Origin of the sequence: Halomonas sp. KX33721 (genome assembly GCF_001596805.1) — a bacterium.
GTDB classification, from domain to species: Bacteria; Pseudomonadota; Gammaproteobacteria; order Pseudomonadales; family Halomonadaceae; genus Vreelandella; species Vreelandella aquamarina.
Genome location: NZ_LVIA01000017.1, coordinates 1 through 42,155, shown reverse-complemented (window position 1 = coordinate 42,155; position 42,155 = coordinate 1). Strand labels below are relative to the sequence as shown.

Genomic DNA, 42,155 nt, shown 5'->3' with positions numbered 1-42,155 from the left:
AGATCATCCTCGACTTCGGGCAGGATATCGGGCGCATGACGGTGCTCAAGACGCTGCGGAGCCGACTGCGTTATCCACGAGGAACGCCATGCTGACCGTCAATCGGCGACACTCTATCCACAAGCAGTTCCAAGCGACACGCGATCGCCAGATATGTCGTGCCTGGCGGGTGGAAAGGCATGACAAAACGGGCCGTCAGCACCGATCAGCACGGTGGGTTTTGGCAATAACGGGCTTGCGAAAGCCAACTTGCACGGGGCGAATGATCAAAAAGTGCTCGCTGGCGGTGATAGGGAAAGTGTCGGCGCCGGCTTCACGGATTCAGGTAATATTAAAACAGGTGAAGATTTAAATAAAAGGTTTGTGTTGAATAATATTTTTTAAACAGTTTGACTATACCAACTGCTTTTTCGCTGCCTTTTGGCGGTTAATTACAAACATCTCGGCTTGCCACAAACGTTGCTTAACGCTCATTTCTGCGCGTAGTTTGTCGGTCAGCATCGCTAGGAATTTATCAGGTACTTTGGGTATCACGACATACATCACAATAGACATCGTAGGCCATGGCAGCGTTTGAAAGGAGGCAGGGAGTGTGCTTGTAGTGTGTTGAGGACGATCATGCGCGGCTAACGTTATCATCTGAAACGCATTGTCGAATTTTTCGTTGATGTCACGCCAGAACGCTGCATAGGCATCTGGGTCGTTGGTGGCGTCTGGCACTGAGCTTTTGGCTTCAACCGCCACCAGTTGCTGTTTGGCGGTATTCCACCAAACAAACTCGCAGAGTTTTACCTGCTGCTTTAAGCGCTGTGGCGGGTGCTTTTCTATATAAAGCAGATCATCATCTATAAAGGGGCCAAAGGTTAGGCCTGATTCTTGAATCTTTATCATGCCAGTCGCTCGCGATTAAATGCCGTCAAACTCTTCTTCGAAGAGACGAATCGAGGCGTTGATAATGTCGTTGTCGGGCAGGCCATCACGTAATAGGCAACTTTCTGACCATACCCCGTCGTCATTGGGCATAAAGCATGGAATGCGCTTTTGTGTTTGCTTGGCCATTAACACCATTTTTTTCACCACGTAATACGAGTGAGTGGCCATAAACACCTGGATACCTTGCTTGGCTAATAGGCCCAGAATATCCAGTAGCTTGATAATCGCGGTCGGGTGTAACGCGGATTCCGGCTCATCAATGAAGATCACTGAGTGAGGGCTTAAAAAGCGGTTACCCAGCAACGTGTCCAGTATGGCGATTTTTTTGATACCTTCGGCAGTGCCATGGATGGAGTATTTGGCGTGGCCTTGTTTGTAAATCCACTGATTGTCTTCAAAGACCACCCGCCCTTGAAACATGGCCTCTAGCATGGAGCGTGACTGGGAAAAACTATCGTAATTACGACCTTTTTGCGGTTGGTTTTGTAATGCGAGAACAAGGTCTGAATAGGTGGCATCGTAGCCGAAGGTGCGGTCTTGTAGCGCGCTTTTAAGGATAATGTTCCACAGCGATAGCACCTCCTTGGGGGGCAAAAAGATCGTATTATCGGTGCGTGGCAACAGCGTGTTGTGGCTGGGCTTCACCTGCTTGCTGGTGGTGGCGCTGAACTCCACTGTCAGTTGGCCGCCATCTTGCATCGTGGTGGCGAGTTTAAGACGGTTCTGTTTGCCTTTCTTAACTAAATCACCCAGGTGGTCTGTTTGGAAAGTCCAGTAAAGCTTATCGCTGAGCACCTCGTAAAATTCGCGATTATCATCTCCTCGGCCATGCTCTTCTTGTGAGCGGATAACGGCATAAAGCAGTTTCAGTAGCCATGTTTTACCGCTGCTATTTTTTCCGATGATAAGGTTGAGGTTGTCAAAGCCCTCGGTATTGAACGAGGTAATGGGGCCAAAATCGCTCAATTCGCAGGTTGCGATCATGTGAGGTGCCTCTTTTAGCGGGGTAGCCATCTTCTAATTAAGAATTTACGTCGTTATGAGGGTAATCACAAGATAACGGCAAGGAACTGTTCGCGGTGTAGGCGCCTCGTAAGTGGCGTTTTTTTTATGTTTTAAACGCTAAGCTGTGACCTGTTTTGGTGGTTACTGCGCTGTTGGTCAACGTGTACCCCAGGTAAACTGGCAAAAAAGCAAAGCGTAAGATAATAAGGAGATTGGCGTGGCAATACGACCCCAGCATAAGCGCCCGTAAATCGGCACCTACAGCCACGCCCTGAAATTGCCCACACTGATTTCCTCATAAACACCAGGAGGAATCAGCATGACACACATCGAACGCAGACGGCTCTGGCAGCAACGTATCGAAGACTGGCAGGCGTCCGGTTTGTCCGGCATGGCCTACTGCCAGCAGCAATCACTGACTTATTGCCGCTTTGTTTATTGGCGTAAAAAGCTGACCGAACCGGAGGCGTCGTTTCCGGAGCAACCCGTGTCGTCGCCTGGGTTTGCCAAGGTATCGGCAGTGCCTGGTCCGGAGTCGTCAGAAGGATTAACGGTGTCATTGCCCGGCGGCGTCTCGATCACCGGCCTGCACGCCGGCAATGTGGAGTTGCTCGGTGCCGTGCTGAGGCAACTGTAATGCGCCACCGCTATCTGCGCCCCTCCTGGGACCTGCCGGAGATATACCTGTATCGACAGCCCATCGATTTCCGCAAGCAGGCCAACGGCCTGGCGTTGATTGTCGAGCAGGAGCTGGGGCACAGTCCGTTCTCCGGCGCGCTTTATGCGTTCACCAACCGGCAGCGCAACAAGATTAAGTGTCTGATGTGGGAAGACAACGGCTTTGTGATGCAGTTACCCTCGAACAGCTGGAAGCTCTCTTGCCCTGGAATGCAGAGCTGCCTGCTTCAAAAAAAGCGGCTCAATACGGTTAGGGCAAGTGGGGCGGTTTAATGGCGCTTACGACGATTTTGGACGACGCGATAAAACAGCAGCGGGTGCATACGAAAGGGTTGTTGTACGAGTAAGTAGGTAAGACATTTATCGCGTAAATCGAGTTTATGTTAAAATATACTTAGGGGTGTTTGGTGTATGCTATGGGGTTGATAGACCCAAATTGGCTGCACGGCCCAGTTGTACACCTAGGCCGTGCTTATCACACCCATGAGAAGAGAGTCGGCGGTGGATTCCACACAATTAGTCCTCACACTCGCCATTTTGTCGATCTGGCTCTGCCTTACCTGCGGCATAGTGGTGTTATATTTGCTGTTAAGCGGGCATACACTAGGCGTCACGTTTCGTACTGCCAAGGGTTCTAAATCGCTGCCGAAGACTCCATCCAGCCCCTACACGCCTGCTGATACCCCTGTGTTAGTAGATGAAAATGCCGGTGCCTGGGGGCTGTTTGTGATGTTTGATGACCCTTCTATGGCCAGCAATGAGCGCCTAAGTATTGTGCTGGCTTCCTCCGGTGCAGTGTATGAGAGCAGCAGTAGAACGTTTACGCTAGCGGGTGATTCTCCGCGTAACCCGCTGCTTATTGCTAATGCTTATCCGCCGGGCACGTTGCCCTCTTTCAACCAGGGTAATGGTGATTTTCCGATAAAAGGCGTAACGGTGAAAATGATCAAAACGTCACCGAATGCTACGCCGAACAAGCTGCAGCTAGTGCGTTTGGTAAAGCTAGCGAAAGAGCTGGCGCGTATCGGTGGTAAGGTGGTGGATGCCGAAAAACAGCCCATCACGGAAGCTGGGTTTCAGTCGGTAATTGCTGGTAAAGCGAAGGTGTAGCTAACACTGTTGCGCTGTGGGCGTGGTGCTTGGTTTCTGGAGTGTAGCGAAAGCCCACCGCGTTGGTGGGCTTTAAGGTAGATGAATCTACGTGTAGACGAACATACCGCTAGGCGGTTTGCTTAATGCCTAGGTTAGCGGCTATGAACATTCCCGTACTCCTCCGCCTACTGCATAAGCTGATCCGCCTTGGCATCATCGCCAAGGTGAACTTCCTTGCCTTACGCGTTTAACCGCGCTTAGACGCCGCCAGCACATACAAAAACTCCAGCCCCAGCGTCGCGGCGGCCAGTGAGGTAATGTCGCCGTGGTCGTAGGCGGGGTTCACTTCCACTAGGTCCATACCCACCAGCTCCATCCCCACCATGCCGCGCATTACTTTCAGCATCAGATCGGTGGACATACCGCCGCATACCGGCGTGCCGGTGCCCGGCGCAAAGGCGGGGTCCAGGCCGTCGATGTCCAGCGTCACGTAGGCTGGGTGATGGCCAACCCGCGCGCGAATGCGCTCCAGCACTGCCGCCGGGCCGTGGTCGTTCACCCAGTCGGCGTCCAGCACTTCGTAAGGGTGGTTGTTGCGGTCATAGCTGGTACGAATACCGATTTGCAGCGAGTGCTCCGGCACGACCAAGCCTTCCTGCAAGGCGTGGTGGAAAATCGTGCCGTGGTCAAAGCGTGTGCCTTGCTCATAGGTATCGGTATGGGCATCAAAGTGAATCAGTGCCAGCGGGCCATGTTCACGGGCATGGGCGCGTAGCAGCGGTAGGCTGATGTAGTGGTCACCGCCCAGCGTCAGCATCTTTTTGCCTGCATTCAACCAGCGCATAGCGTGGGTTTCCAGGTTGTCTACCAGGCTTTCCGGCTCGCCGTAGGCGTAATCCAGGTTGCCGGCATCGCACACCCGAAGGCGATCTTCCAGAGCAAAATCCCACGGCCAGCGCTTGCCTTCCCAAATCAGGTTAGCGGTGCTTTGGCGAATCGCGTTCGGCCCCATACGCGTGCCTGAACGGCCAGAGCAGGCTAGGTCAAACGGTACACCACTGACCACTACCTCGGCATCGGTGGCGTTGGGGTCGGTAGCTTTGGGCACGCCCATAAACGTGGAGATAACGTCACCAAACAGGCTGGGCATGATCTGAGATGGGGTCACCTAACGTGTACTCCTATGGTGTGCAACAGTAAGAAAAGGGTGGCAAGCGCGGGCGGGGATGCTCAAGGAAGCGCGACGATAAGGAATTTTTCGAGATGAATGAAATGAATGTTTAGAATGAAATCATTCACACTATGAATAGTGAGGTGCTATGCGTTCGCTTCGCCACTTTGATCTAAATCTTCTGCTGGTGTTTGAGACGCTGATGCGCGAGCGCCATGTCACCCGCGCTGCCGAAAAACTGCATTTAAGCCAGCCAGCGCTAAGCCATGCCCTCAAGCGCCTGCGAGAAGCGCTCGACGATCCGTTGCTGGTGCGCACCGATCAGGGCCTGCAGCCCACGCCCCGCGCCATGGCGCTGTTGCCAGTGGTGCAGCAGGCGTTGGCGGCGCTGCAAGCGGGCTTGGCTCCACCCGCCACGTTCGCGCCCGCCACCAGCACTCGGCGCTTTACGCTGGCGACCACCGACTACTTCGAAGAGGTCATGTATCCGGCGTTTCTTAGCCAGCTGTTGGGCTATGCGCCGGGCATTAGTTTCTCCATTGAGTTGATTACCCCAGAAGTGCTAAGCGAAGCCCTAGAGCAGCGCCAAGTAGACATGGTGGTAGGGCTGGATCGCCAGTCATCGCTCCCTAGCGGCGTGGTGCAAACGCCCTGGATGCATGAAGAGCTGGTGTGCCTAGCCGCCCAGCAGAACCCTCATGTAGGCGACGCTTTGGTGCTAGAGGAGTTTGCCCGCCAGCCCCATGTGGAGCTTGCCGATATCAGCGGCCTGCTGCCCAGCCGCATTGAGAGCTGCCTAGCCCAGCATGGGCTGAGCCGCCGGGTGATCTCGAAAAACCTCAACTACATCGCCGCCGCGCGGGTGGTGGCGCTCACCGACGCCATTATTACCTTACCCCGGCAAATGGCCGAGCGCTTTGTCGCGATGCTGCCTGTTCGCATGGTTGCCCCACCTGAAGAACTACCCGCCTTAACCATGACACTGATCCAGCATAGTCTCTACGCCAATGCCCCTGAAAACGTGTGGCTCTATGACGAGCTGACCGCGTTTGCACAGAGTGCTAGCCGGTAGAAAAATGACGTGTATGTCGTTGTGTTGTAGATAAACAACACAGTTGAATCAAAGGTTGAATGGTCACTGGCGGGCTCGGCATTAGATCCTAAACTGCTATCTGGCGCATTTTTTCGCGCAATAGTGAATAGGCAATAGTGAGTAGATAATAGTGAGTAGACAGCGCCCAAAGACGTTGGGGCAACCACCCGGCTGCAAGGGATTGGGCGCTGAACGCGGACAAACCAAGGGAGAAAGCGTGTGAAAATAGGCGCACCGAAAGAGATTGCTCGGGGAGAAGCGCGAGTCGCGTTGACCCCCGAGAGCGCAAAGCACCTGCAGAAGCTGGGCCATGAATGCCTCATCGAAACAGGTGCCGGCTTGGCAGCGGGTTTTAATGACGACACTTATCGTGATGCTGGCGTGACCGTGGCGGAGAGTGCCGACGCGCTTTGGCGCGACGCTGAGGTGGTCATTAAAGTCCGCGAGCCTTCTGATGAAGAGGCCGAGCGGCTGCGTGAAGGTCAAACGCTGATTGCCTTCTTCTGGCCCGCGCAAAACGAAGCGTTACTGGAGAAGTGCAAAGCCCAAGGCGCTACCGTGATCGCGATGGACATGGTGCCGCGTATTTCTCGGGCGCAGAAGATGGATGCGCTGTCGTCCATGGCCAACATTGCGGGCTACCGCGCAGTGATCGAGGCGGGCAATAACTTTGGCCGCTTCTTCACCGGTCAGGTGACGGCGGCGGGCAAGGTGCCGCCTGCGAAAGTACTGGTGATCGGTGCTGGGGTGGCGGGCTTGGCGGCGATTGGCACGGCGACCAGCCTAGGCGCCGTAGTGCGCGCCTTTGACGTGCGCCCTGAGGTTTCTGAGCAGATCGAATCCATGGGCGCTGAGTTCCTGTTCCTTGATTTCGACGAGAGCCAGGACGGCTCCGAGAGCGGTGGCTACGCGGCCCCCTCAAGCCCTGAGTTCCGCGAAAAGCAGCTGGCGTGCTTCCGCGAACAGGCTCCGGACGTGGATATCGTGATTACCACGGCACTGATTCCCGGCAAGCCCGCGCCCAAGCTCTGGCTGGAAGACATGGTCGCCGCCATGAAACCCGGTTCGGTGATCGTGGATTTGGCCGCCGAGAAGGGCGGTAACTGCGACCTGACCAAGCCCGATGAGCGGGTGGTAAGCGATAACGGCGTGATAGTGGTCGGCTATACCGATTTCCCCTCGCGCATGGCGACACAGGCCTCACTGCTCTACGCCACCAATATTCGCCACATGCTCACCGACCTTACCCCTGAGAAAGACGGCGTTATCCATCACAATATGGAAGACGACGTGATTCGTGGGGCCACGGTGACTCACCAAGGGGAGATCACCTTCCCACCGCCGCCGCCGAAGGTCAAAGCCATTGGCGCGGCCAAGCCGAAGAAAAAAGAGAAAGCGCCGACTCCAGAAGAGAAGAAAGCCGCTGAGCTTGCCACCTTCAAAGCGCAAACGAAGAGCCAAGTGACCATGTTGGCAGTGGGCGGCGCGCTGATGCTGCTACTGGGGTTAGTCGCTCCTGCCTCGTTTATGCAGCACTTTATTGTGTTTGTGCTGGCCTGCTTTATCGGCTTCCAGGTGATTTGGAAAGTGAGCCACTCGCTGCATACACCGCTGATGGCGGTCACTAACGCCATTTCCGGTATCATTATTTTGGGAGCGATCCTGCAGATTGGCTCGGGCAGCGCGGTGGTTAGCGTGCTGGCGGCTATTTCGGTGTTAATCGCATCAATCAATATCGTGGGTGGCTTCCTGGTAACACGCCGGATGCTGGCCATGTTCCAAAAATCCTAAGCGGCGGAGAGACGATATGTTAGAGCAAGGATTCGTATCTGCCGCAGCGATTGCGGCAAGCGTGCTGTTTATTCTGTCGCTGGGCGGCTTGAGTAACCAGGAAAAAGCCAAGCGCGCCGTGTGGTACGGCATTGTCGGTATGGCGCTGGCGGTGTTTTTCACCTCGTTCGGCCCCGGTATCGGCGGCTACTGGTGGCTTATCCCGATGATGCTGATTGGCGCAGCCATTGGTGCTTACGTAGCGGGCAAGGTTGAGATGACCGAAATGCCCCAGCTCGTGGCCGCGCTGCACAGCTTTGTGGGCTTGGCAGCGGTTTTCGTGGCCTGGAGCGCAGACCTAGAACGCCGCCGTGTGATGGCTGCCCGCGCCGCTGAAGCATCGCTGGACCAGTTCTCCGCCTTTGCGGCACTGGTGGCAACCAAAGCCCCCGATGAGCTGATGTTTCTGCAAATCGAGGTGGTGCTGGGTATCTTCATTGGCGCGGTGACGTTCACCGGTTCGGTGATTGCCTTCGGTAAGCTGGCGGGCAAGGTGGACGGTAAGCCCAAGCAGCTGCCCGGCGGCCATATGCTGAATGCGGGTGCGGCGGCGCTCTCGCTGCTGTTGGCGATTATGTACCTCAACGGCGCAGGCTTCTGGACGCTGCTGGTGATTGCGGCGTTGGCGTTCTTTATCGGCTACCACCTGATCATGGGCATCGGCGGAGCGGACATGCCGGTAGTGGTCTCGATGCTGAACAGCTACTCCGGCTGGGCGGCGGCGGCGATTGGTTTCACGCTCTCCAACGACCTGCTGATCGTGACCGGTGCGCTGGTGGGTTCCTCTGGTGCAATTCTCTCTTACATTATGTGTAAGGCGATGAACCGCAACTTTGTCAGCGTGATTCTAGGCGGCTTTGGTGGCACTACTGGCCCCGCTGCCGAAATCGAAGGCGAGCAGGTCTCCATCGACGCCAATGGCGTCGCTACCGCACTGAACGACGCCGACAGCATCATCATCGTGCCGGGTTACGGCATGGCGGTGGCCCAAGCGCAAACGGCGGTGAGTGATTTAGTCCGCAAGCTGCGCGCCGCTGGCAAAACCGTCCGCTTCGGGATTCACCCCGTGGCTGGGCGCTTGCCAGGCCATATGAACGTCCTGCTGGCGGAAGCTAAGGTGCCTTACGATATCGTGCTGGAAATGGACGAGATCAACGACGACTTTGCCAGTACCGACGTGGTCATCGTCATCGGCTCCAACGACATCGTCAATCCTGCCGCCGAAGAGGACCCCAACAGCCCCATCGCGGGGATGCCGGTGCTCAAAGTATGGGAAGCGAAGCAGGTGTTCGTCAGCAAGCGTGGCCAGGGCACTGGCTACTCGGGCATTGAGAACCCGCTATTCTTCAAGGAGAACACGCGAATGTTCTACGGCGATGCCCGCGATAGCTTAAATGCGCTGTTACCACTGGTGGAGTAATTCAGTGAAGCGGTAGACTGGCATGGAGCGGAGCGCTTAGCGCTCCGCTTCACGTTTGATTACTAATAGCTATCAGCTTGGTGATTAAATGCAAATTGTGACTATCGGGAAGGTGCTTTAAAACTGTAAGACATGAATACCGCATCCGCTGGCGTCGACACAGTTGCGTACAGCCATGATGCAGAGCATTTGTTCCCTTGGTATCGCCAAGGCATAGAGCAATAAGGGAGAGAGCTATGAGCGGTAAATGTCCTGTCATGCACGGTGGTAACACCTCGACCGGTACTTCCAACAAAGATTGGTGGCCGGAAGGGTTGAACCTGGATATTTTGCATCAGCAAGATCGCAAATCAGACCCGATGGATCCGGATTTCAACTACCGTGAAGAAGTACGCAAGCTCGATTTCGACGCGCTGAAGAAAGATGTCCACGCGTTGATGACCGATAGCCAAGAGTGGTGGCCCGCTGACTGGGGGCACTACGGCGGTTTGATGATCCGTATGGCTTGGCACTCCGCAGGCACCTACCGTATTGCTGATGGCCGTGGGGGCGGCGGTACCGGCAGCCAGCGTTTTGCACCGCTCAACTCCTGGCCGGACAACGTCAGCCTGGATAAAGCGCGCCGTCTGCTGTGGCCGATCAAGAAGAAGTACGGCAACAAAATCAGCTGGGCAGACTTGATGATTCTGGCTGGCACCGTGGCTTATGAGTCCATGGGCTTACCTGCTTACGGCTTCTCTTTCGGCCGCGTCGATATTTGGGAACCCGAAAAAGATATCTACTGGGGTGACGAAAAAGAGTGGCTGGCACCTTCTGACGAACGCTACGGCGACGTGAACAAGCCAGAGACTATGGAAAACCCGCTGGCGGCTGTCCAGATGGGTCTGATCTATGTGAACCCGGAAGGTGTTAACGGCCAGCCTGATCCGCTGAGAACTGCACAGCAGGTGCGCGAAACCTTCGCCCGTATGGCGATGAACGACGAAGAGACCGCAGCCCTCACAGCTGGCGGCCACACCGTCGGTAAATGCCATGGTAATGGCGATGCCTCTGCGTTAGCCCCTGAGCCAGAAGCCTCTGACGTTGAAAACCAGGGCTTAGGTTGGGGCAACCCCAACATGCAGGGCAAGGCGAGCAACGCCGTGACCTCGGGCATTGAAGGTGCGTGGACCACCAACCCCACGAAATTCGATATGGGCTATTTTGACCTGCTGTTCGGCTACGAGTGGGAACTGAGAAAGAGTCCTGCCGGTGCCCACCAGTGGGAACCGATTGACATCAAAGAGGAAGACAAGCCGGTTGACGCCAGCGACCCCTCTATTCGCCACAACCCGATCATGACCGATGCGGATATGGCGATGAAGGTAGATCCGACCTATCGCGCTATCTGCGAAAAATTCATGGCCGATCCGGAGTACTTCAAGAAGACTTTCGCGAAAGCTTGGTTCAAGCTGACGCACCGTGACCTGGGCCCGAAATCACGTTACATCGGCCCGGAAGTGCCGGCAGAAGACCTGATTTGGCAAGACCCGATTCCGGCAGGTAACACCGACTACTGTGAAGAAGTGGTCAAACAGAAAATTGCACAAAGTGGCCTGAGCATTAGTGAGATGGTCTCCACCGCTTGGGACAGTGCCCGTACTTATCGCGGTTCCGACATGCGCGGCGGTGCTAACGGTGCCCGCATTCGCTTGGCCCCACAGAACGAGTGGCAGGGCAACGAGCCGGAGCGCCTGGCGAAAGTGCTCAGCGTCTACGAGCAGATCTCCGCCGACACCGGCGCTAGCATCGCGGACGTGATCGTTCTGGCTGGTAGCGTAGGCATCGAGAAAGCCGCGAAAGCAGCAGGTTACGATGTACGCGTTCCCTTCCTGAAAGGCCGTGGCGATGCGGCCGCTGAGATGACCGACGCAGACTCCTTCGCACCGCTGGAGCCGCTGGCCGATGGCTTCCGCAACTGGCAGAAGAAAGAGTATGTGGTGAAGCCGGAAGAGATGCTGCTGGATCGTGCGCAGCTGATGGGCTTAACCGGCCCGGAAATGACCGTGCTGCTGGGCGGTATGCGCGTACTGGGCACCAACTATGGTGGCACCAAACACGGCGTATTCACCGATCGTGAAGGCCAGTTGACCAACGACTTCTTTGTGAACCTGACCGATATGGGGAACAGCTGGAAGCCGGTAGGTAACAACGCCTACGAAATCCGCGACCGCAAGACCGGTGCCGTGAAGTGGACCGCCACGCGGGTGGATCTGGTATTTGGTTCCAACTCGCTGCTGCGCTCTTACGCAGAAGTGTACGCCCAGGACGATAACGGCGAGAAGTTCGTCAGAGACTTCGTCGCCGCCTGGACCAAAGTGATGAACGCCGACCGTTTCGACGTCGCGTCGTAAGTCAGCAACCGCAAGTCGCACTATCTAAGGCACCCTATTTTGGGTGCCTTTTTTGTATTTCTGCATCGGCAAGCAGCATAGTTAAGCCGTATGCTGGCGAAAGCGTGCCTAGGCACTGCTGGTCCGTCAGCTTTGCTACAGTAGCGCGTGCTTTTCCACCGACGTAACAATACGAGATCGACGATGAAACGCAGTAAATGGATATGGCTAGTATGGGCCGTTGTCTTGTTAAGTTATTTAGTGCCTTACACGCTGTTAAGCGACGTGTCGCGATGGTACGGCAGCTTTTTGTTTTGGGCCGTGGCCGGGGTGGCCATCATTGCTCTGAACGTGTTTATTACGACAGACTTTAAGGAACATAGCGATGACTGAGTCGCTCATTTGGTGGTCCATTGCTATCTACTTATTAGTGGCCATAGGCATTGCTATTCTGTCGCGCCAACGCCCGGCGAAAGGCGGTTCAGAAAGCATGTCCGGCTACTTTTTGGGTAACCGCCAAATGAACGGGTTTGTCTCGGCGCTGAGCTACAGTGCCACGACGTATAGCGCCTTTATGATGGTGGGCCTGGCTGGCCTGACCTATGCGGGCGGCGTGGGCGCCTTCGGTTTTGAAATCATCTATTTTGCCGGTGTCTCGCTGGTGGCGGTGTTCGGCCCTAAATTCTGGGCAGTTGGCAAAAAGTTTGGCTACGTGACGCCCAGCGAGATGCTGAGCCACCGCTACCATAGCAAGCAGGTGGCCATGGCCGTGTCGATTGCCAGCTGTATCTTCCTGATCCCTTATTCCGCCGTTCAGCTCGCTGGTGTCGGCTACCTGTTGCAGGGTATTACTGATGGCGCCATTACCTTTACCACCGGGGTCGTGCTAGCCACGGTGATCGCCATTTTCTTCTCCTATATCGCGGGGATTCGTTCGGTCATGTGGACCGACTCGCTCCAGGCCATCATGATGATTGTGGCCTCTACCCTGGTAGCCTTTCTGGTGATTCAAAATCTGGGCGGTTTTGGTGCGCTCTTCGATACGCTGGCAACGGAGCACCCGCAGTCCCTGACGGTACCTGGCCCAGGACTATTCAGCTTTGTCACCTTCTTGGGGCTCACCATTCCCTGGTTCTTCTTTAGCCTTTCAAATCCGCAGGTCAGCCAGCGTCTTTTCATGCCCTCGTCGCTGCGCTCGATGCGCCACATGCTGATTGGCTTTTTGGTGTTCGGTTTTATTTACACCCTCGTTTCGGTGCTTTGGGGGTTCTCGGCTTTGGCTGCTTTCCCTAGCCTAGAGCGCGCCGATTTAGCCACGCCCACGCTACTGGCCTCAGAGTTTGTGCCGCCCGTATTAGGCGTGATAGTGATGATCGGCATTATGGCCGCCGCCGTTTCCACGATCGATTCAATCATGCTGACGCTGGCGTCCATGGTCTCCCGCGACGTCTATGCCAACCTCAAACCCAGCGTTAGTGAAAAGCGACAACTGCTGGTGGGTAAGTGTGTAGTGCCGGTGATTGCACTGATGGCGCTGGCCTTCGCAGAGCTGCAGCTTGACCTGATTGCGGTGCTGTCGGTGGCCGCCTCATCGGGCTTGGTGGCTATGGTGCCTGCGCTGATCGGTGCTTTCTATTGGAAGCGCGGCACGGCTGCCGGTGCACTGACCAGCGTGGTGGGTACCAGCGCCTTTGTGCTGCTGATGTATGCCACCGGCAATTCACTGTTGGGCCTGCCTGCCGGTGTATGGGGCATTGTGGTCGCGAGTGTGCTGTTTGTTGGCGTTAGTCTTGTGACCAAGCCTCATCAAGACTCTACCGATGCTTTCTTTGCCGCCATCGCGGAAGAGTTGGGTACACAGCAGCGTCGCACTGCCAATGACCCGGCGACCAAGCAAGCGGCTCATTAGGCACCCTAGCGATAAAAGCCCCTGATGAGGGGCTTTTTAGCCTTACTGCCACTTCAATAACTGCGCTCTGTAGGCCGCCTGCGCCTGCGTCGCACTGATGGGCTGCAAGCGCACCTTGGTGCCCGGCAGGCACTGGGCGAGGCGGGCGCAGGCCATGGGGGTTAAAGCACCCAAACGCGGGTAGCCACCGATGGTTTGGCGGTCGTTCATCAGGATGATCGGTTGGCCATCGGGAGGAATCTGCACGGCCCCTAACGGAATGCCCTCGGAGACGATACCGCCCAGGCGGCTGTTCAGCGCTTTGCCGGTCAGTCGAATGCCCATGCGGTCGGCGCGTTGGTCCACGGTCCAGGGCTGGTTGAAGGCATCGAACAGGCTGCGCCCGGCAAAGTGCGCGGCCTGGGAGCCCAGCACCATGTCCAGCACGGTGTCTACTGCATCAGGCAGAGGAAGCTGAGTGCCTTGGGGCAACTGACGCGGCGTGGCGCTGCTGCCTTTCCAGGTGAGCTGGTCGCCGGTTTTAAGCGGTTTGCCATCTTCGTGCAGGCCGCCGATGTGCTCTCTTGCCGAGCAGGCTTGGCTGCCTAGCACGATTGGCGCATCAAGCCCGCCAGGAAAGGCGAGGTACGCGCGCAGGCCCTTTTTCGGCTGGCGAAAGACCAGCGTTTGGCCCGCTTGCATTACAAAGCTGTCGTTGGGCGCCAGCGGTTGGCCCTCCAGCGTAGCGGCAAGGTCGGCTCCTGTGAGGGCAAGGCGCACGTCGCTATTGGCCACCAGGGTGAGGTTGCCGCCCATGACGATTTCCAGCGCGGCGCTCTCCAGCGGGTTGCCCAGTAGCCAGTTGGCCCAGCGGAAGGCGATCCAGTCGGCGGCACCGCCCTGAGTCACGCCTAAGTGGCCGACGCCGAAGCGGCCCGCATCTTGAATCAGCGCCAGCGGTCCGGCTTGCTTTACGGTCAACATGGGGTGGCTCATGACCGCTCCTCCAGCGGGGTGGTATCGCCCCCAGCCGCTTCAAATTCTGATTGGGATATCGCCTTAAAGCGCACTTTATCGCCCGGTCGCAGCAGCGGCTCGCCACGTTTGGCGTGCTCGAAAAGCGGCACGGCCGTTCTGCCAAGAATGTTCCAGCCGCCCGGCGAAAGCAGGGGGTAAATGGCGGTTTGCCGGTCGGCAATGCCCACGCTTCCGGCCGCCACGCGGCGGCGGGGCGTTTTTAAACGCGGCGTGGCAATGGCCTCATCTACCAGGCCCATAAAGCCGTAGCCAGGGGCAAAGCCCAGTGCAAACACGCAATAGTCGTGGCTGCAGTGGCGCTCAATCAGCGCCTCGACGCTGAGCCCAGCGCGCTTGGCAACGGTGGGCAGCTCCGGTCCAACGCTCTCGTCGTACCATACGGGGATTTCGTGGAGCTGGCCCTTTTGGGCATCGGCGGGCGTGAGATTGCGCAGTGCGCTACGCACCAGCGTCGTGGCCTGGGCAAAAGTGAGCTTCTGGCAGTCGTAATGCACCAGCAGGGTGGTGTATGACGGGATGAGATCAATCAGCGCGTGATCAAAGGCGCGCCGCAGCGCCTCGTCAGCGGCCATGATCCACGCCATATTGCTTTCATCAATGGCATCGAACAGGCGCACCGTCAGGGCGTCCATCGCCGCCGTTTCTAAGCGCAGTTTCACGCGGACTCCAGCGCCGTAAAGGCCTCACGAATGGCGCGCACGGCGGCCACGGATTCGGGGTTATCGCCATGCACGCAGAGCGTGTCGCAGGGCAACTGCAAGGCGCTGCCATCCCGGGCGGTCAGCGCTTCGCCTTTGGCCAGGGCAACGGCTTGGGCGACGATAGTGGCTTGGTCGTGATGCACAGCCCCCGGCAGGCGGCGAGACGCGAGATGCCCAGTGGCCTCATAAGCGCGGTCAGCGAAGGTTTCAAACCACAGCGTCACGCCCATTTTTTCCGCTAATTGACGATGCGGCTCTGGGTTGGCGGTGGCCATCACCATGAGCGGCAGGCGGGCATCGAATGCCTTCACGGCGCGCATGGCGCCTTCCAGCAATTCCAGATTGGCAGCCATGTCGTTGTACATCGCCCCGTGGGGTTTGACATAGCTAAGTGCGGTGCCTTCCGCTTGGCAAATGCCTGCCAGCGCGCCGATCTGGTAGAGCATCATGTCTTCCACTTCGGCCGGCGAGCAGGCCATGGAACGGCGGCCAAAGCCCATCAAGTCGGGATAGCCGGGGTGCGCGCCGATCTTGACGCCATGCTGGACGGCAAGCGCCACCGTCTTGCGCATCACATGGGGGTCGGATGCGTGGTAGCCGCAGGCAATGTTGGCACAGTCAACGTGGGGCATGACCTCAGCGTCCAAGCCAATCGACCAGTTGCCGAAACTTTCGCCCATATCGCAGTTAAGCAGCGGAATCGCCATAACGTCTCCTGCCGGGTTGTGTGTTGTTAGTAATTGATATCGCTATTCATTAGCCAAATGAGTCAGTCTATTTGCTCATAGTGATGACGTATTAATGAGCCTATTTATGGTGTTGTTAGCGCAAAAATAATATATGGAGCCTGCGTCACAAGTGCCAATCGTTTTTAGCGATATTAAGTATCGGTGCTTCCTATCATGCTGTTATTTAGTGGAAAAATAGTTGACGCTAGGGCGCTATACGATTATCAACTAAATAAAGCGACTCAAAAAAGATTACAAAAGAGATGCCCTTATCCGCCTGATGTAGCGCCGTTGCGCCACCAATAAAAATGGCAATGAAAGGGTGATTTCGAGGAGTACCACATGCGGTTGCCAGCCCCGCGACAGCATGTCCGTGCCCAACACGACATGTTTCACTTACATTTGCATATCAATGCCTCACGATGGGAGACCATGGTGTGTGGCGTGGTGGAGGCGCTTGACGCTGTGCTTCCCGTGAATGCTTCATTACAGGCTGGTTAAGCACGATGCTGGATTTTAAGGAACTCGACGCCTTTGTTTGGGCGGTGAAACTTGGCTCTTTTCGTAAAGCGGCGGTGCGTTTACACATTACGCAACCGTCGATATCTGAGCGTATCTCGCGTTTAGAGAGCACGGTGGGCGAGCTACTGCTTGAGCGCTCGGCGCGGCCTATTCAGCCTACTATGCGTGGTAGGGAGTTCTTCCTGCATGCCGAACGTATGCTGGCCCAGCGCGATGAAGCCCTTAAACTTTTCGATAGTGAAGAAGACTTTTCCGCCCCGCTGCGCCTGGGCACGATTGAAACCATTGCTCACAGTTGGTTCCCCACGTTTATGCAGCGGCTCACCGAGCGCTACCCGCGGTTGATTATTGAGCTCACCGTGGATTACTCCCCGGCGCTGAACGAGCGGCTGAACAGCAATGAGCTGGATATTCTGCTAGCCATGAACGGCTACCTGCCTTCAGAGCAAATTGACCATGAGACGCTCAGCCCCTATGAAATGGGGATGTTTGTTTCACCTCGACACGCCCAGATGTTAAGCAAACGCCCCGATGCTTGGCATTCAACGCTGCCGTTTATCTCCTTTGGCAAGCTAGCGCGTCCGTATGAAGAGTTAGTGCGTTATTTAGCCGACCAAGGTGTTCAACAGCCGCGTATTCATAGTGTGAGCACGCTGATGACGATTGTGCGTTTAACCACGGAAGGGCTGGGTATCGGCGCGCTACCAGTAGCCACCGTGCTGGATGAGTGGCGGCGTGGGGAGTTGTATCGTTTAGCGCTCCCCACGCCGTTACCGGCCATGCACTATGATGTTATTTGGCGCAGTGCAAATCATCCACGCTTCTGCCGTGGCGTTGGCCGCCTGGCGCAGGAGTGCGCGCTAGAGTATGCCGCTGAAAAGCATACCGAGATTACTAACACGTGTTTTACCGGGCGTTGGGTGACCCCTAGCGCCGCCTCCTCCACCCCTGTGCAGCACCTCCATCCCTATGAATAAGAGGACTTTACCTATGCGTACTCGCATTGCGACCCCCCTGCTTCTTGCCACGGCGTGCAGCCTTGCCGCCGCCACGGCTCAGGCCGCCGAGTGGACCATGGCCACGCCCTACGGGGATGCCAGCTTCCACACCCAAAACACCAAGCAGTTCGCGGAAGATGTGGCAGAAGCCACTGACGGCGAACTCACCATTACTGTCCATAGCGGTGGTTCGCTGGTGTCTCACGGCGAAATCAAACCGTCTGTGCGTCGTGGCACGATTGATGCCGGTGAAGTGTTCCTCTCGATTCTCTCTAACGACGACCCGATTTTTGAAGTCGATACGCTGCCCGGTGTCGCCGGTAGCTACGATGATGCCTATGCGCTGTGGGAAGCCACTAAGCCGATGATTACTGAGCTATTCGCCTATGAGGGGCTGATTCCGCTCTACGCCGTCGCATGGCCTGCTCAGGGCATTTATACTGCCGAGCCGCTGACTGACCCAGCCCAGTTTGATGGGCTGCGCGTACGCGCACCAAACATCAACACCCAGCGCTTCGTTGATAACCTAGGCGGCAGCCCGACCGAAACCGAAGAGTCGGATATCCCCACTGCCTTCAGCACTGGCCGCGTCGACGCGATGATTACTTCAAGCTCCACCGGTAACTCCATGGCCGCGTGGGACTACGTCACCGACTACACCGACGCCAACCTGTGGCTGCCGAAGAATATCGTGTTTATCAGCCAGCGCAGCTTTGACCGCTTAGATGAAGCCACTCAAGAAGCGCTGATGGAAGCAGCGGCGCGTGCCGAAGAGCGTGGCTGGCAGATGAGCCGTGACAACAACGATGAAAGCCTGGCAGCTCTGAAAGAGAACGGCATCAGCGTGTCCGAGCCTAATGCTGACGTTGCCGCCGCGCTGCAAGCCGCAGGTGATGAGCTATTTGCCGATTGGCAGTCCCGTGCGGATGACGAAGCCAAGCAAGCGCTGGAAACGTATCGTGCCCAGCGTAGCAACTAACCTTCCGGTGCTGTGTTAATCCTCGGGGGCAGCCTGTGTGCTGCCCCTTTCTCCACGCGCTCTGTGAGACTGCGAACATGACGTTTAAATTCGACAAACTCTACCGCCTCGGTGCCTGGGGCGCAGCAGCGTGCATGGTGGCGATTTGTGCGCTGATCGCGCTTCAGGTCACTTTCCGTTTAGTGGATGCGCTATTGGTATTGGTCGGCCAGGAGCGGCTCGGTGTCAGCATTACCGGCGTCTCGGAAATGGCCTCCTATTTATTGGTAGGCGCCACCTTTCTTGGGTTGGCCTACACCTTTGTTCATCATGCCCATATCCGCGTGACCTTACTGATTTCACGCCTGCCTTCTGCGGTGCGCGTGTGGTTTGAGGTGTTTGGGCTGATTATTGCGCTGGTTATCAGCGTACTACTGACCTACGGCCTGATTGGTTTGGCGAGGGAAAGCCTAGAGTACAACGATGTTTCGTCGGGCTTTTTGTCGATTCCCCTGTGGATCCCCCAGGTGGTGCTGGCCGTTGGGGTAGGGCTGCTGGCCCTGGCGCTGTTAGAAGCGCTGTGGATGGCCGGGCGCATTGCCATACGCGACCCGTCAAGCTTCCGCGAAGCCACTTCCATCGACGATAACGAAGCGCATTAAGCGGCTACTCGGGAGATACCCTCGTGCTACTACTAAGTTTAGCGACTATTTTTACCCTGGTGCTGCTGCTGGGCAGCGGGGTGTGGATTGCCTTTGCCTTGATAGGCACAGCGTGGATAGCGCTGCAATTTTTCAGCCCTTTTGACCCTGGCCCGATTCTGGCCTCCGATTTTTGGGGCGCAAGCTACGGCTGGGATTTAACCGCGCTGCCGATGTTTATCTGGATGGGCGAGATTCTGTTTCGCTCGGGGCTGGCGGACAATATGTTCCGTGGACTTTCACCCTGGTTGAACCGTCTGCCGGGCCGCTTGCTGCATACCAATATCATTGGCAGTGGCATGTTTGCGGCGGTGTGCGGTTCGTCGGCGGCTACCTGTGCCACGGTGGGCAAAATGACCCTGCCGGAACTGGAGCGCCGGGGCTACGACAGCAATATGGCTATCGGGACGCTGGCCAGTGCCTCTACCCTGGGCCTGCTGATTCCACCCTCGATCGTGCTGATCGTCTACGGGGTGGTTACTGAGCAATCCATCTCGCGGCTGTTTATGGCGGGCATTGGCCCAGGCTTGATGATCTTGGCGCTGTTCATGGCCTATTTGGTGCTCTGGGCGCTACTGAAAGGCAACCGTGACGGCCTGACCGGCGCTGATGAATCCGATATGAGCTTTGCTGAAAAGCTGCGCAATACCTGGGCGTTAGTGCCTATTTTGCTGCTGATCGGTGGGATTATCGTGTCGATTTACGGCGGGCTGGCATCGCCGACGGAAGCGGCAGCGGTTGGCGTGGTGCTGTCGATGATCATTGCTCGGTTCAACGGCCACTTTAATCGGGCGATTTTTACCGATTCGCTGTTTGCTGCGGTACGCACGGCCTGCATGATCGCCTTTATTATTGCCGGGGCGTCGTTTTTAACCTCAGCCATGGGCTTTACCCAGGTACCCATGAAGCTCGCTCAGGCGATTGGTGAAATGGGGCTGTCGCCCACCATGCTGCTGATTGCGCTCACGTTGCTGCTACTCATCATGGGCTGCTTTCTGGATGGTATTTCGCTCATCCTACTGGTGACGGCGATTATCATGCCGGTGGTCAGCGCGGCAGGCTTTGACCTGATTTGGTTCGGTATCTACTTGGTGATTGTGGTGGAGATGTCGCAAATCACACCGCCGGTTGGATTTAACCTGTTTGTGATTCAGGGGTTAACCGGCAAAGATATTCTGACCATTACCAAGGCCACGCTGCCCTTCTTCCTGCTGATGATGCTGGCCATTGCGCTTATGCATATCTTCCCCAGCATTGCGCTCTATCTTCCCTACGCAATGACGAGCTAAACCTTTACTCCACCGCCCCGCCGACAAGCGGCGGGGTTAGTGGCCATAAACCGATACACCGCCCCGGCCAGAGCGCTTGGTGAAGTACATGCTTTGATCGGCGGCGTCGATAAGCTCCCGTTCATCTCCAAACCCGCCGTCGGTGAGGCAGGCCACGCCAATCGATACGGACACGTAAAGCGGCTCTTGGTCTACTCGGGCCATGGGCCGCTCCTGCAGCCGCCGGGTAATACGCTCAGCAAAGCGCCGAGCACCCTCGGCATCTTCATCGGGAAGAATCACCAGAAACTCTTCACCACCATAGCGGCCTGCAAGATCGCCCACGCGAATTAACGAGGCGAGCATCCTGCCGAAGTGAGCCAGCACCTGATCACCCGCCTGATGACCATATCGGTCATTCAGCACCTTAAAATGATCCAGGTCGATAAACACCACCGACATGGTTCGTTCGGTTGTGAGGCAAAGGCGGAAGCGTTCCCGTAACTGCTCCTCTAGCCAAGCGCGATTCGCTAATTGGGTTAGCGGGTCGAGCCGGCTGCGCTGTTGCAGCTCGGCATAATCGTTGAGCAGCGTTTCCCGCGCTTTTTGCTGAGCATCTAAGCGTGCGCTCAGTGATAAGGTGTGTTCAAAAAGCCGCTGCTGGGCCTCTTTTAGCAGGGCGACGCTATCAACGGTGACCGGCATGCCCAGCCCGAGTGTCTCCATCAGCGGTGGAAGGGTTTGCTGTAAATGGGCCAACAGCCCCGACATGGCCCACTCGCTTGATGGGGTTAACGCGTTGAGCTGGCGCATCACGCCGGCTAAAGCATCGGCAGGGTTCGCCGATAACCAAGCATCCGCGATGGCGCCGGAGATGCGTAGGCAAAGTGCCGCGTTATCTTCCGTATCCAGGCCATCGTGACTGTGTTGAATGGCGTGAATCAAGCTGTCATGGGCACCCCATTTCGCCAGCAACCAAGCGCCCACAAGGGCGTGGTGGCAGCCAAAATAGCGCTTTTCCACCTGCATAATGTGTTGATGAGAGGTATTCTCGATGCCGTAGAGTCGCTCTGCGTCGCCGGGGTAAGCGGTTTGTAACGCTAAAATACCAATATCTTGCAGCAGCGCCGTGGTGAATACGCTGCCTGATTGGTGAGGACAAAGCTGCTGTGCGAGATAGCTGGCGGCGACGGCCGCCGTGATAGATCGCTGCCAAAACGGTAAGCGACCGCGTGCGCCATGATCGTTTTCAAACAGGCAAAAGTTCAATACGGTAGCCAGGGTGACATCTAGCCCTATGCGCTGTGTGGCATCAAAACACGTGTGTGGGGGCTGAGCCGAGCGCAGGTAGTGGACGCTATTGGCTACGCTCATGATCCGTGCTGTTAACGCGGGGTCATGTTCGATGGCACTGGCATAGTCGCTCAAGGTAGCCTCAGCGCCCCGAGAGATATCCAAGATGTTCAGGGCGACCGCCGGTAGAGTAGGCAGCTGGTTACACTGAAGCAGCGCGCTGCTAAGAAAGCTGGGCAGCTGGTCAGTCAGCGAGGTGTAGAGTGTTTCGCTGACGGCATTAGGCCCCGTCATAGTGTCTCCTCAAATGCCATGCAGCGAAGCGGGCAGTCAACATAATATCGATAGATGTTTCTAACATAATGTTAGGGGTGGCCGATATCGTTTATGGCCCCAGTGTTCTTCCATAAGATAGCTGTTTATGGTGCAAACGTCGCTGTGCTTTGTTAAAACAGTGGCAAAGCTTAGCCTGCTCTACAACGACATAAGCGAGTGCGACGATGCACACAAGCAAAGAAGAAGCAGAGATTTTTCGTCAGCTAGCGGAAGGTTTTGGGCGCAGTGGCCATCCCAACTTCTTTGCTACGCTGGTGGAACAGCTGGCTCGTCTACTCAATGTCGACCACGCACTGGTCGCCGTGGTCACTGAAGCTAATATAGCCGAAACCTTGGCCGTTTGGTCAAGCGGTGCCCTGCAGGCCAATATTACCTACCCTCTTGCGGGCACGCCCTGCGAAACCGTGGTGGGCCATGAGCCCTGTCTGTACGCCTGCGATGTGCAATCCCGCTTTCCAGAAGACGATCTCCTAAGCCAGCTCGGTGCCGATAGCTATATGGGGTTGCCGCTATTCGCCCCAGATGGCACCGCCATTGGTCTGCTGGCAGTGCTCCACAATCAGCCAATACAGTTTGATGGATTGGAAAATGAAATTCTGCGTATTGCGGCCGCCCAAGCTGGCGCTGAATTAGGGCGTCGCCAAGCGGAAAATGCGCTACGCAAAAGCGAGGCCGCTGCCAAAGAGAGCGAGCGCCGGCTGAACACCTTGCTCAATCACCTGCCGGGTATGGCTTACCGCTGCCTGAATGATAACGACTGGACCATGCAGCTAGTGAGCAAGGGCGCTGAAGCGCTGACTGGCTATCGGCCTGATGAGCTTGAGAATAGTCGCATCACCAGTTTTGCGAATTTAATCCACAAAGAAGACCACGACCGGCTGGTTAAAGCCGTGCAGTCCGCCATTCATCAGCGACGCCCTTATTGCGTGACGTTCCGCATTCGCCATCGCGACGGCAGCGAACGCTGGCTGTGGGGGCAAGGGCAGGCCATTTTTTCCGATGAGGGCGACGTGCTCTGCCTGGAAGGTTTTATTACCGACGTGACCGACCAGCAAGAGGCACAACGGGTGCAGCAGGCGGTGGTGCAAGTTGCCTCAACCGTCACCTCGCGGGTAGGGGATGGCTACTTTCAGCAGCTTATTTCTACACTCACCACGCTGTTAGAAGCCGATGCGGGCTTTATTGCCCTCTTAGACCAAGCTGTGCCGTCTCAACAGAGCGAGCACACTCACCCCAATAGCCTATTACCTGCGACCACAGGCCATACCGTAAGCTTAGTGGTCGACGGCCAAATCCGTAAAAATCACACCTTTCTTTTGCGTGACACCCCCGTCGAACGGGTGGTGTTAGAGCAAGAGAGCGTCGTGCATCACGGCCAGCGGTTTACGCTGCCGGGAGCGACGCTGAGTGCGCAGGCATGGATTGGTCGACGCTTAGATAACGCAAAAGGCGAAGCCATCGGAGTGATGATGGTGTTTTATCAAGCGCCGCTGACCACCAATGCCTTCGCCACATCGGTGCTGCAAATTCTCTCTAACGGAGCCGCAGCTGAGCTAGAGCGACGGCGTGACCATCGCCATATGCACCAGCTTGCCTATACGGACAGCATCACGGGGCTGCCGAACCGTGTACAGTTTATGGAACACCTGCGTGAGATGGGCCAGCAGGCCCAAAAGCAGCAGTCGCCACTGGCATTACTGCTGCTCGATTTGCGTCGTTTTAAAGAAATTAATGACCTGTACGGCCATCAAATTGGCGATCAGCTGCTGGCCACTGTGGCAGGAAGACTACGCCATTTAGAGTTGCCGGGCGTCCACTGTGCGCGGCTTTCTGGCGATGAGTTCGCGCTCCTTTTCCCCCATACTGAACGTGCCAGCCTTGATGAGGTGGTGAAGCAGCTATGTGCGTTGGTGAATCGGCCTATTCGTCTGGATCGCCACGTGTTTAACCTGGATGTCAGCATTGGCTTCGCGCGTTATCCGAGCGATGTAGCTAAAGTCAGCGAACTGTTCAACGCGGCTAGCATCGCACTGCATCACGCCAAAAAGCGTGATACGAATATCTCCCCCTACACCCAGGCCATGCGCCATACGCTGGAGCGCCGCCAATGGATGACCGAGCGGCTGCATCGGGCAATTTTAGAAGGGCGGCTTGAGCTCTATTTTCAGCCTCAGGTAGATCTACATACCCAAACGCTGACCGGGGCAGAAGCGCTATGCCGTTGGCACGACCCCGAATGGGGCTGGGTTAGCCCCGGTGAGTTTATTCCCCTAGCGGAGGAGCGCGGGCTGATTCGTTTACTCGGCGACTGGGTGCTGAAGGAGGCTGCTCGCCAGCTTAGCGCTTGGCAGTCGGCGGGCACGCCGCTGCCGGGACGGCTTTCGATTAATATCTCCGCGCAGCAGTTTGCCGACCCCCGGCTGACGGCGCATATTGCGACGCTTACCTCCAGCGTTTCACCCAGTACGATTGGCTTGGAACTGACGGAAAGCGATTTTATGCGCGACCCGGATCAAGCCATCATCATTACTCATGCCATGCGCAAAGCTGGGTACGCACTGTTTATCGATGATTTTGGCACCGGCTACTCATCGCTCTCGTATCTGCGCCGCTTTGCCGCCGATGCGCTGAAAATCGATATCTCCTTCGTGCGCGATATGCTCGATAACCATCACGACCGGGCGATTGTGCAAACGATTATTGCCATGGCGAACACATTAGAAATGAAAACCCTCGCCGAAGGGGTTGAAAGTGCCGAGCAAGCGGCGCTGCTGGCTGAGATGGGCTGCAATCAGGCCCAGGGCTACTGGTTTGGAAGACCGCTGCCCGCCGATGAGTTTGCCCGCACTTGGCTAAACGGCTAGCGCGGCGTTTAGATTGGCGGGCAGCCGCAACTACCTCTGTTGCTAAGGTGATTTAACTGCATGGTCAGGTTTGCCAGTCGGGCCATAGCGTCTCCTTGAAGGGCTCTGCTGGCAGAGCCCGCTATATGACTAAGTTATGAGGCTGGGCAAGGAGCACCGACGTGCAGGGCTGCCGCAGACATGGCGGGGATATTCAGCGTGAGCTGACCATTCTCCACCGTGATACATTGCTCTTCAGCCGTCACGTTTTGATAGCGGCCATCTGCCATATCGGTTTGAAAAGTGTGGGTGAGCGCTTGCTGCTCCCGGTTAATCGCAATAAAGCCCTGGGCTTCGCGGCTGAAGGCGATTTGATGATGGCCATTATCCCACCAGTGGGTGACCTCTGCTCCGTCGGCTTGTTGGCGAAACGCGACCATATTGGCAATCTCGGGCCAGCGGTGTTCGCATACCCAGGCTTCCCCACATTGGGCCTCGCCCTGCTGATAGACGGGGGCTTGCGGTGGGCCTTGGTCGCTATTAGAAAAGGCGTAGCTTGACATGACTTTCGGGTAACCATAAGGCCATGCCAGCATAAACATGTTGGCTAATCGATAGAGCTGGTCATCCCGATGCGTCAAAATATTGCTGCCGCCCGCACCGTGACCACGCTGGTTATCGTGGTTGTCGGTAAATACGATGGCTTGTTCGCTCGGCAGCAGGGCAGGCGATTCGCCAAACTGCTGAAGGTTGGCAAGGGCTTGATTGTTGAAAATATCACCAAGAGACGCGCCGTAGCGAAACTCGGTGATATCCGCCGTGCCTTGATACTCCGTGGCACTGATCGCTTCGCCGCCTAGGTCAATGACTTCCTGAAAGGCATAAAGCGGAGCGTCTACCTGCGCCAGAATTTCCTCAATATCGCTGGGTGCCATATGCTTGGCTGCATCGATCCGAATACCTCTCACACCCAGTGCTGCCAAGGTATCCAAGTAATCCGTAATACGGCTCTGCACAGTGGGGTCGCTCGTGTTCAGATCGGGCAAGCCAACTAACTGACATTGTCGAACGCTTTCGGCATTTTGCGCATAGTCGCTCTGTTCGATGCCGCAGGGTTCGTGAAAGTCGTCGCGTTGATAATGGGGATAGCTCAGTGCTTCATTGTCATAAGAGGAGCCTGCAATGCCCTGGCCCTTGCCGTGGGCAACATGGTTAATCACCGCATCCACATAAACATCGACCCCCGCTGCGTTACAGCGCTGCACCATATCAGCAAACGCTTCGCTGGAGCCGCTGCGGCTTTCAAGTTGATAGCTGACCGGTTGGTAGCGAGTCCACCAAGCATCACCCTGAATGTGCTCTTGTGGGGGCGAGACCTGTACGGCTTTAAATCCTTTTGGGCCTAGCCAATTTTCGCACTCCTGGGCAACATCTTCCCACTGCCACTCAAATAAGTGCACGAACGTGTCGGCGCTAGCAGGTTGCGCGGAAAGCCCTATGCTCAGTGTCGCGCTGGCAGCCAGGGCAACGGAGTATTTCGCAAACATAAGATCACCTTTGTTGTCATTGTTGCTCATAACATGACGGTATGCAGGGTGACTCAAACCCTCCTCGCGAGCCTGTTAAGGGGCGTAGATAAGAGGAGGAGGGCGCCTACTTGTGGAAAACGTCAGTAATAGGGGGCTAACTCACGGCCTGCCACACCAGGTTAATCCCCACTAAGAACATGGCCAGAATGACTAAGCGGTAAAACAGCTTTTCATTGACGCGACTCTGTAGCCAGAGGCCGTTACGCACCCCGATCCAAGCAACGGGCACAAGCAGCAGCGAGGCCCAGGCGCTGGTCATGTTGACCTCGCCCAGCCACATGTACGGGCCGAGCTTGATGGTGTTCACCACCGCGTAGGTCACCGTGCAAGTGGCAATGAAGGTCTCTTTAGTGAGCTTGCGCGGCATCAGGTACATGTTCATCGGCGGCGCCCCCGCGTGGGCGATGAAACTGGTAAAGCCGCACACGCTAGCGGCGGGCAGCGCCCAGTGGTGGGAAATGGGTTTTTTCGCCACGGGCTTGAGCAGCATATAGGCCGCAAACACGACCGAGAGAATGCCCAGCACCAGCCGCACGCCCTGCTCGCTCAGGCTGCCAAACAGCAAAGTGCCCACCGTCACGCCAATGAAAAGCCCCGGCACAAAGCGCCACACTTCCGCCCGGTCATGCTTGCCCCACCACGCCTTGACCGCAAACACATCCATCACCAGCAATAGCGGCAGCAGCAGCCCGGCTGCCTGGGTCGGGCTAATCGCCAGCGCCATCAACGGCACCGAGAGCGTGCCAAAACCGCCTGCAAAGCCCCCTTTAGAGACGCCGGTGAGGTAGACAGAAAAGATAATCAACAGCCAGGCGATAAGGGAGTATTCGGGGAGCATGGGAGCCTCTCAAAGTGTTCAAAAGCGACCGACATAAAAAAGCCCCCGCAGAGGCGGGGCACAACAGCATAGCATTAGATAAAAGTTAGCGGGCGAATAGAAAGGCAGCCGCGCCTTGCCATCACGTTGATCACAAAATAATCAGCGTCGCCAGCCCCAAGAACGATAGAAAGCCAACGACATCCGTAACGGTGGTCAGGATCACCGCGCCGGATAGAGCAGGGTCAATTTGCAGCCTTTTGAGTACCAAGGGGATCAGTACACCAGACATATTGGCGAGGCTCATGTTGATAAAAATCGCCAGCGTGATGACCAGAGTAATGAGCGGGTCGCTAAACCACAGGTAGGAAATACCGCCGACCACCAGCGCCCATACCAAGCCATTCAGCATGCCCACCCACAGCTCTTTGTTGTAGAGCCACTGCTTGTTGTTACCGGCGATTTGCCCAAGTGCTAAGCCGCGAATGACCACCGTTAGCGTCTGGCTGCCAGCAATCCCGCCCATGCTAGCGACCACCGGCATGAGGATAGCGAGCGCTACAACTTGATCCAGCACCGCTTCAAACTGACCGATCACAAAGGCGGCTAGAAAGGCGGTTAATAGGTTGATACCAAGCCAAATGCCGCGGCTCTTGGCACTGCGCAAAATCGGGGTGAACACTTCCTCTTCGTCACTGACGCCGGACATGTGTTTCAAGGTCATGTCGGCATCGTCTTGGGTAATTTCCAGTACGTCGGCGGCGTTTAATTGGCCTACCAGTAGCCCGTCGCTATCACATACCGGCACAAAGGACAGCTCTTTGGAGCGCAGCAGGGCGGCGGCTTCGCTGACTTTCATCTGGTCGTTGAGCGTGTAGGGAGCATCGTCCATGAACTCGTCCACGGTGCTCTCCTGGGGCTGTTTGACCAAATCAATCAGCGTCAGGGTGCCCAGTAGGCGCTTGTCCTTGTCGGTGATCATGATCTGCTGAGAGTCATCGTCGAGCAGGTGGTGAATACGGATGTAACGCTGCACGGCTTCCAGCGACATGCCCTGCTTCACATTGACCGTTTCCGGGTCCATGTAGCGGCCAACCATGTCCTCTTCATAGGCATGAAGATTCTCGACCTGGGCGCGGATCTCCTGGTCTAGACTGGCGTAGACGGTGGTTTTGATCGCTTCGTCAGCAACATCGAGAACCTCGGCGACTTCCTGGGCATCCAGGCCCTTAACAATTTGCTCAACGTCGCTGGCGGTCAGGTCTTCGATGTAGTCGGCACGGATGTCTTCATCGACTTCGGCCAGCACCTCGCCGAGCATCGTTTCTGGAATGTACTCCCACAGCAAATCACGGGTTTTGGCGGGAAAAGACTCCAGAGTGCGCGCAATCGCTAAAATATCGAGCTCATTAAACAGCTCGTTTAAGGCAGCGGTATCTTCTTCGTCTAGCAACTTTTGAAGATAGAGCAGCTGCTCCTCGGTGTTGGTGTATTTCTCTTCATCGCGCATAGAGTCCATCCTTTGGGGAATTAATTTTTAACACAACTACTTGAAAGCGCTTGATGGCTCACTATGAATCTTAGCGATAGCCTGGGTTGAAAGCCATGCAGGCTTATTGACCGGCATAATTAAGGAGAGCGTAGTGGCGCATGGTGGCTGATGAGCTTATCCGCAGCATTATTCATATAGCGCCTGCCATCGAACCGTCATTAAAAAGTCGCTTACCCGTCATACATATTTCATTTTGCGCTACTAGCCTCTTCAAAAAACCGTTATGACCATGTCCATGACTACGAGGGGCTCCATGAGCAAGGAAATCGAAGATCACCGCCTGTTTAACCACAGCCATAACCAGCCATTTGCCGAGGTACTGGCTCAGCACGTCTCCCGGCGCGACGTAATGCGGGGCGGCCTGGGGTTGGCGGCGGCTTCTATGCTGGGGTTTGGCGGTGCGGCTCAAGCACTCGCAGGCGAACAGGCGAAGACGCCACTAACCCTCGCGTTTGAAGCGGTACGTGGTTCTCGTACCGATGCCATCGTTGTGCCGGAAGGATACGTGGCTCAAGTGTTGGTGTCCTGGGGCACGCCGCTGCAGGCAGGCCAGGAGTGGCAAGCCGACCAGCCCATGACGCCCGAGCGCCAAGCGATGAGCGTGGGCATGCATCACGACGGCATGGCCGGTTTTGCCCTGGATGCGGATAACGCCTCGCGCCGTTTTGTGCTGGCGCTGAACAACGAGTACATCGACCAAGACGCGCTATGGGCACCCCAAGGTGGGCCGACCAATGCCGAGGCGGGCGCGCGCCCAGCGGACGAATCGCGCACTGAAATCAATGCCCATGGTGTGACGATTGTCGAAGTAGAGAAAGACGCCAGCGGCCAGTGGTCTCATGTTGCCAACTCGCCCTATAACCGCCGCTTCACCAGCGCCACGGTGATGGATCTTGCCGGCCCCGTGGCGGGTAGCGACTACGTAAAAACCCAGTTCTCCCCTGACGGCACACAAACCCGTGGTACCAACAACAACTGCGGTAACGGCGTAACACCCTGGGGCACTTACATCGCCTGTGAAGAGAACTGGCCCGATATCTTCGTCAACCGTGGCGAGCGCTTCCAAGACGATGCGCGCATCGGCATTCCTACGGATAAAAGCCGCTATGGCTGGGATACCTCGGCAGGCGATGCTAGTGAACAGAACGGCGAGTTTGCGCGCTTTGATATCACTCCACGCGGTGAGCGTGCCGAAGATGATTACCGCAACGAAGCGCGCACTTTTGGCTACCAGGTAGAAGTCGACCCCTACAGCGGCGCCCGAGCGGTGAAGCGCACGGCGCTGGGGCGTTTTCGCCATGAGGGGTGCTGGCTGGGTAAACTGGAAGCAGGCAAGCCCATTGTGTTCTATTCAGGCCACGATGCCCGTAACGAGTATGTCTATAAGTACGTCTCTGATGCCGCCTGGGACCCTGCCGATGCCAACCGCCCCGGCGCGGAGTACGACCGCCTCGCCATTGGCAGCAAGTATATGGATAACGGCACGCTCTATGTCGCCCGCTTCCATGCCGATGGCAGCGGCGAGTGGCTGCCCTTAACGCCGAATGCTAAGACACAGGATGGCCGCATGTTGGCCGCTGCGCTTGGCCTAGCCGAGAACGACTTGGCAGGCATCATCATCAACACCTGCGATGCTGCTGATCTAATGGGCGCCACGCCAATGGACCGCCCCGAGTGGGCCACGGTAGACCCGGCCTCGGGTGAGGTGTATCTCACGCTCACTAATAACACCCAGCGTAGTGAAGAGGGCAGCGATGCCACCTTCACCAACGACGGAAGCGAGCTTGCCCAGCCGGGCGTTGGCTTCGCTACCGCCCCTGCGAACGCCGCGAACCCCCGCGCCAATAACGAGGCCGGGCACGTGATTCGTTGGCGGGAGAGCCGCTTGCCCAACGCCTTCACCTGGGAAGTGTTTGTGTTCGGCGCAGCTGCCGATGACGCGGATAACCACTCCGGGCTAAACGAGATGAACCAGTTTGCCAGCCCCGATGGCCTGTGGTTCGACGAGCGTGAAGGCGGCCAAGGCATTCTCTGGATTCAGACCGACAACGGCTATGAAGGCGTTACCGAGCACACCAACGACCAGCTACTGGCCGTGGTGCCCCAAGGGTTAGAGGATATTCGCGGTACGGGGCCGGTGATCAACAGTAGCAACCAGCAACAGCTCAAACGCTTTGCGGTGGGCCCGAACGGCTGTGAAGTTACCGGTATCTTTGCCACGCCGGATAAAACCGCGCTGTTCATTAATATTCAGCACCCCGGCAATTGGCCAGCTGATGCTAATGCGTTGGTGCAAGACGCCACTGCGGCGGCGAGTGGACAAGTACGCCCGCGTGCCGCCACCGTGGTGATTCAGAAACGTGATGGTGGGCCGGTGGGGGTGTAAACCGCTAACGCGCTACCGCTGTTTTAAGCAGTCACCAAAGCCTCGCGAATGCGGGGCTTTTTAACGGGCATCAGCGCCGCCCATAGGCCATTAAAAACACGTCTACAGCGCTGGTGATCTGGTGCTTTAGCTCGTCATCCGTGGGCGGTGGGCGTACGCCCATACGAACTTCTTTGGTCAGCATTCCCTGCCACATGCTGCAGAGTTGATCGGCAGCTAGTGCGGGGGCGGGCAGGGTAAGGTGGCCTGCGCTGGCCAGTCCTTCCAGTTTTTCCCGCAGCCACTGGCTAATAGCCCAGGGGCCTGCCTCAAAAAAAGCCTGTAACAGCTTGGGGTGCTGCTCGCCCTGCTGACTCATCACCCGCTCGACCGCCAATACATGGGGCTCCAGTAAAAAGCGCACCATGCCGATGCCTACTTCAATGAGCGACTGGCGTACTGCGTCGTGGGTGTCGGGGAGCTGCTCTAACCCTTGCCGAATTGTTGCGGTTTCTCGCCGTATCAAACCCTTCCCAGAGCGGAAGACCCACACCTTGTCGCACGCATTGCCACCGTGCTGGCACCGTACCCAGGGGCGACTCCCGAACAAATCGAAGCCTTGGTCGCGCGTCCTATCGAACAGGAGCTACGCACCATTGCTGAGATTGATGTACTGGAATCTACCTCGCGGCAAGGCATTGCCGTGCTCAGCCTGGAGCTGAGCGACGCGGTGACCAATGTCACGCCGGTGTGGAGCCGCGTGCGCGATAAGCTCAGCGATGTAGCGCCCTCGCTACCGGAAGGCGTGCAAACGCCGGAGTTGTTGGATGACCGTGGCTATGCGTTCAGTATCGTGGCCGCGCTGCGCTGGACGTTGGATACCCCGCCCAATCCACAGCTGATGGAGCGCTATGCCGAACGCCTAGAAGATCAGTTACGGCAGGTAGCGGGCACCGAATATACCCACCGTTTTGGCGTCGCCGGGGAGCAGGTCGAGGTGATGGTAGACCCGCTGGAACTGAATGCGTTAGGACTCTCGGTTGGTCAGCTTGCCGGGGCCATTGAGGCGAGCGACGGCCGCCGTACGGCTGGCGAGGTGGTCACACAAGGGCATCGGCTAACGGTGGGCTTGAGCGGCGAGTTTGATGCGCTTGACCGGCTGCGAGAGATCAACGTCACCATCCAGCAGGGCCAGAGCGTCAAGCTAGGGGAAATTGCCGAGCTGCGCCGTGGTGTTCAAGACCCACCCAGCGCGGTGGCGCTGCTAAACGGTGAGCGGGCCGTATTTGTAGGTGCCCGTATGGTACCGGGCCAGCGTATCGATGCGTGGGTTGAGCGTGCCCAGGCGCAACTAGCGGCGTTTGACGATGAACTGCCGATAGGGCTGGCGGTAGAAGAAGTCTTTGAGCAGGCCAGCTATACCAACCAGCGCCTCAGTGATGTAGCGATTAGCCTACTGATGGGCCTGGCCCCGCCGGGGAGTTCGTCGGGCCGCTTGCCATGGCGGTCATGGTGGCGCTGGTCAGCTCTTATCTGATTTCGCTGCTGCTGGTGCCTGCGCTTTCGCCCATGCTGCTGGCCAAGGTAGCCGCTAAACCGCCTGTCCCGCGAGATAATATAATGAAGCGGGCGTTTCGCGGCACGATTCGCAGCACACTGCGCCACCCCGTGGCGGCGATGGTGATCACCCTCTGTGTGCCGGTAGGTGGAATAGCGCTGATGCCAACGCTAGACGTGGCGTTCTTCCCTCTCGCCGACCGCGACCAGTTCCATATTGAAGTGCGCTTGCCCGCCGCCAGTAGTATCGCCAAGACAGAAGCGCTGGCCCACGAAGTAGAGAGCATGGTGCGCGAGCTGCCGGGTGTAGTGCGTGTCTCGTCGTTTATCGGCGAAAGTGCGCCGATGATGTATTACAACGTGTTAACTAATGAAGATAACAACCCCGCCTTCCTTCATCTGATCGTCGATACGGTATCGTTAGAGGCCACCAATCAACAGGTGCCGGGGCTGCAGCAATCTCTGGATAAGCGCTTTCCTCAAGCCCAAAGCGTTGTGCGCAAATACGAGCAAGGCTCGCCTTTTAAAGCGCCCATTGAGCTTCGCGTGTATGGCGATGATCTGGAGGTGCTCTCCTCCCTGGGCCTGGAGCTAGCGGGCCTGATGCACCAGCTTCCCCAGGTAACCCACGTACGCGCAGGGATGCAGCGTGATTTGCCTCGGCTAGTGCTTGATGTCGACCACACCGCATTGAGCGATGCAGGGCTGACGACGCAGAGCCTGGCGGAACAGGTAGGTGCTGCCCTCTCCGGCCAGCCTGCCGGTATGTTGTTGGAAGATACACAACAACTACCGGTACGTGTGCGTTATGCCGATGGGTGGCGTACCGATGCCGAGCAGCTAGCCGCACTGCGTTTGGTGAGTGACCAAGTGGCCGAAGGCTTACCGTTAGCGGCTGTTGCTGAAAGCTATCTTGCCCCTTCATGGAGTGTGATTACCCGGCGAAATGCCGAGCGAGTGCAGCTGGTGCAAGGCTATTTAGTGGCGGATGCGCTACCGGCCGTATCCATGGCGCAGTTAGATGCCAAGCTTCAGGCAGCGCTTGTGAACGGTGAGCTGACGTTGCCCGCTGGATACCGTATTGAAACGGGGGGCGAGGCCGCTGAGCGCGATGAGGCAGTAGGTAAACTGCTCGCCTCAGTGGTGCTGCTGGTGATTGCCATGGTGGCTACGGTGGTGCTGGCGTTTAACTCCTTCCGCCGCGCCGCCATTGTGTTTATTGCCGGCGCCCAGGCCATGGGCATGGGGATTGTGGCGCTGCTGATGAGTGGCCATGCGTTTGGCTTCGTGATTATCGTCGGCATTATGGGGTTGGTAGGCGTCGCCATTAACGCCACCATCATTATTATTGCCGCCTTTGATGATGATCCGGACGCCCGGCAAGGCGATATGGAGGCGATGCTCGCGGTCATCAGCGGCCCCACGAGTCGGCACATTGTGTCTACTACTATCACTACTTTTGCGGGGCTCATTCCTCTTATGGTGGCCGCAGGCGGGCTATGGCCGCCCTTCGCGCAAACCGTCGGGTTTGGATTACTCTTGGCTACGTTGGTGTCGTTTTTCTTTACGCCAGCACTCTACAGGCTGTGGGTGGCCTCTTCTGGTGGTGAAAGCAGTCACAGCTGATGCCATAGCATCGCCAGACAGCCGTTCACTGCGCGGCAAGAGCAAAGGTGAGGATAAGGGGCCAAACGGCCCCTTTATCGTTGATTCATCTAGCGGGTGGCGGCGAAAGAGGCGGTGGTGGAGTGATCCACCGCATCCGCGAGCATTTCGGCGGTGATGGCGGAGAGTGTCCAGCCCAGGTGGCCGTGGCCCGTGTTGTAGAACACCGTCGGCAAGCGGCCCGGGCCCACTTTGGGCAGCATGTTCGGCATCATCGGGCGCAGGCCCGCCCAAGGCACCACTCGTTGAGTACTCACGCCGGGGAAGCACTGCTCTACCCAGCGCACCAGCGGCTGAATCCGGTCGTTACGAATATCGCGGTTCGCGCCGTTAAACTCAGCGGTACCGGCCACGCGGAAGCGGTCGTTGCCCAGGCGGCTGGTCACCAGCTTGGTTTCGTCATCCAGCAGGCTCACGGTGGGGGCGGCCTGTTGCGAGGCTTCGTCGTCCAGCTGCACGGTGATGGAGTAGCCTTTGACCGGGTAGATGTTAACGCGGTCACCCAACTTGGCGGCGATGGCACGACTGCCAACGCCCGCACACACCACCACGCTATCAAAGCTTTGGCGTATTTCTTCCCCGTCGATTGAAGCGCTGACCCAGGCACTGTTTTCATCCGCACCGAGGTCGGTGACTTGATGGCCGTAGTTAAGATGCACACCCCGTTTGGCGGCTGCGTTCGCCAATCCATTGGTGTACTTATGGATATCCCCGGTGGCGTCGCTTTCGGTAAAGAAGCCACCGTAGTAGCTACCCGCCAGCGTGGGTTCGATGGCGCGCATTTCCTCCGGGGTCACGGCACGGCGCTCAAGCCCGCCTTGGTGCAGAAGCTGTGAGACCTTAGCGGCATGCTCGTAGCCCGCTTTATCGCGGTAGATATGCAGAATGCCTTTCTGTTTCAGGTCGAAATCGATCTGCTCGTCTCGCGCCCACTGAAACAGGTGCTCCCTGGCGGCAATGGCGAGGCGCGTTGTTTCGGTGGTGTTGTCGGCATAGCGGGGAATGGCGGCGATAAATTCCGCAAACCAGCTCAGCTTGTGCCAGGTAGGGCGAGGATTGACGAGCAGCGGGGCGTCGTTTTTCAGCATCCAGCGCAGGCCTTTGATGACCGTAGGCCAGTGGTTCCATACCTCAGCGTTTGAAGCGGAAAGCTGGCCACCGTTGGCAAACGAGGTTTCCATCGCGGCGTAGCGATGCTTTTCAAACACAGTGACGTCAAAGCCGCGTTTCACGAGGGCGTAGGCGCTGGTAATACCGGTAATACCACCGCCAATAATTGCAATGCGTTGCATGAGTCTCTCCACAGATTGTATGAGCGTCGGGCGATACCCCCAGCAAACGTGTTTGCTAGGCGTACCCCTTCCGTCATGGAACCTGAGAGATTCACGCCGATGATGTGGCGCTTGCTCCTTCGGTGGGCTGAGTGACGCAGTCATCAACCGCTCTTCGGAACGTATTGGTAAAAACGTTAGCCGTTGCGGTCCGTTGGCCTGAGAGTTTCCGGGGTCGTTGCTCCTTCGGCGCTGGTGTCGTGCACCAGTCTCTCCCGCAAATGCGTACTTAACGTTGTAACGCGGTAGTGCTAAAAAGGAAATAGGCGAAAAGTGGAAGCCGCTCAATCGCGTGGCTTTGCCAGTTTGCGTGTTTTCACACACAATGCCCGCTATCTTCAACGAGCTATCTTCAACGAGCTATCTTCAACTCGCTATTTTCGATCAATTATCTTCAAGCAATGGACAACGCGCATGCAGGCAAACGGATTTTTTGAGGGCATCGGCGAGGCGATAGGCGACGCCATCCGAGTCGTGGTGGAGTTTTTGGTGGGGCTCTTCACCAACTTCTTTGGTGCCTTTGATGACTTTATCGGCGGGCTGACGCGTTCGCTGGGGATTAACGACTCGTTTTTAAGCCTAGCGATACTGCTGATTGGCCTGCTGGTGCTATGGGGTGGGCTGCGTGCGTTTTTGCGTGGCTCCATTATTGGCGGCATTTTCCGCACGCTGATTGGGCTGTTTATCCTGTCGTGGCTGATGATGTAGCGCCCCGGCCTCCGACCCACGCCTGCGCGATGCCGCAGGCGATCACTAGCCCACAGCCGCTTAACTGCAGCGGCGAAAGCGCTTCGCCAAACAGGCTCCAGCCAAAAATCACCACCGCCACCGGTTCACAGTAAGCCAGCGTGCCGTATAGCGCGGTGGGCAGGCGGTTAATCGCCATCACCGCGCACAGCAGCGCCAAAAAACCGGGCACAAGGCCTGCAGCCAACAACCACGGCACTTGCCATGCACTGGCGGTTAGTCCTGCTGGCTGCCATAGCGCAAACGGCAAGATCACCAGCGCCCCGACCGCCAACTGCCAGAAGGCGCAGGTGCGGTCATCCAGGTGGCGCGGCAAGCGGCGGTTCGTCAGGATAAAACCGCTGTAAGCTAGCATGGCCGCTAAGCCAAAACCCATGCCAATCACGTCCTGCTGATCGTCCAGGTTGAGCCGAAACTCCTGCATCATCGCGAACCCAAACAGCGCCAAGCCAATGAGCAAAACCTGCGCCGCTGCAAGCCGTTCGTTAAACAGCGCATGGGCCGCGATAGCCGCCACAATCGGCGCGAGATACACCATCAAAATGGCGTTGGCCATTTGGGTGTAGTTCATCGCCTGCACGTAAAACAGGATGAACGCCGCCAGCAAACTACCGCTAATCACCACCTGCCGCCCTGGCAGTGTGGTGAGTCCTGCATGGCGTTTTGTCAGCAGTAAATAGCCGAGCAAAAACAGCGCCCCTAACCCCAACCGGTAGAAGGTAATGCTCTCTGCATTCAGCCCGGTGATGCGCGAGATCACCCCGATGGTGGCCATGCCCACCGCCGCCACCACCGCAAGCAATAGGCTGGAAGGAGCAACGGTGAGCGAGGGAGTCGGTAGTGGCATGCTGGTCGTCCTTGAGCGAGTTTCATGAGCATATGACGCATTGTCATTTGCTTCTTTGGTGCATTTTGTCATCATCTGCACTCTTTTTGTGCAAAGGCGAGTGCGATGAAAACGTATCTTGGTAAGATGCGCGGAGAACGAACGCCGCGCCCCCGGGTAGGCTGGCAGGATGCCTGCTGGTCGTGGCTGGGTGCCTTTACTGGCATGGCGCTGATTTGCTGGCTAAGCGCCGAGTGGCTCTCCCAGCAGCTGTTGATCGTGGGCTCGTTCGGGGCAACCTCGGTGCTGATTTACGCCGCCCCGGAAAGCCCTTTTGCCCAGCCCAGCCATGTGCTGTTTGGCAGCGTGCTCTCTGCCTGTGTGGGCGTGGGCTGCTATCAACTGTTGGGGGCCACGCCGCTTTCCATGGCGTTGGCGGTGTCGCTCTCCATTTTGGTCATGCAGCTTACCCATACCGTTCACCCGCCAGGGGCTGCCGCTGCGCTGATTGCCGTGGCAGGCGGTGCCAGCGTGCATCAGTTGGGCTGGTGGTACCCGCTGATCCCCATTGGCGCAGGCTGCATCGTCATGCTGGTGGTGGCGATTCTGGTCAATAACTTGGCGCGCCACCGCCGCTATCCGCGCTACTGGTAGCGCTGTAGCTGCGCTTCCAGGGCAAAAATATGCGCATCTTCGGTGCCCAACTCGCGCAGCGCTTGGGCGAGGTTCAGCAAGTAAGCGCTGTTAGGGCCGCTGGGACCATGGGCCTGGGCTATTTGCTGGGCGATATCGGCCAGCGGGGCATCGCCTAAAAACGCCGGGTTGTCTTCGCTGGCCAGATAAATCAGCCCCTCGCTAGGCGCTTGGTCGGCGTCAGGGTTACCCGCTTCATCCAAAAACGTCAGCGTGACTTTTTCCCGCAGGTAGCCGTTTTTCTCCCGCACATCCAACGGTGCGAGCACCTCTGGGGTGATGCGGTAGGCCATGCCGTGACATACCGCGCCTTCGGCACGAATCAGCGTCGCCACTCGCCCCGGTGCTTCCGGCGTGCCGCGGTGGTCGTGGGAGCCCTGCCAGAAGCGCCGCGCCCAGCCGGTAATCGCTGCAGGCCGGCGCTCTAAATAGTCAAAATCGGCTTTCCAAATCAGCGAACCGTAGCCAAAAAGCCAGATATCCGCATGGCCGTCGAAGAAGTTTCTTTGCTGGTTTAACGTCGTGGTATCAAGCAACATAAGCGATCTACATTTGTGACCAAAGTGGCTGCACGCGCATGGCGTTAACGGTGGTTCATCATCCGGGTTATACGATTGATTTACCAGCTAGACGTAGTGCTCTATGACGCGGGCGTGGATGTGCATCACGACGACCGTCTAGGCTACCTCTCACTGAGCAGCAACGGCCTCTACGCCCGCGACCGCTATGTGCTCGACCTGTGCCGCCACGCGGCCATTCCCGTGGCGGCGGCAGACGTACTGGCGGCTCATTAACGCTCCGATTGAAAAGGATGAACGCGATGCGCGCTATTTTTCTGGTCGATAACGGCTCTCTGCGGCCTCAGGCAACCCACAGCCTGCGCCGCGTGGCGGCAGCGTTGAGCGAGACGTTAGGGGAGACTGTTCAGGCGGCCTCGCTGTTGCACTCCAATAAAATCCCCGCTGAAGAGGTCGACGGCATTCCCGCCATTACGTTAGGCCCCGCTGCCGAGCGCAGCGCCGAGGCAGGCGCCACCGAGATTATCGTGCTGCCGTTTTTCTTCGGCCCCAGCAAAGCGCTAACGGGGTACTTACCAGAGCGAATGGCCGCGTTGCAGGCACGCTTCCTTAACGTGTCGGTGCGGGTTGCGCAGCCGCTGGTGGATGAGCTGGGGAATAACGACCTGCGCTTGGCACAATTGTTGGCCGATAACGTACGTGCGCAGCTGCCTGAACAAGGTGCTGCCAAGGTCGCGCTGGTGGACCACGGTAGCCCTATCCCCGATGTTACCGCCGTGCGTAACCGCTTAGCGGGGCAATTGAGCGTGCTGTTGGGCGACGACGTGCGCTGCGTGGCGGCGGCCTCTATGGAGCGACGTGACGGCGACGAGTACCGCTTTAACGAGCCGCTATTGGAGCACCTGCTGGATACGCCCGAATTCAGCAGCGGCCACGTGGTGCTGGCAATGCTGTTTCTCTCGCCAGGCCGTCATGCCGGTGAAGGCGGTGACATTGCCGAGATTTGCGCCGCCGCCGAGCAACGCCATCGCGGATTAACGGTGGCGACCACCGCGCTAGTAGGTGAGCACGTGGGCATTGTCGAGATTCTCCACTCGCGACTCCGCCAAGCGATTGATGGTGAACGTTTTCTGCTCGACATGCCCGCGCAGACGGTAAAAGACGGTGAGCAGAAGTCTTCAGGGGAGATGTAACGCCGCCCAAAGGCGCGTAGAATCGCGTGCTTTTGCACGCATGTCGCTCCTCCATCAGGGCTATGTCGCCAACCAGGGTCTCTATCTTGATCGCCACCGCCAACATCACCATGCAGTTCGGGGCCAAGCCCCTATTCGAAAACGTCTCCGTCAAATTTAATAACGGCCATCGCTACGGTTTGATTGGCGCCAACGGCTGCGGCAAGTCTACCTTCATGAAAATCCTCGGCGGCGAGCTGGAACCCTCGTCTGGCCAGGTGATGCTGGACAGCAGCACCCGGCTGGGCAAGCTGCGTCAGGACCAGTTTGCCTATGAGAACGAGCGGGTCATCGACACCGTTATCATGGGCAACGCCGAGCTATGGAAAGTGGCCGCCGAGCGTGAGCGGATCTACTCGCTGGCCGAGATGAGCGAAGAAGACGGCATGGCCGTGGCCGACCTGGAAGTGCAGTATGCCGAGCTGGATGGCTACACCGCCGAGTCCCGCGCGGGCGAGCTGCTGCTGGGCCTGGGCATTCCCATCGAGCAGCACACCGGCCCCATGAGCGAAGTCGCTCCCGGCTGGAAGCTGCGCGTGCTGCTGGCCCAGGCACTGTTCTCCGACCCGGACGTGCTGCTGCTGGACGAACCCACCAACCACCTGGATATCAACACCATCCGCTGGCTGGAAGAGATTCTAAAAGCGCGTAGCAGCACCATGGTGATTATTTCCCACGACCGTCACTTCCTGAACAGCGTGTGTACCCACATGGCGGATCTGGATTACGGCGAAATCACCCTGTTCCCCGGTAACTACGACGACTACATGACGGCCGCCACCGCTGCCCGTGAGCGTCAGCACTCTGATAACGCCAAGAAGAAAGCGCAAATTGCCGAGCTGCAGCAGTTCGTCAGCCGCTTCTCGGCCAACGCCTCTAAAGCGAAGCAGGCCACCTCGCGGGCGCGCCAGATCGATAAAATTAAGCTGGAAGATATCAAACCCTCCAGCCGGGTGAGCCCGTTTATCCGCTTTGATCAAAACAAGAAGATCCACCGTAACGCGGTGAACGTAGATGCGATTACCAAAGGCTACGACGGCGAGCCGCTGTTCAAGCGCTTCTCTATGACTGTCGAAGCGGGCGAGCGCATTGCCATCATCGGCCCTAACGGCATTGGCAAAACCACGCTGCTGAAAACCCTGGGCGGGGATCTACGCCCAGATGCCGGTGAAGTGAAGTGGACCGATGCCGCCGAGCTTGGCGTATTCGCCCAAGACCACGCCGATGACTTCGCCAATGACGCCACGCTGTTTGAGTGGATGGGCCAGTGGACCAAAGGCGGCGAACAGGTGGTGCGCGGCGCGCTGGGCCGCATGCTGTTTTCCAGCGACGATATCGGCAAATCGGTGAAGGTGATTTCCGGCGGCGAGCAGGGGCGGATGCTGTTCGGTAAGTTAACGCTCACCAATCCCAACGTGCTGCTGATGGACGAGCCCACCAACCACCTGGACATGGAGTCTATCGAGGCGCTCAACCTGGCGCTGGAGAACTATCCTGGCACGCTGCTGTTCGTCAGCCACGACCGGGAGTTTGTCTCCAGCCTCGCCACCCGCATTATCGACATGCAGCCGGAGGGCATCGTCGACTTCAGCGGCAGCTACGACGACTACCTGCGCAGCCAGGGCGTGGTGTAGCGCTTAACCAATGATTTGAGCGTAGGTGGCCTCGGTGGCTGGCTCTCGGTCGGCATCCAGCATGTCGCCGCTGAAGGTCTCGTTCATCTCTTTGGCGAGTTCCACATACACGTGCATCTGCTGATTGCGGCGTTTGTGCAGCGGCGGCTTCACCAGCAGGCTCACTCCACGGATCGGCTCGTGGGTTTCGCCCCTCAGCAGGTCGGGCATTTCCCCCGGCGGAAAAGCATTGGCCACGGTGACGGGGTTGGAGGGCTGCTGGCCGTCGATCAGAAAGACTTTCTTGATGGCATCGTAATGGGCGCCTTTTTCCCTCAGCCACTCGGTCAGTCGGGCATCGGTCGAGGCATCCGGCTGATGGAAGATGACGAACAGCGAATGCTGTTTTACCTTGCCGGTTCGTTTGGTGGGCGGCGGCGGAGGCTCGAGTTAAGCTCAGTTCTTGTGTATGGAGGGCAGTAGAGAGGGTGGCGTATCCTGTTGATTGATCTCGCCAGATCACAACCAACATAGGACGGATACGCCATGAGCAATTCTACTCTCCAAGCCGTGACGCAGCCAGACACCGGCGCTACTGATCCGTTGCATGAGCTGCTGCGCAAAGGGGCCCGAGACCTGATCGCCAAGGCCGTGGAGGCGGAGTTGAGCACGTTTCTGGAGCAATATGCCGACAAGACGCTGGAAGACGGCCGCCGTGTCGTCGTCCGCAACGGCTACCTGCCGGAGCGCACCGTGCAAACCGGTATCGGCGACGCGAGATC

Annotated in this window: 38 protein-coding genes, 1 pseudogene and 2 riboswitches; of the genes and pseudogenes, 24 read left to right on the top strand and 15 right to left on the bottom strand. The window is 57.4% G+C overall.

Annotation, left to right across the window (positions count from 1 at the left end):
- Nucleotides 1-213: 213 nt before the first annotated feature.
- Entirely contained in the window at nucleotides 214-384 is a 171-nt protein-coding gene (locus A3220_RS17425) for a hypothetical protein (RefSeq protein ID WP_164834379.1), read from the top strand.
- A gap of 9 nt (nucleotides 385-393) precedes the next feature.
- Here A3220_RS17425 and A3220_RS07615 read toward each other — a convergent pair whose 3' ends face one another.
- Nucleotides 394-891, bottom strand: a complete 498-nt coding sequence (locus A3220_RS07615) for a hypothetical protein (protein WP_062374219.1) — start codon at nucleotides 889-891, stop codon at nucleotides 394-396.
- Nucleotides 892-906: 15 nt separating this feature from the next.
- Nucleotides 907-1,917 (bottom strand): ATP-binding protein, encoded by a 1,011-nt coding sequence (locus A3220_RS07610; protein ID WP_062360835.1) that lies wholly within the window; start codon nucleotides 1,915-1,917, stop codon nucleotides 907-909.
- 340 nt (nucleotides 1,918-2,257) lie between these two features.
- Here A3220_RS07610 and A3220_RS07605 point away from each other — a divergent pair, with 340 nt between their 5' ends.
- From A3220_RS07605 to A3220_RS07595, 3 genes are all read left to right on the top strand, one after another.
- Nucleotides 2,258-2,575: a hypothetical protein gene (locus tag A3220_RS07605; protein WP_062374215.1), complete on the top strand. Its 318-nt coding sequence runs from the start codon at nucleotides 2,258-2,260 to the stop codon at nucleotides 2,573-2,575.
- A complete protein-coding gene (tnpB, locus tag A3220_RS07600; RefSeq protein ID WP_128082406.1) occupies nucleotides 2,575-2,889 on the top strand; it encodes an IS66 family insertion sequence element accessory protein TnpB in 315 nt (104 codons plus the stop codon). Before A3220_RS07605 ends, tnpB begins: the two co-directional genes overlap by 1 nt.
- Before the next feature lie 228 nt (nucleotides 2,890-3,117).
- Nucleotides 3,118-3,726: a hypothetical protein gene (locus A3220_RS07595; RefSeq protein ID WP_062374212.1), complete on the top strand. Its 609-nt coding sequence runs from the start codon at nucleotides 3,118-3,120 to the stop codon at nucleotides 3,724-3,726.
- 229 nt (nucleotides 3,727-3,955) lie between these two features.
- On the opposite strand, the gene speB is transcribed toward A3220_RS07595, so the two are convergent.
- The gene (gene speB, locus A3220_RS07590) at nucleotides 3,956-4,858 is read right to left on the bottom strand and encodes an agmatinase (protein WP_062374209.1); all 903 of its coding nucleotides are present in this window, start codon (nucleotides 4,856-4,858) and stop codon (nucleotides 3,956-3,958) included.
- Nucleotides 4,859-5,027: 169 nt separating this feature from the next.
- On the opposite strand from speB, the gene A3220_RS07585 reads away from it, so the two are divergent.
- From A3220_RS07585 to A3220_RS07560, 6 genes are all read left to right on the top strand, one after another.
- A complete protein-coding gene (locus A3220_RS07585; protein WP_062374207.1) occupies nucleotides 5,028-5,951 on the top strand; it encodes a LysR family transcriptional regulator in 924 nt (307 codons plus the stop codon).
- Nucleotides 5,952-6,191: 240 nt separating this feature from the next.
- Complete coding sequence (locus A3220_RS07580) at nucleotides 6,192-7,763, top strand: Re/Si-specific NAD(P)(+) transhydrogenase subunit alpha (RefSeq protein ID WP_062374204.1); 1,572 nt, start codon at nucleotides 6,192-6,194, stop codon at nucleotides 7,761-7,763.
- A 16-nt stretch (nucleotides 7,764-7,779) separates the two neighbouring features.
- Nucleotides 7,780-9,222 (top strand): NAD(P)(+) transhydrogenase (Re/Si-specific) subunit beta, encoded by a 1,443-nt coding sequence (locus A3220_RS07575; RefSeq protein WP_062374201.1) that lies wholly within the window; start codon nucleotides 7,780-7,782, stop codon nucleotides 9,220-9,222.
- A 236-nt stretch (nucleotides 9,223-9,458) separates the two neighbouring features.
- Entirely contained in the window at nucleotides 9,459-11,615 is a 2,157-nt protein-coding gene (gene katG, locus A3220_RS07570; RefSeq protein ID WP_062374196.1) for a catalase/peroxidase HPI, read from the top strand.
- Between the two features lie 183 nt (nucleotides 11,616-11,798).
- Nucleotides 11,799-11,987, top strand: a complete 189-nt coding sequence (locus A3220_RS07565) for a hypothetical protein (protein ID WP_054641039.1) — start codon at nucleotides 11,799-11,801, stop codon at nucleotides 11,985-11,987.
- Nucleotides 11,980-13,503 carry a sodium:solute symporter family protein gene (locus tag A3220_RS07560; protein ID WP_062374194.1) on the top strand — a complete coding sequence of 508 codons (1,524 nt, stop codon included), beginning with the start codon at nucleotides 11,980-11,982 and terminating at the stop codon, nucleotides 13,501-13,503. The genes A3220_RS07565 and A3220_RS07560 overlap by 8 nt, the downstream gene beginning before the upstream one ends.
- A gap of 42 nt (nucleotides 13,504-13,545) precedes the next feature.
- On the opposite strand, the gene A3220_RS07555 is transcribed toward A3220_RS07560, so the two are convergent.
- Genes A3220_RS07555 through A3220_RS07545 form a run of 3 tightly spaced genes read right to left on the bottom strand, consistent with a single transcriptional unit; the run spans nucleotide 13,546 to nucleotide 15,928 of the window.
- The gene (locus tag A3220_RS07555; RefSeq protein ID WP_062374191.1) at nucleotides 13,546-14,478 is read right to left on the bottom strand and encodes a biotin-dependent carboxyltransferase family protein; all 933 of its coding nucleotides are present in this window, start codon (nucleotides 14,476-14,478) and stop codon (nucleotides 13,546-13,548) included.
- Nucleotides 14,475-15,179: a 5-oxoprolinase subunit PxpB gene (gene pxpB / locus A3220_RS07550; RefSeq protein ID WP_062374188.1), complete on the bottom strand. Its 705-nt coding sequence runs from the start codon at nucleotides 15,177-15,179 to the stop codon at nucleotides 14,475-14,477. The genes A3220_RS07555 and pxpB overlap by 4 nt, the downstream gene beginning before the upstream one ends.
- Nucleotides 15,176-15,928 carry a 5-oxoprolinase subunit PxpA gene (locus tag A3220_RS07545; protein WP_062374184.1) on the bottom strand — a complete coding sequence of 251 codons (753 nt, stop codon included), beginning with the start codon at nucleotides 15,926-15,928 and terminating at the stop codon, nucleotides 15,176-15,178. The genes pxpB and A3220_RS07545 overlap by 4 nt, the downstream gene beginning before the upstream one ends.
- A 527-nt stretch (nucleotides 15,929-16,455) precedes the next feature.
- Between A3220_RS07545 and A3220_RS07540 the strand changes: the two genes are divergently transcribed.
- From A3220_RS07540 to A3220_RS07525, 4 genes are all read left to right on the top strand, one after another.
- Entirely contained in the window at nucleotides 16,456-17,448 is a 993-nt protein-coding gene (locus A3220_RS07540; protein WP_062374181.1) for a LysR family transcriptional regulator, read from the top strand.
- A 13-nt stretch (nucleotides 17,449-17,461) separates the two neighbouring features.
- The gene (locus tag A3220_RS07535; RefSeq protein WP_062374178.1) at nucleotides 17,462-18,448 is read left to right on the top strand and encodes a TRAP transporter substrate-binding protein; all 987 of its coding nucleotides are present in this window, start codon (nucleotides 17,462-17,464) and stop codon (nucleotides 18,446-18,448) included.
- A 77-nt stretch (nucleotides 18,449-18,525) separates the two neighbouring features.
- Complete coding sequence (locus A3220_RS07530; protein WP_062374176.1) at nucleotides 18,526-19,089, top strand: TRAP transporter small permease; 564 nt, start codon at nucleotides 18,526-18,528, stop codon at nucleotides 19,087-19,089.
- Nucleotides 19,090-19,112: 23 nt separating this feature from the next.
- Entirely contained in the window at nucleotides 19,113-20,417 is a 1,305-nt protein-coding gene (locus tag A3220_RS07525) for a TRAP transporter large permease subunit (protein ID WP_054645047.1), read from the top strand.
- Between the two features lie 36 nt (nucleotides 20,418-20,453).
- Here the strand turns inward: A3220_RS07525 and A3220_RS07520 are convergent, their stop codons facing one another.
- Nucleotides 20,454-21,983 carry a GGDEF domain-containing protein gene (locus A3220_RS07520; protein WP_062374173.1) on the bottom strand — a complete coding sequence of 510 codons (1,530 nt, stop codon included), beginning with the start codon at nucleotides 21,981-21,983 and terminating at the stop codon, nucleotides 20,454-20,456.
- 206 nt (nucleotides 21,984-22,189) lie between these two features.
- On the opposite strand from A3220_RS07520, the gene A3220_RS07515 reads away from it, so the two are divergent.
- The gene (locus tag A3220_RS07515; RefSeq protein WP_062374171.1) at nucleotides 22,190-24,889 is read left to right on the top strand and encodes an EAL domain-containing protein; all 2,700 of its coding nucleotides are present in this window, start codon (nucleotides 22,190-22,192) and stop codon (nucleotides 24,887-24,889) included.
- 134 nt (nucleotides 24,890-25,023) lie between these two features.
- On the opposite strand, the gene A3220_RS07510 is transcribed toward A3220_RS07515, so the two are convergent.
- The 3 genes from A3220_RS07510 to mgtE all read right to left on the bottom strand — a co-directional run bounded on the left by A3220_RS07510 (nucleotide 25,024) and on the right by mgtE (nucleotide 28,784).
- Nucleotides 25,024-26,415: an alpha-amylase family protein gene (locus A3220_RS07510; RefSeq protein WP_084812755.1), complete on the bottom strand. Its 1,392-nt coding sequence runs from the start codon at nucleotides 26,413-26,415 to the stop codon at nucleotides 25,024-25,026.
- 136 nt (nucleotides 26,416-26,551) lie between these two features.
- Nucleotides 26,552-27,295: a sulfite exporter TauE/SafE family protein gene (locus A3220_RS07505; protein WP_058577457.1), complete on the bottom strand. Its 744-nt coding sequence runs from the start codon at nucleotides 27,293-27,295 to the stop codon at nucleotides 26,552-26,554.
- A gap of 130 nt (nucleotides 27,296-27,425) precedes the next feature.
- Entirely contained in the window at nucleotides 27,426-28,784 is a 1,359-nt protein-coding gene (gene mgtE, locus A3220_RS07500) for a magnesium transporter (protein WP_062374165.1), read from the bottom strand.
- 295 nt (nucleotides 28,785-29,079) lie between these two features.
- Between mgtE and A3220_RS07495 the strand changes: the two genes are divergently transcribed.
- Nucleotides 29,080-31,212 (top strand): PhoX family phosphatase, encoded by a 2,133-nt coding sequence (locus A3220_RS07495; RefSeq protein WP_062374162.1) that lies wholly within the window; start codon nucleotides 29,080-29,082, stop codon nucleotides 31,210-31,212.
- A 70-nt stretch (nucleotides 31,213-31,282) separates the two neighbouring features.
- Here A3220_RS07495 and A3220_RS07490 read toward each other — a convergent pair whose 3' ends face one another.
- On the bottom strand, nucleotides 31,283-31,717 hold the full coding sequence (locus A3220_RS07490; RefSeq protein ID WP_244891595.1) for a TetR/AcrR family transcriptional regulator C-terminal domain-containing protein: 435 nt from the start codon (nucleotides 31,715-31,717) through the stop codon (nucleotides 31,283-31,285).
- On the opposite strand from A3220_RS07490, the gene A3220_RS17850 reads away from it, so the two are divergent.
- Together A3220_RS17850 and A3220_RS17845 are read left to right on the top strand one after the other, a co-directional pair.
- Complete coding sequence (locus A3220_RS17850) at nucleotides 31,685-32,728, top strand: efflux RND transporter permease subunit (protein WP_252860431.1); 1,044 nt, start codon at nucleotides 31,685-31,687, stop codon at nucleotides 32,726-32,728. The genes A3220_RS07490 and A3220_RS17850 overlap by 33 nt on opposite strands.
- Entirely contained in the window at nucleotides 32,692-34,374 is a 1,683-nt protein-coding gene (locus A3220_RS17845; RefSeq protein ID WP_252860430.1) for an efflux RND transporter permease subunit, read from the top strand. The genes A3220_RS17850 and A3220_RS17845 overlap by 37 nt, the downstream gene beginning before the upstream one ends.
- Nucleotides 34,375-34,463: 89 nt before the next feature.
- Here A3220_RS17845 and A3220_RS07480 read toward each other — a convergent pair whose 3' ends face one another.
- On the bottom strand, nucleotides 34,464-35,705 hold the full coding sequence (locus tag A3220_RS07480; protein WP_062374160.1) for a D-amino acid dehydrogenase: 1,242 nt from the start codon (nucleotides 35,703-35,705) through the stop codon (nucleotides 34,464-34,466).
- A 60-nt stretch (nucleotides 35,706-35,765) separates the two neighbouring features.
- A riboswitch (glycine riboswitch) is annotated at nucleotides 35,766-35,873 on the bottom strand.
- Between the two features lie 8 nt (nucleotides 35,874-35,881).
- A riboswitch (glycine riboswitch) is annotated at nucleotides 35,882-35,972 on the bottom strand.
- A 186-nt stretch (nucleotides 35,973-36,158) separates the two neighbouring features.
- Here A3220_RS07480 and A3220_RS07475 point away from each other — a divergent pair.
- Nucleotides 36,159-36,452 (top strand): hypothetical protein, encoded by a 294-nt coding sequence (locus A3220_RS07475; protein ID WP_044630200.1) that lies wholly within the window; start codon nucleotides 36,159-36,161, stop codon nucleotides 36,450-36,452.
- Here the strand turns inward: A3220_RS07475 and A3220_RS07470 are convergent.
- Nucleotides 36,427-37,338 (bottom strand): DMT family transporter, encoded by a 912-nt coding sequence (locus A3220_RS07470; RefSeq protein ID WP_062374157.1) that lies wholly within the window; start codon nucleotides 37,336-37,338, stop codon nucleotides 36,427-36,429. The two genes, A3220_RS07475 and A3220_RS07470, sit on opposite strands and share 26 nt — an antisense overlap.
- A 105-nt stretch (nucleotides 37,339-37,443) precedes the next feature.
- Between A3220_RS07470 and A3220_RS07465 the strand changes: the two genes are divergently transcribed.
- Nucleotides 37,444-37,971 carry an HPP family protein gene (locus A3220_RS07465; protein ID WP_016915214.1) on the top strand — a complete coding sequence of 176 codons (528 nt, stop codon included), beginning with the start codon at nucleotides 37,444-37,446 and terminating at the stop codon, nucleotides 37,969-37,971.
- Here A3220_RS07465 and A3220_RS07460 read toward each other — a convergent pair.
- On the bottom strand, nucleotides 37,962-38,549 hold the full coding sequence (locus A3220_RS07460; protein WP_062374154.1) for a gamma-glutamylcyclotransferase: 588 nt from the start codon (nucleotides 38,547-38,549) through the stop codon (nucleotides 37,962-37,964). The genes A3220_RS07465 and A3220_RS07460 overlap by 10 nt on opposite strands.
- 75 nt (nucleotides 38,550-38,624) lie before the next feature.
- Between A3220_RS07460 and A3220_RS07455 the strand changes: the two genes are divergently transcribed.
- The 3 genes from A3220_RS07455 (at nucleotide 38,625) to A3220_RS07445 (ending at nucleotide 41,394) form a co-directional block, all read left to right on the top strand.
- Nucleotides 38,625-38,804, top strand: a complete 180-nt coding sequence (locus tag A3220_RS07455) for a hypothetical protein (protein WP_062374151.1) — start codon at nucleotides 38,625-38,627, stop codon at nucleotides 38,802-38,804.
- Between the two features lie 26 nt (nucleotides 38,805-38,830).
- Nucleotides 38,831-39,721: a CbiX/SirB N-terminal domain-containing protein gene (locus A3220_RS07450; protein ID WP_058578098.1), complete on the top strand. Its 891-nt coding sequence runs from the start codon at nucleotides 38,831-38,833 to the stop codon at nucleotides 39,719-39,721.
- 86 nt (nucleotides 39,722-39,807) lie between these two features.
- Complete coding sequence (locus tag A3220_RS07445) at nucleotides 39,808-41,394, top strand: ABC-F family ATPase (protein ID WP_062374148.1); 1,587 nt, start codon at nucleotides 39,808-39,810, stop codon at nucleotides 41,392-41,394.
- 3 nt (nucleotides 41,395-41,397) lie between these two features.
- Here the strand turns inward: A3220_RS07445 and A3220_RS07440 are convergent, their stop codons facing one another.
- On the bottom strand, nucleotides 41,398-41,724 hold the full coding sequence (locus A3220_RS07440) for a cell division protein ZipA C-terminal FtsZ-binding domain-containing protein (RefSeq protein ID WP_354702731.1): 327 nt from the start codon (nucleotides 41,722-41,724) through the stop codon (nucleotides 41,398-41,400).
- Between the two features lie 195 nt (nucleotides 41,725-41,919).
- On the opposite strand from A3220_RS07440, the pseudogene A3220_RS07435 reads away from it, so the two are divergent.
- Nucleotides 41,920-42,155, top strand: a pseudogene (locus A3220_RS07435) (IS256 family transposase); the annotation flags it as partial.

Coding starts and splice junctions, on each gene's coding strand:
- A3220_RS07585 (WP_062374207.1), top strand. CDS start 5,028: ATGCGTTCGCTTCGCCACTTTGATCTAAATCTTCTGCTGGTGTTTGAG.
- A3220_RS07540 (WP_062374181.1), top strand. CDS start 16,456: ATGCTGGATTTTAAGGAACTCGACGCCTTTGTTTGGGCGGTGAAACTT.
- A3220_RS07450 (WP_058578098.1), top strand. CDS start 38,831: ATGCGCGCTATTTTTCTGGTCGATAACGGCTCTCTGCGGCCTCAGGCA.
- A3220_RS07615 (WP_062374219.1), bottom strand. CDS start 891: ATGATAAAGATTCAAGAATCAGGCCTAACCTTTGGCCCCTTTATAGAT.
- A3220_RS07505 (WP_058577457.1), bottom strand. CDS start 27,295: ATGCTCCCCGAATACTCCCTTATCGCCTGGCTGTTGATTATCTTTTCT.
- A3220_RS17845 (WP_252860430.1), top strand. CDS start 32,692: ATGGCGGTCATGGTGGCGCTGGTCAGCTCTTATCTGATTTCGCTGCTG.
- A3220_RS07555 (WP_062374191.1), bottom strand. CDS start 14,478: ATGAGCCACCCCATGTTGACCGTAAAGCAAGCCGGACCGCTGGCGCTG.
- A3220_RS07475 (WP_044630200.1), top strand. CDS start 36,159: ATGCAGGCAAACGGATTTTTTGAGGGCATCGGCGAGGCGATAGGCGAC.
- katG (WP_062374196.1), top strand. CDS start 9,459: ATGAGCGGTAAATGTCCTGTCATGCACGGTGGTAACACCTCGACCGGT.
- A3220_RS07575 (WP_062374201.1), top strand. CDS start 7,780: ATGTTAGAGCAAGGATTCGTATCTGCCGCAGCGATTGCGGCAAGCGTG.
- A3220_RS07530 (WP_062374176.1), top strand. CDS start 18,526: ATGACGTTTAAATTCGACAAACTCTACCGCCTCGGTGCCTGGGGCGCA.
- A3220_RS07535 (WP_062374178.1), top strand. CDS start 17,462: ATGCGTACTCGCATTGCGACCCCCCTGCTTCTTGCCACGGCGTGCAGC.
- A3220_RS07605 (WP_062374215.1), top strand. CDS start 2,258: ATGACACACATCGAACGCAGACGGCTCTGGCAGCAACGTATCGAAGAC.
- A3220_RS07510 (WP_084812755.1), bottom strand. CDS start 26,415: ATGTTTGCGAAATACTCCGTTGCCCTGGCTGCCAGCGCGACACTGAGC.
- A3220_RS07465 (WP_016915214.1), top strand. CDS start 37,444: ATGAAAACGTATCTTGGTAAGATGCGCGGAGAACGAACGCCGCGCCCC.
- A3220_RS07560 (WP_062374194.1), top strand. CDS start 11,980: ATGACTGAGTCGCTCATTTGGTGGTCCATTGCTATCTACTTATTAGTG.
- A3220_RS07610 (WP_062360835.1), bottom strand. CDS start 1,917: ATGATCGCAACCTGCGAATTGAGCGATTTTGGCCCCATTACCTCGTTC.
- A3220_RS07520 (WP_062374173.1), bottom strand. CDS start 21,983: ATGACGGGGCCTAATGCCGTCAGCGAAACACTCTACACCTCGCTGACT.
- A3220_RS07480 (WP_062374160.1), bottom strand. CDS start 35,705: ATGCAACGCATTGCAATTATTGGCGGTGGTATTACCGGTATTACCAGC.
- A3220_RS07545 (WP_062374184.1), bottom strand. CDS start 15,928: ATGGCGATTCCGCTGCTTAACTGCGATATGGGCGAAAGTTTCGGCAAC.
- A3220_RS07495 (WP_062374162.1), top strand. CDS start 29,080: ATGAGCAAGGAAATCGAAGATCACCGCCTGTTTAACCACAGCCATAAC.
- A3220_RS07515 (WP_062374171.1), top strand. CDS start 22,190: ATGCACACAAGCAAAGAAGAAGCAGAGATTTTTCGTCAGCTAGCGGAA.
- A3220_RS07565 (WP_054641039.1), top strand. CDS start 11,799: ATGAAACGCAGTAAATGGATATGGCTAGTATGGGCCGTTGTCTTGTTA.
- speB (WP_062374209.1), bottom strand. CDS start 4,858: ATGCCCAGCCTGTTTGGTGACGTTATCTCCACGTTTATGGGCGTGCCC.
- A3220_RS07470 (WP_062374157.1), bottom strand. CDS start 37,338: ATGCCACTACCGACTCCCTCGCTCACCGTTGCTCCTTCCAGCCTATTG.
- A3220_RS07460 (WP_062374154.1), bottom strand. CDS start 38,549: ATGTTGCTTGATACCACGACGTTAAACCAGCAAAGAAACTTCTTCGAC.
- tnpB (WP_128082406.1), top strand. CDS start 2,575: ATGCGCCACCGCTATCTGCGCCCCTCCTGGGACCTGCCGGAGATATAC.
- mgtE (WP_062374165.1), bottom strand. CDS start 28,784: ATGCGCGATGAAGAGAAATACACCAACACCGAGGAGCAGCTGCTCTAT.